We start from the raw sequence: 56,318 nt of genomic DNA, 5'->3' as shown, positions 1-56,318 counted from the left end.
GAGCACGAGCGCGGCGCCGACGACCTCGATCACGCTGCCGTACCAGCCGGGCCAGGAGCCGAGTTCGACGGAGCCGCCCGCGCCGTCGACGCCACCGAAGAAGCCGAATCCCTGCAAGCCGTGGCAGAGGAAGAGGAAGGAGACGACGATCCGGACGGCCGACTGGATCGCGCCCTGCGCCTTGACGGACCTGCCGGTGGCGGCGTTCGTGGTGGCGGACTCGGCGGGGGTGGTGGTCTGCGTCATCGTTCTGGTCCCTTCCAGGAGAGGCTGTGTGGCGGCTGCTTCTGACAACGCGTCGGACGAGCACGACGCGATTCGACATTCCTCCGGAAAGTTTTTTCGAGAGGCGGTCACATCACCCGATCGGCGCAAGGGCACACTGGACGCCGTGGCGGGTAAGACGAGTGCCGGGATCCTGCTTTTCCGCAGGTCGGGCGAGGTGACCGAAGTACTGCTCGGGCATATGGGCGGGCCGTTCTGGGCGAAGAAGGACGCGGCCGGCTGGTCGGTGCCCAAGGGCGAGTACGAGCCGGACGAGACGCCGGAGGCCGCGGCGCGGCGCGAGTTCCAGGAGGAACTGGGGCTGCCGGCGCCGGAGGGGGAGTACCTCCCGCTCGGCGAGGTGAAGCAGTCCGGCGGCAAGGTCGTCACGGTCTGGGCGGTGGAGGGGGACCTCGATCCCGCTCAGGTGGTCCCGGGCACCTTCGAGATGGAGTGGCCGCCGCGGTCCGGCCGGACGCAGGAGTTCCCCGAGGTCGACAGGGTCGCCTGGTTCGGGCTCGCCGAAGCCGAGGAGAAGCTGCTCAAGGGGCAGCGTCCGTTCCTGGCCCGCCTGGGCGAACTGCTCAACGACTGAGTAGCTCGCTCAGTGGCTTGTCGGCCAGTGAGCCCAGCACGAGATCCGCGTGGTCGAAGTTCAGTACCGCGGTGATCGGATTCGGTACCGCGACGCACCGCAGTCCGGCGGCCTTCGCCGCGGTGACGCCGTGGGGCGAGTCCTCGAACGCGATCGCTTCGGACGGCGGCAGGTCCAAGGCCGCGAGCGCGGCCAGGTAGAGGTCCGGACTCGGCTTCGCCTCGTGAAGGTCGCCGGTGAGGACGGCTTCGAACGCGTCCTCGAGCCCCAGCCGGTTCAGATGCGTGGTGACCCAGTCGCCGGTCGAACTGGACGCGATGGCCAGTCGCAGGCCCAGCTCCTTCGCCTCGTCGAGATACTCCTGGACGCCGGGGCGCGGCCCCTCGGATTCCAGCAGCGCGGTGACCCGGGCGCGGACGCCGGTGCGGACCGCGATCCGGTCGAGGTTCTCGTCGTTCTTCTCCAGCAGTTCGAACATCGCGACCGCGGTGTTCTGCGTGCCGATCACGGTGTGCCAGACGTCGAGGGGGAGCTCGCCGCCGCGTTCGCGGAAGGTCTCCTGCCAAGCGGTGAGGACAGCTGCCTCGGTGTCGACCAGCGTTCCGTCGAAGTCGAAGATCAAGGCACCGGTCATGGGACGAGTCTATGTCTTGACTCACTGAGTGGCACGGATTACCGTACGCATTCGTTAGGAAACTTACCAAACGAACAGGTAGGCACCGAACAACGCCGCGCACCCGTCCCTCTCAACCCGCCGCCACGGATTCCCGGGGAGATCGATGTGAAGGCCCGAACCCGACTACTGCCCTTAGGCGCGGCACTCATCCTGCTGCCCACCCTGCTCAGCGGGAACGCTCAAGCCGCTGACGTCCTTTTGTCCCAAGGAAAACCCGTCCTCGTCTCCTCGGTGGAGTCCTCCAGCTACGGCGGACCGCTCGCCGTCGACGGGAAGACCACCACCCGCTGGGCGAGTGCTGAAGGCGTGGACCCGCAGTTCATCCGCATCGACCTCGGTGGCCCTTCCGCCATCAACCGGGTCAAGCTGAACTGGGAGGCGGCGTACGCCACCGCGTACCGGCTGGAAGTCTCCAACGACGGCTCGGCGTGGACCTCGATCAAATCCGTCACCAACGGCAACGGCGGAACCGACGATCTCACCGGGCTGTCCGGCCGCGGCCGGTATCTGCGCCTCGTCGGAACCAAACGGGCCACGAGTTACGGCTACTCCCTTTGGGAGATGCAGGTCTACGGTACGTCGGACTCCTCCGGCGACACGCAGGCGCCCACCGCGCCGACGAACCTCAAGGCGGGTTCGATCACGGCGTCCACTGTGGACCTGACTTGGACCGGTTCGACCGACAACGTCGGCGTCTCCGGCTACGAGGTGCTGCGCAACGGCCAGGTCGTCGGCACGACCGAAACCGCGTCCTACACCGACAGCGGGCTGAGCGCGTCGACCGCGTACACCTACACCGTCCGCGCGAAGGACGCCGCGGGCAACACCTCGGCGGCCAGCAACCAGATCCAGGCGACCACGCAGGCCGGCGGTTCGTCGTTCGTCCTCGCCGCCTCCGGTGACATCGCCGAACAGTGCACCGCTTCGTCGTCTTCGTGCGTCCACCCGAAGACGGCGGCACTGGTCGGCCAGATGAACCCGGCCGCGGTGATCACCATGGGCGACAACCAGTACGACGACGCCCACATCGAGGACTTCACGAAGTACTTCGACAAGACCTGGGGCAAGTACAAGAACATCATGCATCCGGTCCCCGGCAACCACGAGACCTACGACCACACCCCGCTGGGCGCCTACAAGCAGTACTTCGGCAAGATCGCGACGCCGAACGGGAAGACCTACTACAGCTGGGAAATGGGCAACTGGCACTTCGTCGCCATCGACAGCACGGAGTTCTCACCCGGCCTCGCCGCGAACGCGATCAGCGACGAGCAGCTGAACTGGATCAAGCAGGACCTGAAGAGCAACACCAAGCCCTGCGTCGCCGCGTACTACCACCACCCGCGCTACACCTCGGGTGACCACGGCGACAACGGCAAGATGGCCACCCTCTGGGAGACCATGGTCGGAAACAAGGTCGATCTGGTGCTCAACGGGCACGACCACCACTACGAACGGTTCTATCCGCAGAACGCCAGCGGGGCCAAGGATCCGAACGGTCCGGTGCAGATCATCGGCGGCGGTGGCGGGGCGACCCTGTACCCGGTGAAGACGGAACACGCGGCCACGGCGAAGGCGATCTCGACCTACGGCGTGCTCAAGCTCAACATGTCGGACAACGCCTTCTCGACCCAGTTCGTCGGGCTCGACGGCAAGACCATCGACTCGTCTCCCACCTACACCTGCCACTGATCCCCGTGATCGGGTGCCGGGTCGCGGCTCGTGTGCGGCGCGGCCCGGCACCTCCTCGCGGCGTTGGAGGTCTCGCATGTACATAGCCACCAGTCGTGGCGCGGACGCCGCGGCGGAAGTCCCGAAGAGCGGCGTGAAGCGGGCTGTCACCGGGAACGTCGTCGCGCTCGGCCTGGTCAGCCTCGTCACCGACATCTCGTCGGAGATGGTGACCGCGGTACTCCCGCTCTACCTCGTTCTCGGTCTCGGCCTCAGCCCGCTGCAGTTCGGCGTGCTCGACGGCCTCTACTCCGGTGTCACCGCCGTCGTCCGGCTCGTCGGCGGACATCTCGCGGACCGGTGGCAGCGGCTCAAGGCCGTCGCCTGCTTCGGTTACGGGCTTTCGGCGCTGGGCAAGATCGGCCTGATGCTGGCGGGCTCGTCCACCGTCGCGATCGGCGCCGTCCTGGCGGCCGACCGTACCGGCAAAGGCGTCCGGACCGCGCCGCGGGACGCGCTGATCACGTTGAGCAGTAACCCCGAACATCTCGGCCGCGCGTTCGGTGTGCACCGAGCGATGGACACCTTCGGCGCGTTCCTCGGCCCGCTGGTCGCGATGGTCGTGCTGTGGCTCAGTCTCGGCAGCTACGACTCGGTGTTCTTCACGAGCTTCTGTATCGCGGCGATCGGCGTGATCATCCTGCTGGTGCTGGTCAAGGACCACCAGCCGAAGCCGGGAACCGAACGGCCCAAGGTCTCTTTGCGCGAGACCGTGGGATTGATCCGGCAGGCGTCGTTCCGCCGGATCTGCGTCTGGGCGGCGTTGCTGGGACTGGTCACCCTCAGCGACTCGTTCCTCTATCTCGTCCTGCAGCGCCGTTGGGATCTCGGCGCGGTGTTCTTTCCCTTGCTGCCGCTGGGAACCGCGGGTGTATACCTGCTGCTCGCGGTACCGCTGGGCAGGCTTTCGGACCGGATCGGCCGCTGGAAGGTGTTCCTCGGCGGGCATGTCGCGCTGGTCGTCGCGCTGCTGGCACTGCTGGGACCGGTGGACGGCGGCGTCCTCGCGGTGCTGGCGCTGGTACTGCACGGTGTCTTCTACGCCGCCACCGACGGGGTGCTGATGGCCGCCGCCGGACCGCTGCTGCCCGAGCATCAGCGGGCGAGCGGGCTGGCGCTCGTGCAGACCGGGCAGGCGACGACGCGGATGCTCGCGTCCGTCCTGTTCGGACTCGCTTGGACCGCGTGGGACCTGCACGCGGCGGTCTTGGTCGCCGTCGGAGCGCTGGCCGTCGTGATCGTCGCGGCCGCCGTCATCCGTCCTTTGCGGACCTACGCATGAGGGCGCGGATCGTAGGAGTCGTCGGGGCGGTCGTCCTCCTGATCACGGCCGCCGTCGGCTACGGCCTCTACTCGCGGGATCGCGGCCCGGCTGTCAACTCCGTCGCCGTCGTCACCGGGCAGCCGGTTTCGGTGCAGGCGAAGGGACAGTTGCTGTTCCGCAACACCGCCGAAGGCCCCGACTTCGGCCATCTCGCCACGGTCCCGGCCGACCAGCCGGGCGAACCCCGGAAGGTGGCCGGGCTCAGCTGCGACCGGTTCGCCGCTTCGGCGGGAACCGCGCTGTGCCTGGCCGCGCAGCCGGGGGTGCTGCCGCCGATGACCGACGTCATCGTGCTGGACAAGGACCTCACCGAGATCCGCCGGGTCGAACTGCCCGGCACCCCCAGCCGCGGCCGGGTCTCGCCGGATGGGAAACTCGTCTACTGGACGCTGTTCGTCAACGGGGATTCCTATGCGGAGAACGGGTTTTCCACCAGGGCCGGGATACTCGACCTGAGGACCGGGAACCTGATGAAGAGCATCGAGGAGATGGGGCTCCTGCTCGACGGCAAGCCGTACTACTCGTCCGACGTGAACTACTGGGGGATCACCTTCGCTCCCGACGGCAAGCGGTTCTACGCGACCGTGGGGACGAAGGGAAAGACCTACCTCGTCGAGGCGGATTACGAGAAGCTCGTCGCGAGGATGATCCGGGAGAACGTCGAATGCCCGTCCCTTTCGCCGGACGGCAAGCGGATCGCTTTCAAGAAACGGGTTTCCGCTGATCCCGCGGCGCCTTGGCGGCTGGCCGTCCTCGACCTGGCTTCCGGTCAGGAGACCTTGCCGGCCGAGACGCGCAGCATCGACGACCAGGCGGCCTGGCTCGACGACCGGACTGTCGCGTATGGGGTGGATTCGGGCATCTGGGCGGTTCCCGCCGACGGGAGCGGGGCGGCGAAGCTGTTGGTCGAGCGGGGTAGTTCCCCGGCGGGCGTGTAGTGGGCTCGTGAGTGGTAATGAGGGTTAGAACCGTCATTACCACTCACGAGTCTCAGCTGGGGAAGTACTCGATCAGGACCGGGGCCACCGCTTTCGGCTTGAGCATGTGCGTCTGGCCTTCGATCGTCCGGTGTTCGGCGCCGGGGACGGCCTTGGCGAGCGCGGCGACGCCGTTGCGGATCCACGCCGGGCTCTTGCCGCCGTCCATGACCAGCGTCGGCATGGAGACGTCCGCCCAGCGTCCCTCGGGCAGCGGGGTTCCGTCGTGCAGGCCGTCGAAGAGCGCGGCGTCGTAGCGCAAGGTCGCCGCGACCTTCTTCAACTTCGGCCAGGCGGGCATGAACCGCATCATGAACACGACCGGCGCCGGGACGCGGACGCCTTCGCGCATGAAGGTCTTGATCGCGGTGCCGGGCCGCCCGGTGGCGATGGCCTTCTCCAGCCGCTCCGCGTAGTCGGCCGGGACCGGCGGCCGGGTGTCGTCGACGACCAGCGGGAATTCGTACACCGCCAGTTTCGTGATCGGGAGCCCGGCGTTCGCGGCTTCGAGGGCGAGCGCGGCACCGGAGGAGATCCCGTAGACGTAGGCGGTACCGCCCGCTTCCTCGATCAGTGCCGCGATGTCCTCGACCTCGCGGGCGACGGAGAACGGCTCGGTGTCGCCGCTTTCGCCCCGGCCGCGGCGGTCGTAGGTGTAGACGGTGAAGTGGCCGGCCAGTTCGGCGGCCAGCGGGGTGGCCGGGCCGAACTCGCGGTGGCACATGGCGCCGTCGACGAGGATGACGGCGGGGCCGGAGCCGGTGCGCGTGTAGGCGATGGTGGTGCCGTCCGGCGAGGTCACGGTGCTCATGGCGAGGATTCTCCTGGTTCGGGTCAGCGGGTGGTACGGAGGATGACGGCGGTGACCCAGCCCCAGGCCAGCAGCACGGCGGCCCAGAAGGCGAGCATCACGACGGCGTTCGCGTTGCCGGAACTGATCCCGGCGAAGGTGGCGAAGAACGCGATGCCGGTGGCACGGGAGTAGACGGCCCAGCCGCGGTGTCCCGCGCGGGAGAAGCGGCTCGCGAACACGAAGGTCGCCACGATCAGCGCCAGGAAGCCGACCGAGCCGGCGGCCATGTGCAGGATCCCCGCGGTGCTGATCGTCGCCGGGCCGGTGCCGACGGGAAAGCCGTTGCCGGGGTCGGCCTTGAAGACCGCCGCGAAGAGCAGGCTGGCGCCGAAGACGCCTAGCAGGCGTGGTCCCCAGACGCTGCCTTTGCCCTCCAGTGTCCGGCGCAGCCCGACCGCTCCCGCGAGCATCAAGATCCCGGTGGTCAGGAAGTTCGTCACCTGGATCCACCCGGTGTCGCCGTTGCTCAGCATGCTCGCCGGGTGCTTGGTCAGGTCGAAGCCGTCGCGGACGGCGGCCTGGATGAGCGTTGTGGCGAAATACAGCGGGCCCGAGATGGCGCCGCAGGCGAGCAGGGCGCGGGTCGGGATCGCGACGGCGGTTCGGGTGGCGGCGATGGTCATCGTCTCGGCCTTTCGGGGCGGGGGTCGTGGGACACCACTCTCGCTCCGAAGTTTCAAGTTGTCAAGACAAAAAATATTGTCGGTGATGCCTGTCTCAGGACTGGAGGTGTCGCATTGAGAGGACTAAACGCGCCTTCGCAAGGTCAGGAGGGTGATCTCGCTGGGGGCGAAGACGCGCAGCGGCGGTCCCCAGAAGCCGGTGCCGCGGCTCGTGTAGAGCTGGGTGCGCTCGCCGTGGCGCGACAAGCCGGCCAAAACCGGCTGGTCGAACCGGACCAGGAAATGGAACGGCCAGATCTGGCCGCCGTGGGTGTGCCCGGAGATCTGGAGGTCGATGCCCACCTCGGCGGCCTGCTTGACCTGCTTCGGCTGGTGGGCGAGCAGGACGACCGGGGTGCTCGCGGTGACGCCGTCGAGCGCGGCAGGCAGGTCCGGGCCATGGCCAGGGAGGCCGGAAGCTGCGCCCGTCGGGTCGTCGATCCCGGCGAAGACGAGCGTGTCCCCACCCTGGCGTACCGGCACGTGCCGGTTGTGCAGCGGTTCCCAGCCGAGGTCGTGCATGTGGTCGAGCCACGCCTGCGCTTCACCGAAGTACTCGTGGTTGCCGGTGATGTAGAACTTGCCGAGTTTGGCGCGCACCTTCCCCAGCGGTGCGACCTGTCCCGCGCGTTTGGCGACCGAACCGTCCGCGAGGTCGCCCGCGTGGGCCACGACGTCGGCGTCGAGTTCGTTCACCACCTCGACGACCTTCTCCGACCACCTCGTCCGGTTCAGCGGGCCGAAATGCGTGTCGGTGATGATCGCGAATCGAAGGCCGTCGAGCCCGGCGCCGAGCCGGGGAAGGACGACGTCGAGCTCCTTGAGCCGCGGTACGCGCCTGGCCTCGATCATCCCGTACGCCGCCAGAGTCACGAAGGCCGCCACGACGACGCCGGACACGATCTCCGCCGCACTGTCCACTCCGGACACGGCGAGCACGAGCCGCAGCACGTTTCCGAGTACGGACAAGGAGAACAGGAGCCAGATCAGGCCGAGGGAGAGGTCGCCGATCTTCGCCGCGAGGTCGCGTTGCCACGGACCGTGGCCGAGGACCATGCACGCGGGCATGGCGAGCGCCGCGACGGCGAAGACGACCGTGCCGAGGTACTCGAGCGCGGCCGGAAGTTCGGGGGAGCCGACGACCGTCCACCACGGCACCCCGAACAGGAGGGCGAGAGCGGCGACCAGCGTGAGAACGCGGACAAGAATGCGGGGCATGATGTCGGCCAGACTAACAGACCATTGGTCTCTACCGCCGCGCTCGCTGAGGGGTGTCTCAGGTACGTAGAAGGGGCGTACGCCGCTTCATTCGTGAAGCGGTTCGTGCTCGGTCCGGGAGGTCATGAGGGGTCCCCATAGGACGAAATTCGTCCTATGGGGACCCCTCATGACACGCGCGAGTGAGGGACAAGCCCTACTTCCCCACGTAAGCGCGCAGGTGCTGCGCCGTGAGGGTGTCACCGGAAGCGACCAGAGCGGCCGGAGTGCCGGTGAACACGACCTCCCCGCCGTCCACGCCGGCCCCAGGGCCGAGGTCGATGATCCAGTCGGCGTGCGCCATCACGGCCTGGTGATGCTCGATGACCACCACCGTGTTCCCGTCGTCCACCAGCCGGTCCAGCAGCGCCAGCAGCTGGTCGACGTCGGCGAGGTGCAGTCCGGTGGTCGGCTCGTCGAGGACGTAGGTCGCCGACTTCTCCGCCATCCGGATGGCGAGTTTGATCCGCTGCCGCTCCCCGCCGGACAGTGTCGTGAGCGGTTGCCCGAGCCCGAGGTAGCCCAGTCCGACGTCGGAAAGCCGGTCCAGGATCGTCCGTGCCTGTCCTGAGGTGAAGAATTCGCGTGCCTGCGCCACCGGCATCGCGAGGACCTCGCTGATGTTCTTGCCCCGCAGCTTGTACGTCAGCACCTCCGCGGTGAAACGCTTGCCCTGGCATTCTTCGCAGACCGTCGCCACTCCGGCCATCATCGCCAGATCGGTGTAGATCAGCCCGATGCCCTTGCACTTCGGGCACGCGCCTTCGGAGTTCGCGCTGAACAGCGCCGCCTTGACGCCGTTGGCCTTGGCGAAAGCGGCGCGGATCGGGTCGAGCAGGCCGGTGTAGGTCGCCGGGTTGCTCCGCCGCGAACCGCGGATGGCCGACTGGTCGAGCACCACCACGTCGTCCCTTGTGGACAGTGAGCCGTGGATGAGCGAACTCTTGCCCGAACCGGCGACCCCGGTGACCACGGTCAGCACTTCGAGCGGGATGTCGACGCTGACGTCCTTGAGGTTGTGCCGGGTCGCGTTCCGGATCGGGAGCTGCCCGGTCGGCGTCCGGACGTCGGTGCGCAGGCGCGCGCGGTGGTCCAGGTGCCGTCCGGTCAGCGTGTCCGACGCCCGGAGTCCGGCGACGTCGCCGGTGAAGCAGATCTGCCCGCCGTTCGGCCCGGCGCCCGGGCCGAGATCGACGACGTGGTCGGCGATTTCGATCGTCTCCGGTTTGTGCTCGACGACGAGGACCGTGTTCCCCTTGTCCTTCAAGAGCAGCAGCAGCCCGTTCATCCGCTGGATGTCGTGCGGGTGCAGGCCGACGGTCGGCTCGTCGAAGACGTAGGTGACGTCGGTGAGGCTGGAACCCAGGTGCCGCACCATTTTCACGCGTTGCGCCTCGCCACCCGACAGGGTCCCGGATTCCCGGTCGAGGCTCAGGTAGCCGAGGCCGATCTCCACGAGCGAGTCGAGGGTGCCGCGCAGGTTCTGCATCAGCGGGCCGACCGACGGATCGTCGAGTTTGCGGACGAAATCGGCCAGATCGCTGATCTGCATCGCCGAACACTCCGCGATGTTCAGTCCGTCGATCTTCGACAACAGCGCCGCCTGGTTGAGCCGGGCGCCGTCACAGAGCGGACATCGCTTGAAGGTGACCGCCCGGTCGACGAACGTCCGGATGTGCGCCTGCGTCGCCTCCTTGTCCTTGGCCAGGAACAGCCGCTGGACCTTCACCAGCAGGCCTTCGTAGGTGGTGTTCATCCCGCCGAGCTTCATCTTGGTGGCGGGTTTGTACATGAAGTCTTCCCACTGCTGAGGCGTGTAGTCCTTCAGCTTGACCGAGGGGTCGACGAAGCCGGACTCCGCGAGTCCCTTCCAGTACCAGCTGCCCGGTGCGAAGTTCGGGACGGTGATCGCCCCTTCGTCGAGCGAAAGCTCTTTGTCGACCAGCTGGTCGACGTCGATGCTGGAAACCTTCCCGAGGCCCTCGCATTCCGGGCACATCCCCTCGGGCAGGTTGAAGCTGAACGCCCCGGAGGTCCCGATATGCGGCTGCCCCAGCCTGCTGAAGACGATCCGCAGCATCGTGTGCGCGTCGGTCGCGGTGCCGACCGTGGACCGGGAATTGGCCCCCATCCGCTCCTGGTCGACGACGATCGCGGCGCTCAGGTTCCGCAGCGCGTCCACGTCGGGCCGTCCGACGGGGGCCATGAAGGACTGGATGAAGGCGGTGTAGGTCTCGTTGATCAGCCGCTGCGATTCCGCGGCGATGGTGCCGAACACCAAGGACGACTTGCCGGAGCCGGAAACACCGGTGAAGACGGTGAGACGGCGTTTGGGGATGTCGACCGAGACGTCGGCGAGGTTGTTCTCTCTGGCTCCGCGCACCTGGATCATGTCGTGGCTGTCGGCGGCCGAAGGCATGGCTCTCCCCTGTTTGGAACTCTTTAGCCTGTAAAGTGAGGGTAGCAGAGGTTAGTTTATGCTGTAAGGAGTTTGCCAGTGGTCGTCTACGCGGCGCAGGGAGATCCCCGGAAGTCGATGGCCCTGCTGTGGCGGACGGAGCAGGCGGACGTCGAGCGACCGGGGCCGAAACCGGCGCTCTCGGTGGACCTGATCGTCGACGCCGCCATCGCGATCGCCGACGCCGAAGGCATGACGGGCCTTTCGATGCGCGCGGTCGGCGACAGGCTCGGCCGGACGGCCATGGCGCTCTACACCTACGTCCCGAGCAAGAGCGAACTGCTCGACCTCATGTACGACAAGGCGCTCGCCGAACTACCCGCCTCTCATGACGGAGCCGATTGGCGATCCGACGCCGCTCAGTGGGCGTACGACCTGTGGGACTTCTACCTCCGGCACCCCTGGGTCCTCCAGGTCTCACAGGCGCGGCCGGTGCTGGGGCCGCACGAGTACGTCGTGCTTGAGTCGCTGGTGAGAATCCTGCGCCGCACCGGATTGCCGCCGGTGGTGCTGCGGCGGCTGGTCAGCGCGCTGTACTCGTGTGTCCGCGAGCCCGCCAGGACGGCCGCCGAGTCCCGGTCCGCGGAGAAGGTGACCGGGCAGACCGACGACGAATGGTGGTACGCCCGCTCGGCACTCCTGCAAGAGGTGTCGCCGGACTTCGCCGAGCGGTTCCCGACGCTGACCTGGATGGAGAGCGAGCAGGCGTTCCGGATGGAGGACGAGACGGCTTCGTATCTGGAGCAGGAGGCGAGGGAGGCCTTCGAACTCTCGTTGGCCGTTCTCCTGGACGGGATCGAAGTCGCGATGAAAGCGGAGTAGCCTTCTCCGCATGCCCAGTGATTTCGCCTTGAAGACCATGAACGCCGTCCACCGCGTCATCCAGAAGGTCAGTGGCGGCCGCGCCGGCTGGGAGGTCGCCGGGATGACCGTCCTGGAACTGACCACCCTCGGCCGCAAATCCGGTCAGCCGCGCACGGTGCTGCTGACTTCGCCGCTGCGCGAGGGCGACGCGTACGTCGTCGTGGCCTCCCGTGGCGGCGACGACCAGCACCCCGCGTGGTTCCTCAACCTCCGCGACAACCCGGAGGTCCAGGTCACGCTGAAGGGTGAGACCGCGCGGCCGATGGTCGCGAGCATCGCCGACAGCGAGCAGCGCGCCCGCCTGTGGCCCAAGATCACCGCCGACTTCAAGAACTACGCGCAGTACCAGTCCAAGACCGAGCGGGAGATCCCCGTCGTACTGCTGAAGCCGAAGGCGTAACGCGCGGCATCCCCCGCGTGGGCCGGGTCCAACGGCCCTACCGGCGAGTCGGTAAGCCGGGGACCGTGGACCTCGAAGCCGAATTGCTCACGAGAACGCGGGGATGCCGATGTCAGACTCCTTGGGTCTCGAGACGCTCGATCGCGACCAGTGCGTCGCGCTGCTCGCGGGTACCGGGCTGGGCCGGGTGGTGTTCACCTCCCGGGCCCTGCCGGTGATCCAGCCGGCGCGGTTCGTCCTCCACCACGGTGCGATCGTGCTGCGGACGCCGTCACAGAGCGCGCTGTTCGCCGGAGTGCTCGACAGTGTGGTCGCGTTCGCCGCCGACGAGTTCGCCACCGACCTGAGATCCGGCTGGTTCGTCACCGTGCTCGGCCGTGCCTCCGAGGTGCGTGACCCGATCGTGATCGACGAGCTCGCGGCCCTGCCGCTGGACTGCTGGACTGGTCAGGCGGACGCCCGGTATCTCCGGATTCCGACCGAGTCGGTCACCGGACGGAGGATCCTCGGCGCTCGCGGTAACGAAGCGCGGTCCGTGATCGACGCACCAAGTGAGCTTTCCGGGCGCGTTTGTCATTCCTGACCCCACTACCCGGGGAGTTACTTCGGGACGGTGACGCCAGTGCGGCGGGTGAGTGCGGCGAGTGACGCCAAGGCGCCCAGGATCCTGGACGCGGTGGCCGGGATCGCCCACGATCTCAGCCTCTCCGACATCCTCCGGCGCATGGTCGAATCGGCCTGCGAGCTGACCGGTGCGCCGTTCGGCGCGCTGAGCGTGCTCGATTCGGACGAGTTCATCCGGTTCGGTGACGCGTGGGCGTCCCCGCCGCCGGAGGACGAGTCCCGCGTGATGCCCATCCGGGTGCGCGGCCGCATCTTCGGGATGCTGTACCTGGCCCCCAAGCCGGAGGGGGCGGAATTCACCGAATCCGAGGGGGATCTGCTCGTCGCGCTCACCGCGGCGGCCGGTGTGGTGATCGAGAACGCCGCGCTGTTCGACCAGGTGCAACGGCGCGAACGCTGGCTCGAAGCCTCTTATCACGTCACCGGTGCGCTGCTGACCGACCAGGATCTGACCGCGACCCTGCGGCTGATCGCCGAACGGGCACGCGTCGTCGCGGGCGGCACCGCGGGCGCGGTGGCCCGGCCGCGCGGTGACGGGATGCTGGTCTTCGAGATCGTCGAGCCGCCGGGCCCGGACGCCGACCGGCTGGCCGGGATCGCGGTCCCGGCCGAGGGCACCGCGACCGGGATGGCGTTCACCACCGGCAAACCCGTCGTGATCCGGGACTACGGCGAAAAAGTGGTCGAATACCAGGGCGAACGCGGTGCCGTGCTGCCCGCGGTCGTCAAGGACCTGGACTCCACGGTCGCCGTCCCGCTGATCGTCGGCGACGAGAAACTCGGCGTCCTCGTGGTGGCGAAATTCCGCGACAAGACCCCGTTCTCCGCCTACGACGTCCAGCTCGCCGAGACCTTCGCCGCGCACGCCGCGCTCGCGGTCGAATTCGCCCGCGCGCAACAGGACCGTCAGCGGCTCGCCGTCTTCGAGGACCGCGACCGGATCGCCCGTGACCTGCACGACCTGGTGATCCAGCGGCTGTTCGCGATCGGGCTCGGCCTGGAGGGACTCGGCAGGCTCGCGGGCGAACCCACCGTCGCCGACCGCGTGACCGGGTTCGCGCACGAGATCGACCGCACGATCCGCGAGATCCGCAACAGCATCTTCTCGTTGCAGGAACCCGCCGAGGCGCAGGGCAGCCTCCGGTCGGAGTTGCTGCGCGTCGCGCTCGACGCGGGCTGCGCGTCCGAACCGAGAGTAGGGTTCGAGGGGCCGCTGGATTCGACCGTGCCGGACACGGTTCGTTCCGATCTGCTCGCGACGCTGCGCGAAGCACTGTCCAATGTGGTCAGACATGCCGCGGCGACGGCGGTGTCGGTCGACGTCTCGGTCGACCGCGACGGACGGTGGCTGAAGCTTTCGGTGGCGGATGACGGCGTCGGCATGCCCGCCGAACCCGGCCATCGCAGCGGGGTCGCGAATCTCGCCGAACGCGCGGCCCGCTGGAATGGGTCTTTCCTCGTCGAGGCCAGGCCGGAAGGCGGAACGAGGCTCGACTGGTCGGTGGCACTGCCGGCCCGAGAGGGGAGTGTGGGATGACCATTTCGGTGTTCCTGCTGGACGATCATGAGCTCGTCCGCACCGGGTTGAAGACCGTCTTCGAGGCCGAAGACGATCTCACGGTGGTCGGTGAGGCGTCCACGGCCGCCGAGGCGTTCGTCCGGATCCCCGTGGTCAAACCGCAGGTCGCGGTGCTCGACGTCCGGCTGCCGGACGGGGACGGGGTCACCGTCTGCCGCGAGATCCGCTCGTCCATCGACCCGCCGCCCGCCTGCCTGATGCTGACGTCCTATTCGGACGACGACGCGTTGTTCGGCGCGATCATGGCGGGCGCCGCCGGGTACATGCTCAAGCAGGTCTCGGGTGGCGCGCTGGTCAAAGCCGTCCGCACGGTCGCGACGGGCGGATCGCTCCTGGACAGCACACTGACGGCGTCGGTGATGAACCGCCTGCGCGGCGACAGCGCGCTGCCGGATCCGCGCTACGAACAGTTGAGCCCGCAGGAGCGGCGGGTGCTCGACCACATCGCCGACGGGCTGACCAACCGGCAGATCGCGGAAAAGCTGTACCTGGCGGAGAAGACGGTCAAGAACTACGTGTCGTCCCTGCTGCACAAGCTCGGCTTCGAACGCCGAACCGCCGCCGCCGTCTACGCTTCCCAGCGCCGCAAGCCCACCGCTTAGTGAGCGGTAGGGCAGGCCTGATTCTGGATATCGGCCGTACTCGCGTGCTTGGAGCCGGATCTCGCGTGCTTGGAGGCGTAACACCCGAGTGCGGGGTCCAGGCACGCGAGTTCCGTCTCTGAGCACGCGCGTTACGCCTTCGCCCTGCAATAGAACCCGAATCGCCACTCACTACCTAGAAGAGCGCGAGCCCGTCGGCGAAACCCGGGTCCTGGCGAAGCACTCGGCGCAGTTCGTTGAGCGCCCGGTGCTGGGTGACGCGCACCGCGCCCGCGCTCGCCATGCCGAGTGCGACGGCGGTCTCCTCGGCGCTGAACCCGAGGATCACGCGGAACACCAGCACGTCCCGCTGCTTCGGGGTGAGCACCTTGAACAGCCGCGCGAGCCGATGGCTCCGGTCCGCCTTCTCGACCTCGTCGAAGGTCGGGTTCCATGGCCCGTGCTGTTCCGGTTCCGGATCGGGCACCGGTGCGGACGGGTCGCGGGCGAGGTTCCGCCGGACGTCGGCGACCTTGTGCGCGGCGATCCCGAACACGTACGGCAGGAAGCTCTCGTTCTGATAGTTGTAGCGCGGCAAGGCGACGAGGACGGCCATGAGGACTTCTTGCGCGCAGTCGTCGGCGCTGGAGATCCCCCGCGTCATCACCCCCAGTTTGCCCGCGCAGTAGCGGAACACGATCGGCCGGAGAAGACTCAGCAGACTCCCGATGGCCAGCCGGTCACCGCTGATGGCCGCGCGGATCAGTTCGCCGTCCGGTTCTCCCGGACGAGGCGAACAGGTCGGCCGCACGGCTTCGGACACGGTCATCGCGCCGGATGGGTCGTTCTCGGTGTGTACCTGTGCGTTCCCATCGTCCCCGCCTCCCTGAAACCCCAGTCCTGCTTGATCCTTCAGACGTTACGGAGGGACGTACGCGCGTCACACCGGTAAAGCAGCCCGGAGTAGTCGGGTCTTTCGGCCCTGGTGCGCCCCGGCTCTGGACTTTCGCCATATTGGTCTAGACAATTAACCGGACGCGGCCGTCGGCCGCCCCTGATCCGGAGGAATCGCGATGAGGCGTTCCAGATCCTTGGCCTTTCTGGCTGTTTTGGTATTCACCTTCGCCGGGCTGATAGCGGGAGGCGGCACCGCGAGCGCGGCCAACCTGCTCCTCAACCCCGGCTTCGAGGCCGGTTCGACGTCCGGCTGGTCCTGTGCGGCGGGCACGGCCGTCACCACACCGGTCCGTTCGGGCGGTTACGCCGTCTCGGTGACACCCGGCTCGACGACCGGGAAGTGCGCACAGACGGTGTCCGTCCAGCCGAACACCACCTACGCGGTGTCCGCCTGGGTGAACGGGAACCCGGTGTACCTCGGGGTCACCGGCGGACCGTCGACCTGGACCGCCGCGACCGCCTACACGCGGCTTTCGCTGTCGTTCACGACGTCGTCGACGCAGACGACGGCCGAGGTGTACGTCCACGGCTGGTACGGGTCGGGCACCTTCTACGCCGACGACCTCAGCCTCGACGGCCCGGGTGGCGGCACCCCGGGTGCGCCACCCGCCCCGGGAAATCCGGTGGTGGGCACCGTGACGAATTCGTCGATCGCGCTCTCGTGGGGAGCGTCGGCGGGCACGGTGACCGGATATCGCGTGTACGAAGGCGGCACGGTGCGCGCGACGGTGACCGGGACTTCGGCCACCCTTTCGGGGCTGACGGCCTGTTCGTCGCACAGTTACTCGGTCGCGGCGTACAACAGCGCGGGTGAATCGCCGAAGACCACGGAGGTCGGCGCCACGACCGGCGGCTGCGTCGACACCGGCCTGCCGAAGCACGCGCTGATCGGTTACCTGCACGCGAGTTTCGCCAACGGCTCCGGCTACACGCGGATGGCCGACGTTCCGCCGGCGTGGGACATCGTGAATCTCGCCTTCGGTGAGCCGACTTCGGTGACCTCCGGCGACATCCGGTTCACGAGGTGCCCGGTGGCGGAATGCCCGACGGTGGAAAGCGACGCGGACTTCATCGCGGCGATCCGCGCGAAACAGGCGCAGGGAAAGAAGGTCCTGATCTCCATCGGCGGCCAGAACGGCCAGGTCCAGCTGACCACGACCGCGGCGCGGGACGCCTTCGTCAGCTCGGTGTCCGCGATCATCGACCGGTACGGGCTGAACGGGCTCGACATCGACTTCGAGGGCCACTCGCTGTACCTCAATTCCGGTGACAACGACTTCCGCAATCCGACCACGCCGGTGATCGTCAATCTCATTTCGGCGCTGAAGACGCTGAAAGCCAAATACGGCGCGGGATTCGTGCTCACGATGGCACCGGAGACGTTCTTCGTGCAGACCGGCTACCAGTACTACGGGGGTCTGGGCGGTGCCGACAACCGCACCGGTTCGTACCTGCCGGTCATCCACGCGATGCGCGACGCGCTGACCGTGCTGCACGTCCAGGACTACAACTCCGGACCGGTGATGGGCCTGGACAACCAGTACCACTTCATGGGCGGCGCCGATTTCCACATCGCGATGACGGACATGGTCAAGGCCGGGTTCACCGTGGCCTCGACCGGGTTCAGGTTCCCGGGGCTGCGGGAGGACCAGATCGCGTTCGGCCTGCCCGCGGCGGTGAGCGCCGGCAATGGGCATACCGCGCCGGCGGCGGTGCACTCGGCGCTGAACTGCCTGGTCAAGAACTCCGGATGTGGGTCGTACACGTTGCGCGGCGGCGCGTCGCCCGCGCTGCGCGGGCTGATGACGTGGTCGATCAACTGGGACCGGTACTACGGCTGGGAATTCCAGAACGCCCACGAACCCTTCCTGAACGCCCTGCCCTGACCTGCGTTTCGTCCTCTGAATGCGGTACTTGCGTGTGCATCTACCGCGTTTAGAGGACGAAATGCGGGGGTGGGGGAAGGGGAGGAGAGACATGGAGCGGGCCCGCACCGTGCAGCTTCGGTGCGGGCCCGCAGTTCGGGGATACTTCGGGGAGAGGGACGTCAGAAGCCCGCGGTGATCCGCGTGAAGTCCCAGTCGTTCTGCGCGATGCCACTGCAGTTCTCCGCGACGCCACCACCTGCGCAGCCCCGGTCACGGTTGGTCGACCAGAACGCGAGCCTGGCGATCTTGTTGGTCTTGGCCCAGTCGGTGATGCGGGTCCAGGTGTCGAGACTCGTCAGTTCCCGCTGGTCCGAAAGACCATTCATGCCGCTGATGCCCAGGTGGCTGTACGCCGTGGCGTCGTTCCACCCGAAGGTCGACTTCAGCTTGTCCCGCAGGCCGTTCGCCGCCTTGATGGTGTTGCCGTACATGTCCGCGCCACCACCGAAGTCGAACGGCATGATCGTGTAGACGTCGATCCCGGCGTTCAGTGCCTTCGACTGGTCGATCAGCCGCTGGCCCCACGAGTTCGGGCCGCTGGTCGTCGTGCCGAAGGTGAGAATGGTCTGGATACCGGGGTTGTTCGCCTTCACGATCTTCAACGCGTTCAGGACCCGGTCCTGCACGACCGCGTTCTCGAACTCGTCGGTGTTCTCGATGTCGATGTCGATCGCCTTGAGACCGTAGGCGTCGATCACCTTCTGATAGGCCCCGGCGAGCGCTTCCGGCGTCGAGCAGTTCGGGCCGAGCTTGTTGCCGCTCCACCCGCCGAAGGACGGCACGATCTGCCCGCCCGCGGCCTTGATCTGTGCGATCGCGTTCGCGTCGACGCCGCCCTGCAGCGGCCTGCTGCCGTCCCAAGCGGGATTGCATCCACCGGACGAGAGGATGAACGCCATCGTGAACCATTTGATCCCGGTCGCGTTCATCACCGTCTGCGGGTTCGGCGGGCTGCCCCAGCCCAGGTACAGATACGGCGCGCCACGGCCGCCGGGCGGTGGCGGGGTGCTCGTGGTCGTCGTCGGAGAGGTCGTGGTCGTGCTCGTGGGTGTGGTCGGCGTCGTGGTCGGACCGCCGCCGCCCGGATCGCAGGACCCACCGTTGATCTTGCAGTTCGCCGGGGCGACGTAGCCCCCGGAATACTTGACGTTGAAGCCGAAACTGGTGCTGCCGCCGTGGGAAAGGTTGCCGTTCCAGGCGTTCTTCACCGTCACGTGCTGGCCGGAGACGGAATAGCTGCCGTCCCACAGCGAAGCGATCGAATGTCCGGAGGGGAGATCGAATTCGACCGTCCACGTGGGAAGGCTCGAGCCCGAGTTGTTGCTGATCGTGTACTTGCCTTCCCAGCCGGAGCCCCAATCGGAGCCCTTGCTGAAGGCGGCGCCGATGCCGCCGGCCGCGGAGGCCGGCGCGATCACGAGGACCGCGCCGGCCGTTGCGGCAGCGGCGGCCAGGCCCACGGCCTGGATCCAAGTCCGCTTGCCCACTGTCGAACCTCTCAGTTCAGGCCGTTGCGCATGGCCGTGACGAGCTCACCGTTGGAGGTGTCACCACTGAGCTCCCAGAAGAACGCGCCGCCGAGACCCTGGTTCTTGGTCCAGCCCATCTTTCCGTTGATGGTCGCGGGAGTGTCGTAGCTCCACCAGTTGTTGCCGCACTTCGCGTACGCGGTGCCCGCGATCGTGCCGGTCGACGGGCAGCTGTTCTTCAGGATCTTGTAATCCTCGATGCCCGCTTCATAGGTGCCCGGTGCCGCGCCGGTCGCGGTGCCGCCCGGGGTGTCCTGCGTGACGCCGGTCCAGCCGCGGCCGTAGAAACCGATGCCCAGCAACAGTTTGCTCGCCGGCACACCCTTGGCCTTGAGCTTCTGGATGGCTTCGTCGGAGTTGAAGCCCTGCTGTGGGATACCGGGGTACGAGGTCAGCGGCGAGTGCGGGGCCGTCGGTCCCTGCGCCGCCCACGCGCCGAAGAAGTCGTACGTCATCACGTTGTACCAGTCGAAGTACGCCGACGCGGGGCCGTAGTCGGCGACGTCGAGCTTGCCGCCACTGCTGGCGTCCGCGGTGATCGCGGCGGTGACCAGGAACGAGGAGCCGAACTTGGTGCGCAGCGCCTGAGCCACGTTCTTGATCGCGGCGGGACCGCTGGTGTCACAGGTGAGCCCGCAGGCGTTCGGGTACTCCCAGTCGATGTCGATGCCGTCGAAGACGTCGGCCCAGCGCGGGTCCTTGATCAGCTTGTAGCAGGATTCCGCGAAGGCGGCCGGGTTCTTCGACGCCTGGCCGAAGCCGCCGGACCAGGTCCAGCCACCGAACGACCACAGCACCTTCAGGCCCGGGTACATCTTCTTCAGCTTGCGCAGCTGGTTGAAGTTACCGCGCAGCGCACCCGCGTCCCAGCTGTCCGCGACACCGTCCACACTGGACCCGGCGTCGTAGAACTTGTCGTAGTCGGCGTAGGTGTCGTCATTCGCGGTGCAGGAACCGTTGGTGACGTTGCCGAACGCGTAGTTGATATGCGTCAGCTTGGCCGCGGAACCAGAGGTGTGAATGTTCTTCACGTGGTAGTTGCGTCCGTAGACGCCCCACTGCACGAAGTAGCCGAGGTTCTTCTTCGCGCCCGGGTTCGGGTTCGAAGTCGTCGTGGTCGGCGGGTTGCTCGTGCTGGTCGACGTCGGGGGATTCGACGTCGTGGTGGTCGGGGTGGTCGGCGTCGTGGTCGGGGTGCCGCCACCCGGGTCGCAGGAGCCGCCGTTGATCTTGCAGTTGGCGGGCGGGGTGTAGGTGCCGGAGTACTTGACGTTGAAGCCGAAACTGGTGGAACCGCCGTTGGAAAGGTTGCCGTTCCAGGTGTTCTTCACGGTCACGTGCTGGCCGGAGACGGTGTAGCTACCGTCCCACAGCGAAGCGATCGAGTGTCCGCTCGCGAGGTCGAACTCCAGGGTCCAGGAGGTGAGGGCGGCCCCGGAGTTGTTGGTGATCGTGTACTTGCCCTCCCAGCCGGACCCCCAGTCCGACCCCTTGGTCAGCGAGGCGCCGACCCCGCCCGCCGCGTTCGCCGGGACGGTCACCAGACCGACAGCCAGCGCGGCGACGGCCGTGAACAGGCCGACCAGATGCCATCTTTTTCTCGACATTTCACTCCTTACAACCCGGTGCAGGGAAATGATCTTGGAGAGGATTTCGTCAATGCGAAATCAGCGACATCGCGTTGCCTCGGCCGAAGCCGGGCAGGCGGGGATGCGTCTTCATCGACCACCTCCATGGCGGAACGCTTTGTTGCGGGAGACGGTACGTGGTCTGGACCAATATGGGAAGTGCCACTACGGAGAGTGGTGATTTTCCTGCGAACGGCCTAATACGTTCGACAGCGTTAGTCGTTCACTGGTCCGGTGCCGTTATCGGCGAGGTTCGTCCATTTCCCCGAGCCGGGCGATATTCGCGGATTCATCGGGATCCGGTGCGATACCGGAAAGGAACACGTCGGTGATTTCGACGGCCACATCGGGGGCGAGCCGTTTGAGGCTCAGCGCCAGCACATTGGCGTCGTTCCATTTCCGCGCGCCCGCGGCGATCCAGGTGTCCCAGGCCAGCGCCGCGCGGACACCGGGGACCTTGTTGGCCGCGATGGCCGTGCCCGTCCCCGTCCAGCACATGACGATGCCGTAGTCGGCCTCACCGTCGGCGACCGCCTTGCCCACCGCCGCGCCGAGCTCCGGCCAGGCTTCCGATGTCACCGGGAGGAGCACCTCGTGACCGGCTTCGGCGAGGAAGGCCCGGACGGCGTCCGTGGTCGAGTTCCGGTCGTCGGCCGCGAAGGCGATCTTCATGCCCGGATCGTACGCCGCGTCGACGGGTGACGAACCGGAACTCGTGGGAGGATCGCGACGTGGACTCGTCTGCCGAGGAGCGCCAGGTCCAGCGCGATCAGGAGATCGCGAGGAGGCGGATTCTCGACACCGCCGCCCGCCTCATCGGCGATGGCGGATTCGCCCGGCTCAAAATCGGCATGATCTGCGCCAGGACCGGCTATCCCAGCGGCGTCGTCTACCAGCTGTTCGGCTCGAAGGAGACGCTGGTGCAGCGGCTCGTCGAGTTCGCGGCGGAGAAGTTCGCCGACGCCTTCGGTGCCGCCGTCGCCACCAGGACCGGCGGTCTGACGCCCAGCCCGATGGACATGCTGCGTGCGCTGCTGGACATCTTCTTCGAGCTGCTCACCGACATGCCGCCGTTGAACCGGGCGTTCGTGGTGCTGTGGACGGACGCGACCGTCGGCGATCCGGCGGTGCGGTCGGCGATGACCGAGGCCGATCGCCGGTACCGGTTCGCCATCGCGCAGACCGTGGCCACCGGGATCGCGGACGGGTCCATCTCCGGCGTCCGTGACCCCGACGCCTACGCGACGGCGCTGGTCGGGCAGTTGCGGGGGATCGCCGTGGCCTCGATCATCGATCCGGGAGGCATCGACCTGCGCGCCGTCCGCGCGGAAATGGAATACGCCGTGGACCGGCTCGCGACCTAGACGTTCTTCGTCAGCGACGCCGCTCCAAAGGAGACGCTGAACCGTTCGCACCAGATGGTCACGCTCGAATAGCGCGCCAGATCGGTGCCCGCCGGCAGGGTGTAGTTCTGACTTCCCTTGTTCCCCTTGAGTTTCCCGGCGCTCACGTGCGCGCCGTTGTCGAACACGGACCAGCCGTCCTTGCCCGGCAGGACCGGCGCGTCGGTGAGCCAGACCCGCAGATCCGGGCCGTTGCTCGTGTCGAGGTTCTCCAAGCGCAGCACCAGTGATCCGTCGGCCGCGCGCAGGATCCGGACGCTGCCGCTGGTCGTGTGTTCGTGGCTGATCAGTTCGCCGGTCGCCACGACGGCGGGCTCTTTCGGGGCGGGAGCCGCGCTTGGGGGAGCTGCGCTTGCGGAAGCGGTGCTTTCGGAAGGCGCGGCCTGGACGGCGGGCAGCGCCTCCTGGACCGTCTCGTTCACCCAGAGCTTCCAAGGCTGGAACCAGTACAGCCCCGCCACCACCAGCACTACCAGTCCGGCCGCCAGGACGGTGAGCACCCGCTTGCGATTCATGGCGTCATTCAACCGCGAGCGGCGTCCGGAATGCCGGGTTGGCGCGATTACCGATCTCTTACGGCGGGTCAGCACCGTGCCCGGTCGTTGTGGTGAACGTTAGAGCTTATAAGCACAGTGAGCACTGCTCTTGTTAACGTCGGGCGGGGTCACGGCTGGGTTTCAGTGCCTTGACCGGGTTGGCGCCGCTTGACACGATTGCCGCTCTTAAAAGGGCATATCGGACGGAGGCCCCTCGATGGGTTCGGCGATGTTTTCCATCCTCCTGCCGGTAGCGCTGGCGCTGGTCATGTTCGGGCTGGGGCTGACCCTGACCGTCGGCGACTTCACCCGGGTGCTGAAATACCCGAAGGCGGCCGTCATCGCGCTGGTGTGTCAAATGATCTTGCTGCCCGCCATCTGTGTCGGCCTCATCCTGCTGTTCGGCCTCGACGGGGTGCTCGCGGTCGGGATGATGCTGCTCGTCGCCTCGCCCGGTGGGACCTCGGCGAACCTGTTCAGCCACCTGGCCGGCGGCGACGTCGCCCTCAACGTCACGCTCACGGCGATCAACTCCGTGCTGGCCGTGTTCACGCTGCCGCTGGTGGTCGGCCTGTCGATGGCCCAGTTCCTCGACGGCGACACTTCGGTCGGCCTTCAGCCGGCGAAGTTCGTGCAGGTGTTCGCGATCGTGCTGATCCCGGTCGTGCTCGGGATGGTGGTGCGGGCGCGGTTCACCGACTGGGCGGAGCGGATGCGCAAACCGGTCAAGATCGCCTCCGCCGTGGTGCTCGTGCTGGTGATCGCCGCCGCGATCGCGCAGGAATTCCAGACCCTGCTGGACAACATCGGGACGCTCGGACCGGTGGCGCTGGCACTGTCCGTGCTCAGCCTCGCGATCGGGTACTTCGTGCCACGTCTGTTCCGAGTGGACCGCGAGCAGTCGATCGCGTCCGCCATGGAGATCGGCATCCACAACGCCACCCTCGCGATCGCCGTGGCGATCTCGGTGCTCGGCGACGAGACGATGGCCGTACCCGCCGGGATCTACGGCGTGCTCATGTTCTTCCCCGCCGGGATCGCCGCCTTCCTGTTGTCCCGCAGCCCGGAACGCGCGCCGGTTTGAGTGCTGCCGCACGGAGGATTCTTTTCTGCTTGTCAAATGTGCCGTTCGAGGGCGGTGTGCCGGTAGACCGGTCCAGCTGTCGGGCCGTGTCCCTCACTGTGTGGATTTATAGAGGGTTAAGGCAAACGTGGTGGGTTCGGGCGGGGAAGGTGGCTTGGGTGACGTGGCGCCGTACTCGCGTGCTTAGAGCCGGATCTCGCGTGCTTGGAGGCGTAACACCCGAGTGCGGGGTCCAGGCACGCGAGATCCGTCTCTGAGCACGCGTGTCACGCCTTCGCCCTGCCCGCCACCCCGGCGAACAGGCCCGCCCGCAACCACGACACGTCGATCGACGCACACTCGCTCGCCAGGAAGTGTCCCTTGTGGACACTCAAAGCCCGAACTGAACGCAAGCGTCCCCGATGGCCTCATCCAGCACCGCGATCCCCTCCGCCAGTTCCTGTTCCGTCGCCGTCAACGGCGGAGCGATCCGGAACACCCCGCCCATCCCCGGCAGCTGCACGATGTTCATGTGCAGCCCCAATTCCAGGCATCGTCGCGTCACCAGCGCGCCCAGTTCGTCCGAACTCCGCTTCGTCTCGCGGTCCAGGACGAGTTCGACGCCGACCAGCAAGCCTCGCCCGCGGATGTCGCCGACGACGGGGTGCCGGGCGGCGAGGGTGTCGAGGCCCCGGCGAAGGAAGGCGCCCAGTTCGGTGGCGCGTTCGTCGAGGCGGTCGCGGGTGAGGACGTCGAGCACGGTGTTCCCGACGGCCGCCACCAGCGGGTCCGCGACGTGCGTGGTGAAGAACAGGTAGCCGCGGTCGTGTGCCTCCTGTTCGATCTCCGCGCTCGTGATCACCGCCGCCAGCGGGAGCCCAGCGCCCAGTGTCTTGGACAGGGTCAGGATGTCGGGGACGACGCCGTCGCGTTCGAAGGCGTACCAGTTTCCCGTGCGGCACAAGCCGGTCTGGGCTTCGTCGAGGATCAGCAGCATCCCGCGTTCCCGGCATTTTTCCCGCAGAGCGGCGAAATATCCCACAGGCGGCTCGACGATCCCGCCCGAGCTGAGGATCGGTTCGACGACGCACGCCGCGAGACTGCCGACGGATTGGGCGTCGATCATCTCGAACCCGAAGTCCAGTTGGCGCCGCCAGTCGAGTTCACCTTCACCGGTGAGGAAGTCCGGGCGGTAGGAATTCGGCGCGGGGATGGCGAAGTTGCCCGGCGCGGACGGGCCGTACCCTTTGCGGCCCGCGCTGTAGGTCGCGCTCGCCGCCGCGTGCGTCATCCCGTGCCACGACCGGGCGAACGACACGATCTCGTGGTTCCCCGTCACGAGTTTGGCCATCCGGATCGCGGCCTCGTTCGATTCCGCCCCGGTGGTCAGCAGCAGCGCTTTTTCCAGCGGTGACGGCAAAGTCTCGGCGAGCCGTCGGGCGAGGTCGACGACGGGGCGGCTCAGCATCCCGCTGAAGAGGTGGTCGAGTGAGCCGATCTGGCGTCGTACGGTGGCGACGATGTCGGGATGCGAATGGCCGAGGATCGCGCTCATCTGCCCGGACGTGAAGTCGAGGATCCGCCGTCCGGATTCGGTGAACAGATAGCTTCCGGCGGCATGGTCGATGATCTCGCGGGTGAAGTCGCCGGCCCCGGCGTAGCGCACGAGGTGCCGGTCGGCGTCGGCCCAGAAACGGTCCGCGGTGGTCAGGTCGGTCGTCGGAGCAGCCATGTCCCGAAGGTAAGGCGCGGCCGAGCGACACGTCCAGCTCACAATTCCGGCTGTGCTGTTCGGCTGATCCGTACAACAATGGTGCGATGCTCAACCCCTGGAGGCTCAGCCTGCTGAGCCGGCTGGACACCCTCGGCACCGTCCGCGCGGTCGCGAAGGCGGCCAACCTGAGCGCGTCCAGCGTGTCCCAGCAGCTGGCGGTCCTCGAGGCCGAAACGCGTACGCAGCTGCTGGAGCGCACCGGCCGTCGCGTCCGGCTGACCCCGGCCGGGCTGATGCTGGCCCGCCGGGCGAGAGCGATCCTCGATCACATGGAGACCGTCGAGGCCGAGTTGCGCAGCCTCGGCGAAGCACCGGCGGGGCTGGTCCGCCTCGGCGCCTTCCAGAGCGCGATCCACACCATCGCCGTCCCTGCGGTGACCCGGCTGGCCCGCTCGCATCCGCAACTGGACGTCGAACTGCTCGAACTCGAACCGCACGCCAGCCTGCCCGCGCTCCGGGTCGGCGACGCCGACGTCATCATCACCACCACGGATTTCGTCGAGCAGCCGCTGGGGCCGGACGTCGACCTCGTGCCGATCGCGACCGATCCGATCGTCCTGGTGGCCCCGCCCGGTCATCCGGCCGCCGGCCGGGGCCCCGCCGACCTTTCCGCCTACGCCAACGAACCCTGGGCGTTCGACATCCCTCAGTCGTACATGGCGAACCTCGCCACCCGGCTCTGCCGTGAAGCCGGGTTCGAGCCGCGGGTGGTGTGCCGGTTCAGCAATTACATGATGACGTTGCAGCACGTCGAGGCCGGGCTCGCCATCGCGTTGCTGCCCGGCCTCGCCGTCGACAAGCGCTACCGCGTCGCCACTCGCGAACTCGCGACGCCGGTCACCCGTTCCATCACCGCGGCGATCAGACGCGGGTCCGCGCCTCGCGCCGCTGTCGACGTGGTTCTCGAGGCGATCCGGAGTCATCCGGAACTGCCGCTGTGAACCCGTTCCGCCGGGCCAGCAGGACCACGGCCAGCGTCGGTACCAGCAACACCAGCACGCTCCAGGGGAACGACCCGGCGCCGAAGCCGTCGAGGAGGACGCCGCCGGCGATCCCGCCGCCCGCCATCGCGGCGTTCCACAGCGTGACGAGCATGGCCTGCGCGATGTCCGCCGCGCCGCCGTTGTCGCCCGCGCGCGCGGCGGCGGTCTGCAGCAGCGTCGGGACGCCGCCCCAGCCGACTCCCCACAACGTCACCGCGACAAAGACCAGTACCGGACTTTCGCCCAGTACAGCCAAAATTGTCGCGCCGAGGGCGAAGAGGACGGTGCTCGCGACGGTCAGGAAACGCAGCCGCCGGTCGATGAAGAGACCGACGATCCAGATACTGAGCATCGAAGCCAGACCGAATACCAGCAGGATCGCATCGACCGCGCCACCCATCGACACGGATTCGAGGAAAGTGGCGATGTAGGTGTAGAGGACGTTGTGCGCCAGCACGAAAGTCAGCGTCACGAAGAGAACCGCCGCCACGCCGGGCACGGCCAGGGTCGCCCGCACGGGGAGCCTGCCGCCCTTGTCCTGTCCCGGGAAGTCGGGGACGGCCAGCGCGATCCAGCCGAGCAGGCCGAGCGCGATCACCGACATGATCGAGAACGTCACCTGCCAGCCGAAGGCACCACCGAGGAACGTGCCCGCCGGGATGCCGAGCGAGAGTGCGAGCGGGATGCCGGTCATCACGACGGCGATCGCCTTGCCCTGCACCGGCTCCGGCGCCAGCCGCCGCGCGTAACCGGCCAGCAGCGCCCAGACGACACCCGCGGCGACACCGGCGACGAAGCGCGCGCCGAGGGTGAGCGGGTAGTTCGTGGACAGCGCCGTGACCGTGTTGGCGACCGCGAAACCGGCGACGCCGGTCAGCAGCAAGCGTTTGCGCCGCCAGCCGGACGTGGCCGCGGAAAGGGGGATCGCGGTGAGCGCGGTGCCGATCGCGTACACCGTCACGAGCTGTCCGGTCGCGGCTTCGCCCACGCCGAGACCGGCGCTCATCGCGGGAAGCACGCCCGCGGGCAGAGCTTCGGTGAGGACGGTGACGAACGCCGCGGTGGTGAGCGCGAGGAGCGCGCCGAGCGGGAGTTTCGGAGTCATGATCCGTATGCTCGAACCATCACATAGATGTGAAGGTCAAATCGGCCGGGGTGAGGTGGCGCACATGCGGATCGGAGAGCTGTCGGAGCGGACGGGGACATCGCGTCGTCTGCTGCGGTACTACGAAGAGCAGAGTCTCATCGTCTCGCGACGGCAGGCCAACGGCTACCGGGACTACGACGAGGCGTCGGTCGACAGAGTCATCCAGGTTCGCGGCCTGCTCGACGCCGGGCTGCCGACGCGGATCATCAAGCAGATCCTGCCGTGCCTGGACAAACCCCGGCAGATCTACTTTCCCGACGCGACCCCGGAAATGCTCGAAACCCTGGAGAGCGAACGCGACCGGATGACCCGGCGCGCCGAATGCCTGCTCCGTAACCGGGACGCCATCACCGAGTATCTCGACGCCGTCCGCGCCTACGACCCCGCCGTTTCTTGACGGACCACGGTTGATCGTTATTCTCAGCGAAAACGGTCAAACGAACAGGCGGGGCGATGCGAGAGCTGGGTGGCGACCGGCGCCGGAGGATTCTGGCGGCCGTCGAAGCGCGCGGAGAGGCGCGGGTGGCCGATCTCGCCGCCGAACTGGAGGTCTCCGTGGTCACGGTGCGCCGTGACGTCGAAGAACTCGCACGCGAGGGCAGGCTCCGGCGTGGGCACGGTGTGGCGAAGGCGTTGGTGCCGCATGCCGTGGCTGAACCGGCGCGCGAGGACGGCGGCGGCACGGTCGCGCTGGTGGTCCCGGAACGGCACGCGTACCTGAACGAGGCCGTGCACGGCGCGAGGTCCGCGCTCGAAGAGGCCGGGATGCGGGTGGTCCTGCACATCGCGCCCCGGATCGAAGGCGGCGCCGAACATTCGATCGTCGAGCGGGTGCTGGCGGACGACGTGCGTGGCCTGCTGATCGCGCCCCGCTGGCGCACCGTCGAAGCGGAAGAGGCGGACTACGGCTGGATCGCGGAAATGCCGGTGCCCACCGTCGTGATGGAGCGGCGGCCGCGCCCCGGCAGCGTCCTGCACGCGACGGATTCGGTCTGCACCGACCATTGGTACGGCGTCCATCTCGCGGTCGATCACCTCGTTTCCCTGGGGCACAAGCGGATCGTCCTCGCCGCCCGCGACGACAGCCCGACCGCGCGCGCCTTGCGGACGGCGTTCGCCGAAATCGCGGGCAGGCCGGAGATCGAAGAGACCGCCGTGATCCTCAGCGCCCCGGACGCCGGTCCCGAACATCCGGCGTCGCCGCGTGACGAGCGGGAACTCGCGGAATTCGTCGGCGAGCGCGGGTTCACCGGTGCCGTCCTGCACGGCGACGTCGACGCGTTGATGCTCGTCGAGAAGCTGGCCGAAGCCGGGCTCCACGTGCCGCAGGACTATTCGGTGGTGGCCTACGACGACGTCGTCGCGGCGCTCGGCAGCACTCCGCTCACCGCCGTCGCGCCGCCGAAGGCCGAGGTCGGACGGGTGGCCGCCGAGCAGCTGCTCCGTAGGCTGGCCGGCGGCGGGCGTCCTCAGCGCGTCCAGCTGATGCCGGAACTGAAGATCAGGGGCTCCACCAGGATGATCTGATCGTTTGACCGTGTTAACCGAAACTATTGACCGTAAAACGCTCAGGCGATCAGAATGCGCTATCCGAATCGCAGGAGGCATCGATGCCTGGTCGACCGAGCCGACGGTCCGTTCTCGCCGCGAGTTTCGCGCTCCCGCTCGGAGCGGCGCTAGGGGCCTGTACGTCGACGGCGGCGCCCACACCGGCCTCGGGACGGGCGACCAGGATCGTCTTCTGGTCCGCGCTGCGCGGTAGCCAGCAGGTCGTCGACGCGTTCAACAAGGCGCAGAACCGCATCCAGGTCGTCTTCCAGCAGATCCCGTCGGCCGACTTCGGCGGCTACGCGAAACTGAGCAACGCCGCCCGCGCGGGCAACGCGCCCGACATCGCCACGATCGAATACCCGCAGGTGCCCGGGTACGCGATCGACGGCGTGGCAAGGGATATCACCGATCTCGTCAGCGCTTCCCTTCGCGCGAAACTGCTGCCGCAGGCGCTGAACCTGACCACGTTCGCGGGCAGGGTGTTCACCATTCCGCTCGACATCGAGCCGATGGTCCTGCACTACCGCAAGGATTTGTTCGACGAGTTCGGCTTCGCGGTGCCGCGCACGTGGGACGACTACGCGGACTTGAGCCGCAAGGTACGCGAGAAGCTGCCCGCCGCGCGGGTGGGCGTGTTTCCCACGGACGGCGCGACGCAGTTCGCCGCGTTCTCCTGGCAGGCGGGCGCTCAGTGGTTCGACACTCGCGAAGGCGCGTGGAACGTCTCGATCGCCGACGCGCCGACCCGCAAGGTCGCGGACTATTGGCAACGCCTGATCGACGGCGGCGACGTGTTCGTCAACGCCGCCTCCGGCAGGCAGTACGACGCCCAGCTCGCCCAGAACCTGGTGCTCACCAAGCTCAGCGGCGCCTGGGACGCGGGTGCTCAGATGAAATCCCGGCCAGGCCAAAAAGGACGGTGGCGGATCGCGCCGATGCCCCAATGGGATCCGGCGAATCCGGCCGTCGGCACGCACGGTGGTTCTACGTTCGCCATCACCAAGGACAGCCAACACCCCGAAGCCGCCATGGAATTCATCGAATGGCAGGTCTCGCATCCCGACGCTCTGCGCGCCAGGCTCTCCAGCGGCGCCAGCAGCCAGTACCCGGTGGCACCCGCGCTCGTCGACGTCGGAAGGCAGGCTTTCGACCGCGCCTACTACGGCGGCCAGGACATCTACGGTCTTTTCTCCGAGGAAGCCGGCAAGGTCCGGGACGGCTGGACCTGGGGGCCGCGGATGACCGCGACCAACCGCGTCATGCAGGACGGTTTCGCGAAGGTGGCAGGCGGTGACAGGACGATCCTCGACGCCGTCCGCGACGCGCACGACGGCACGATGCCGGACCTGACGGCACTCGGCCTGGCCACCACCGAACACAGTTCCTGAACCGCCGAGAAGAGAAAGGTGGTGCCCCTGGCGATGACCGCGACCCTGTCCCCACCCGTCGCGCGGCCGCCCGCGAAGCCCGGGCCACGCGCGAAATCGCGACGCCGCGAGCATTTCGCCGCCGGTGTGCTGATGACCCCGTTCTTCGTCCTGCTCGTGACGATCTTCCTGATCCCGGTCGGCACCGCCGTCTGGCTGAGTTTCTTCGGCGACGACCAGCCCGGACTCGGTTTCGGCCCGGAAGCCACCGTGTTCGCCGGGTTCCGCAGCTACGCCGCCGTCCTGTCCGATCCCTCGTTCCTCAGTGGACTCGGCGTCGTCGTCCTGTACTGCTTGATCTATCTCCCGTTACTGGTCGTCGGCTCGCTCGTGCTGGCGCTGCTCCTGGATTCCGGCGCGGCGCGGCTGCGCGCATCGGCGCAGCTCGCGTTGTTCATGCCGCACGCCATTCCCGGCATCATCGCCGCGCTGATCTGGCTTTACCTCTACACACCGGGACTCAGCCCGGTGGTGGACCTGCTGGGCAAGGCCGACATCGAGGTGAACTTCCTCGGGGTGCACGGGGTCGTCCCGTCGATCGTGAACATCGCGCTGTGGAGCAACCTCGGCTACAACATGGTGGTCTTCTACGCCGCGCTGCAGGCGATCCCGCGTGAGGTGATCGAGGCCGCGGTGGTGGACGGCGCCGGTCCGGTCCGGACGGCGGTGCGGATCAAGGCACCGCTCATCCGGTCTTCGGTGGTCATGGTCGTGCTGTTCTCGCTGATCTGGGCACTGCAGCTGTTCACCGAACCGATGCTGCTCAGCCAGGCGACGCCGATGGTCGGCGCCCGCTTCTCGCCGAGCATGTACATCTACGACGCCGCGTTCACCCGCAACAACTACGGGCTCGCCGCGGCGGCGTCGGTGATCCTTCTGGCTTGCACGATCGCGTTGTCCTACGGCGTGACGCGCTGGTCCCACCGAGACCGGGGAGAGAACAGCTGATGACCGCTCCCGCCTTGAGGCCCCGTCTGCTGGGCCGGTCGGCCGTCAACGTCGTCGTCGGCGTCTCCGTGTTGTACACCGTGCTGCCGCTGCTGTGGCTGGTCCTCGCCGCGTCGAAGGATCGTGATGGGCTCTTCGGCAGTGATCTCTTCTCCGCCAAGGGTTTCTCGTTCATGCAGAACGTGGGCGATCTGTTCGCGATGGACGGCGGGATTTACGGCCGCTGGTACGCCAACAGCCTGCTCTACGCCGTCGTCGGCGCCGCGGTCAGCTCGCTGGTGAGTGTCGCCTGCGGGTACGCCTTCGACAAATACCAGTTCCGGCACAAGGAAAAACTCTTCGGTCTGGTATTGGCCGCGGTGATGGTGCCGCAGACGGTGCTCGCGCTGCCCCTGTACCTGATGGCCTCGGAAGCCGGCCTGGTCAACACCTTCTGGGCGGTGTTCATCCCGGTGCTGTTCAACCCGTTCGGGGTGTACCTCGGCCGGATCTTCAGTCAGGGCTACGTTCCCGCCGAGGTGCTGGAGGCCGCGCGGATCGACGGCGCGAGCGAGCTCAAGATGTACTGGAAGGTCGCCTTGCGCATGCTGGCGCCGGGGGTGGTCACCGTCTTCCTTTTCCAGCTCACCGCGATCTGGAACAACTTCTTCCTGCCGATGATCATGCTCTCGGACCAGAAGCTGTACCCGGTCAGCCTCGGTCTCTATTCGTGGAACAGTTCGGCGTCGGTCTCGCCCGAGTACTATCCGGTGGTGATCATGGGATCCCTGCTCGCCGTCGTGCCGTTGGTCCTCGCTTTCGCGTTGCTGCAACGGTTCTGGCGATCCGGGCTGACCGCGGGGGCGGTCAAGTGACCGTTCGCGCCGCGCTGGCGATGAGCAAGGAGGCCGCGGCCGCCGTGCTCACCCCCGCACCACTGGCCGAACTGGGCCGGGTCTGCGACCTCGTCGCGGATCCGGTGCTCGACGACTTCGCCACCCCCGAAGCGCTCGACGTGCTGCGGGACGTCGAGGTACTGGTCACCGGTTGGGGTTGCCCGCCGCTCAACGCCGCCGCGCTGGCGGCCGCACCACGTCTGCGCGCGGTCGTCCACACCGCCGGATCCGTGCACGGGCACGTCACCGGCGAATGCTGGGACCGGGGGATCGAAGTGTCGTCCGCGGCGTCGGCCAACGCGCTCCCGGTGGCCGAGTACACGGTGTCGATGATCCTCCTGACCGGCAAGCGCGTGTTCGAAAGCGCCCGTGACTACCGGAGGAACCGAGAGCGGAACGACTGGCTTTCCACGCCGCCGGACGTCGGTAATTTCGGCCGTATCGTGGGGATTCTGTCGGCGTCCCTGATCGGCCGCCGGGTGATCGACCTGCTGCGGCCGTTCGACCTCCGGATCCTGCTGCACGATCCCTACGTGACCGACGCGGACGCGGCGGCACTCGGCGTGGAGCGGGTCGGGCTCGGCGAGCTGTTCGCGCGCGGCGACGTCGTCAGCGTGCACACCCCGCTCCTGCCCGAGACCCGTGGCCTGGTCAGCCGGGCGCTGCTCACCGCGATGCGTCCCGACGCCGTCCTGATCAACACCGCGCGCGGGGCGGTCGTCGACCAGGACGCGCTCGCCGACGTCACCGCCGACGGCCGGATCAGGGCCGTCCTCGACGTCACCGATCCCGAGGTGCTGCCGCGAAACCATCCTTTGTGGACCATCGAGAACGTCTTGATCACCCCGCATCTGGCCGGCTCGCAGGGCAACGAATGGCGACGGCTGGCCGATCTCGCCGTCGCCGAGGTCGCACGCTGGGCTTCGGGTGAAGGCTTCGCCCATCCGGTCAAGCGCGAAAGGCTCGGAAGGATCGCATGAAGCTCCCCGCTGAAGACAGGGAACTGAGCCCGCACACCGGGTACACGCGGCGGCATTGGGAGGCGGCCGCGGACGGTCTGCTCGCGGCGGCGTGGCGCTGGGCGAGCCCGGGCGGCGCGTTCCTCGACCTGCCGGGGAGGCCGTCGCGCAGCGGCGTCCGCTCGGACGGACTAGAGGGCTACGCGCGCACCTTCCTCGCCGCGGCGTTCCGGGTGGCCGGTGCCAAGGGTGACGATCCGCACGGCTGGCTCGACCGCTACGCCGAGGGGATCACCGCGGGCACCCGCGATCCCGGCCGCGAGGACGCCGAATCGTGGCCGCTCATCCTGGACCACGACGTCCAGGGGCAGCCGATGGTGGAATCCGCGTCGGTCGCCCTGGGACTGCGACTGACCAAGGAATGGTTGTGGGACCGGCTCGACGTGGGCGTCCAGGACCGCGTCGAACACTGGCTGCGGGGCGCGCTGCGGCATGTGCCCGCGCCGAACAACTGGTACCTCTTCCCCTACGCGGTGGCGGGGTTCCTGGAGGCGGTCGGCCGGGGTGACACCGAAACCGCCCGTGCCCGCGAGCGGGCCCTGGCCTTGCTGGAGACCTGGTATCGCGGCGACGGCTGGTACGCGGACGGCGACGGACGCGCCTTCGATCAGTACAACGGCTGGGCCTTGCATCTGTATCCGGTGCTCGACGGCTATCTGGCGGGGGAGACGTCGGTCCACGGGCAACGGCTGCGCGAACATCTGGAGGGTTTCCGGCTGTTCTTCGGCGGCGACGGCGCACCTGTCTACTTCGGACGGTCGATGCTCTACCGGTTCGCCGCGACCTCGGCGATCGGCCTCGGAGCGCTCACCGGGCACACGCCGCTCGATCCCGGTGTCTCGCGGCGCCTGATGAGCGGCACGCTGAAGTATTTCCTCGATCGTGGTTCAGTGGGTGAAGACGGGCTGCTGAATCTCGGCTGGCACGGTCCGCACGACGCGTCGTTGCAGCACTACTCGGGGCCGGGCTCCCCGTATTGGGCGTCGAAGGCGTTCGTCTGCCTGCTGACCCCGCCGCGTGATCCTTTGTGGACAGCTGTCGAAGGCCGGGCGCCGAGCGAGGGACCGGATACGGTGCTGGCCGTGCCGTCCGCCGGGTTTCTGGTGCAGGCGACGCGGTCCGACGGGGTCGTCCGGCTGCACAACCACGGCAGCGACCACGTCCGCCCGTACGAGCCGGACTCCGCCGAGGACGAAGACCCGCTGTACGCGCGGCACGCCTACTCGACCAGGACGGGGCCGACGGCGACGGGCAACGTCCGGGACAACCATTTCGCCGTCGTCCTCGACGGCGTGCGGAGTGCCCGGCGCCGGATTCAGCCGCTCGGAGCCGGCAACGGGGACGGCTGGGGATGGGCGGCGTCATGGCACACGCCGGTCTTCGTGGCCGGGCCGCCGATGGTCCCCGGCCTGCGGGTCGAGAGCGTGACGGTCGCGCGAGGCCGGTACGAACTGCGGGCGCACCGCGTGCTCGGCGCGCCGCCCGGGGCCCAGGTCGAACTCACCGGCTGGGCGACCGATCCGGGCGAGTCGGTGCTGCGACCGCTGCTCGGCTGGACCGGGCAGGACGAACTCCGCGCGCCCCAGGGCACGGCTTTCACCCGGTGGGCCGTGGTCCCGCGGCTGACCGCGGACGCCGAAGGCAGCGGGATTTACGTCGCCCTCGCGTCTCTTTCCGCCGAACCGCCGGAGGACGTCGAGGTCGCCTCCGGGCCGGCCGGTTTCGAGGTCCGCTGGCCCGACGCCTTCGTCACCCGCGTCACCTTCGACCCGATCCAGGTGACCAACGCCTGACTCCCCGCGTTCAGTCCTCTGGATGCGGTACATGCACGTGCAACTACCGCATCTAGAGGACTAAACGCGGAAGTGTTGTGCCTTGTGGGGAAAGTCCCCTTCGTCTCCCGGCTACTTGACACCGTGAGAAAGCGCTTTCAAGATTGAGCGGCACCGGTCGAGGTCGCGCGCGGCCGCCACCAGGTTCTTGAGTCTCGACTGAGTCTCCACGCATGGAGAAAGCGCTTTCAAAGGAGAACGGATGACCACGCGGACACTCGGCGTCGTGATGAACGGCGTCACCGGGCGGATGGGCTACCGGCAGCACCTGGTGCGCTCGGTCCTGGCGATCAACGAGGCGGGCGGGGTGGAACTGTCCGACGGGTCACGGGTTCTGCTGGAGCCGGTCCTGGTGGGCCGCAACGCGGACAAGCTCGAAGAAATCGCCACGCGGCACGGGCTGACCCGCTGGACCACCGACCTCGACGCGGCGCTCGGCGACGACGACCTCCCGCTCTACTTCGACGCGCAGCTGACCGCCGTCCGGGAGAAGTCGATCGTCCGCGCCATCGACGCGGGCAGGCACATCTACACCGAGAAGCCGGTCGCCGAGTCGGTCGAAGGCGCGCTCGCCCTGGCGCGGCACGCGGAGGCGGCCGGGGTCAAGAACGGCGTCGTCCACGACAAGCTGTACCTGCCCGGCCTGCTCAAGCTGAAGCGGCTGCTCGACAGCGGCTTCTTCGGCCAGGTGCTCTCCGTGCGCGGCGAGTTCGGCTACTGGGTCTTCGAGGGCGACTGGCAGAGCGCTCAGCGCCCGAGCTGGAACTACCGTGCCGAAGACGGCGGCGGCATCGTCGTCGACATGTTCTGCCACTGGAACTACGTGCTGGAGAACCTCTTCGGCGCCGTCAACGCCGTGACCGCGAAGGCCGTCACCCACATCCCGGAGCGCGTCGACGAGAAGGGGGAGCGCTACACGGCCACCGCTGACGACGCCGCGTACGCGATCTTCGAGCTCGAAGGCGGCGTCATCGCCCAGCTCAACTCGTCCTGGTGCGTGCGGGTCCACCGCGACGAACTGGTGGAGTTCCAGGTCGACGGCACGCGCGGGAGCGCGGTCGCGGGTCTGCACCGGTGCGTCATCCAGCCGAGGGAGGCCACCCCGAAGCCGGTGTGGAACCCCGATCTGGCCGAGACCCGGTCGTACCGCGCCCAGTGGCAGGAGGTGCCGGACAACGAGGAGTTCGGCAACGGGTTCCGTGCCCAGTGGGAGCAGTTCATCCGGCACGTCGTCGAGGACGCGCCGCATCCCTACGACTTCATGGCGGGCGTCCGCGGCATCCGGCTCGCGGAGGCAGGCCTCGAGTCGTCACGGGAGAACCGCCGGATCTCGCTGGGCTAGCGGCCGAGGACGGCTTTCGGGTCTTCGGCGATCAGCACCGAGATCTCCCGGATCTTCCGGTTCGTGTGCTGTGACACCTCCGTGAGCCAGCTGAAAGCCTCGTCGGCGTTCAGCTCCAGACGTGCCATCACGATGCCCTTCGCGGTGGCGATGGCGTCCCTGGTCTCCAGCGCGGCGGCCAGGGTCTCCGCGTGCTTTTCGGCGGCGGCCCAGCGAGACGCGGTCAGGACGATCGCCGAGATCGCCGAGGTGAACATCGCGACCAGCGCCGATTCGACCGGGTCGAAGGCGTTGTCGGTGTAGCTCCAGATGTTGAGTGCGCCCGCCAGCGGCTCCGTTTCGCGCCGCCGGTAGCCGTGCCCGTCGTCGGGGAGGAACAACGGGCAGGCCAGCGCGGTCCGGACACCGAGTTGCTCGGCGGCGGCCGCGAAATCAGGCCAGCGAACGGACGCGGTCTCCAGCCGCGTCCGGACGATCGTCCCGGTTTGGGCCGCCGTCAAGCAGGGGCCTTCGTCCGCGCTGTACTGGGTCTTGTCCAGGGGGAGCAGGGACTCCTCGGTGGCGGCGACGGTGCTCGGTTCATCGTTCTCGTAGAGCGTGACGGTGGCCGCGTCCGCTTCGGGCAGCAGGTCGACCACCTTCTTCGCCACCCGCACCAGCAGCTCGTCGCGCGACTCGTCGAGCCGGATCGACTCGGTGAGCTCTCGCAACGCCGAGGTGGTGTCGCGAAACTGATCCATCATGTCCCTTTCCCACGGCCGGCCTGGTTGCGCCGACCTTCCGAACTTACTCGGTCCGGGCTCGGAGGCATTGGACGATTCGGACTAACCATCGGCCGGTGGCCGCCCGGCTCACTCGTCAACAGGCCCTCACCGCGGGAGAGGCCGGGAAGTCGCCGTTCGAACCGGGTGACCTGCGCGGTCGGGAGGGTGCCGGTCACTTCGGCCCGGTCGCCGCGGAGCACCGAGCCGGTGACGATCCCGCCTAGTTCGATCAGCCGGGACAGTGTCACATTCACCACATCGGTGGGTAGCTCCAGTTCGACACGGCTGATCGGTTCCAGCACCTCCGTCCCCGCCGCTTCCAGTGCCTCCCGCAACACGAGCGGAGCGACCTTGCGGAAGTCGCCCGCCGCGCTGACCGGGCTGAAGTAGCCGGTGTGGGTCACGGTCACCGCGCAGTCGACGACCTCCCGGCCGGACGGCCCCTGCCGCAGTGCCGCCTCGACCGCTTCCTCGACGGCCTTGTGGAAGGCGAGGGGGAGGGAGCCGAGTTCGACGTCGAGGCCGAAGGTCAGTCCCGAACCGGGAGCGCCGGGTCCCACACGGAGGCCGAGCGTCGCGAAGTACGGGTTCCGCGGCTCGGTGATCTCCCACAGTGAAGATCCGGTGCCGGTCGGCCGCTCGACACAGATCGTCCGCGTGGCGGCGAACCCGACGTCGAGGCCGTGCTCCCCGGCGAGCGTCTCCGCGATGATCTCCTTCTGCACCTCGCCGTAGAGCCGTACGGAGATCTGGCGGGTCTCGTCGTCCTGCCGGACGGAGATCAGCGGATCTTGTTCCGCCAGTTCCCGCAGCGCGGCGAAGACCACGGGCGTCTGCTCGGGCCGGGCGGGAACGACCACGGTTTCCAACGCGGGCGGCGGAAACCGGGCCGTTGTCCCTTCGGCGTCGAAGACACCGACCTGGTCGCCGATCCGGATTCCCTCGAGACCGGTGACCTTGGCGATCCGCCCGGCCCGGGCGCGGGCCTCCACGGTGCCGTCGCCGGCCTCGAAGACGCGCACCGCGCTCACCTTCGCCTCCGTCGTGACCGCACCGCCCGGTCCCCGGCGATGGAACCGGACGACGTCCCGCGCGCCGATCTCGCCGGAGAACACGCGGAGGTAGGTGATCTTCTCGTGCGCTCGGCCGCGTTCGATCTTGAACACGGTGGCCCGCAGCCGGTCGTCGATCGCGGGTCTCGCCGTTCCCGCGAGGAATTCGTGGATGCCGTCGGTCAGCTCGGCGATCCCCTCGCCGCTGTGCGCGGATCCGAAGAAGACCGGGGAGACGGCACCGAGCCGGGTCTGACGGACGACTTCGGCCCGGTAATCCTCGGCGGTCGGCGTGCCGTCGAGGTACGCGGTCAGGAAGTCGTCGCTGTGCCCGGCCAGCGTTTCGGCGAGCGCGGCCGACGGGGAGACCGGTCGCGGCCGGACCCTCGCGGCCGTCGTGCCGAGGTCGTCGACGTCGGACATCGGCACACACGCGACGCCGAGGCGTGCGGTGAGGTCGGCGAGGAGCCCGTCGTAGCGGGCGCCGGCGCGGTCGATCTTGTTGGCGAAGATCGCCACCGGGAGCCGCAGCCGGGTGAGGGCGCGCATGAGTACGCGGGTCTGGGCCTGCACCCCCTCGACGGCGGAAACGACGAGGACGACGGCGTCGAGCACCCGCAGCGCGCGCTCGACCTCGGCGATGAAGTCCGGGTGGCCGGGGGTGTCGATCAGGTTGACCCGCAGGTCACCGACGCGGAAGGCGACGACGGCCGAGCGGATGGTGATGCCGCGGCGGCGTTCCAGTTCCATCGTGTCGGTGCGCGTGTCCCCGGCGTCGACGCGGCCGAGGGTGCCGATGGCACCGGTGTGATGGAGCAGGCGCTCCGTCAGGCTCGTCTTACCGGCGTCGACATGGGCGAGAATTCCGATGTTCAGGTGCTCCATGGATGAACGGCTCCAGGGCTGTCGAAAGGTCCGTACGACTCGGGGACTCGACAGCGCACCGCACGCCGTTCTCCTTCTCTCGAAAACACCTGGTCGGGCCGGACGCTAGCAGCGTGCTTCCGGCCGGTCACGCGATTTACGACCGGCGCCGGTTCGGTGCCCCGGGCCGGATGCCGGTGTGAACGGGAGTCCACCGGGTATGTGGGAGCCACCCGAATCCCCCAACAGAGAGGTCCCTGTCGTGCGTGACGCCGGATATGACGCGGTGATCGTCGGAGCCGGGCCCGCCGGATTGAACGCCGCGCTGGTGCTCGGCCGGGCCCGGCGCAAGGCGCTGGTGATCGACGGCGGGGCGGGCCGTAATTCCTCGGCCATGGGGGTGCACGGCCTCCTGGCCTGCGACGGGATGACGCCGGACGCGTTGAGGACGGCCGGCCGTGAGCAACTGCGGGAATACCCGACGGTCCGCCTGTGCGAGGGCCGGGTCGGGTCCGTCCATGGCGACCACGGCGATTTCACCGTCGGGTTCGAGGACGGGCGTTCGGTGCACGCGCGCCGGATCGTGCTGGCCACCGGGGTGATCGAAGACCTGCCCGGAATCGCGGGGCTGGCCGAGCGCTGGGGAAAGAGCGTCCTCGGCTGCCCGTACTGCCACGCCTGGGAAGTCCGGGATCAACCTTTGGCCGTCCTGGCGACCGAGGGGCGGCAGGACGTGTTGTTCGCCGCTCAGCTGACCGGATGGAGTTCGGAAGTCACGTTGTGCACCAACGGAATCCCGTTGTCCGCCGAGGATGAGGCCATCCTGGGCAAACGTGCCGTCCGGGTACGCACGGAACCGGTGCGCGGTGTGGAAGGACCCGGCGACGCGGTCGAACGGGTCACGTTCCGCGACAACGAGCCGGTGGAGTGCGTGGCGGTGTTCCTGCACGCCACCACGCGACAGGCCGACCCGCTCGCCGAGAAACTGGGCTGTGTGCTGCTGGACGACGGCAGTGTCCGAGTCGATGACGTCGGATCCACCGGCGTACCGGGGGTGTTCGCCATCGGTGACCTGGCGCGCCGGGAATCGAGCCCGCCGGGCATGACGTTCGTGGTGACCGCGGCCGCCAGGGGGTTCGTGACGGCCACCGCGGTCGATCACGAACTGTTCATGGAGGATCTGGAGTGACGTGATTGCTGAAGTGCGGAATCCGTGCTTCACTCCTTGCGTGCCGTACCGACGTACCCCGAAGACGCAGGCCAGGCTGGACTCCCAGCGCGGGGAAATCCTGGCCGCCGCCATCGCGTTGCTGGCCGAAACCGGCTACGCGGGATGCTCCATGGCCGCGGTCGCCGCGCGGGCCGGCGTCGGCACCGGCAGCGTGTACCGGCAGTTCCCCTCCAAAGCCGAACTGGTCGTCGAGGTCTTCCGCGAAGTGGTCTCCCGGGAGGTCACCGCCGTCGAGGCCGCCGCGTCCCGGGGCGACGTCCGGGAACGGGTGGTCGCGGTGATCGAGACGTTCGCCGGACGGGCGTTGAAGGCGCCGCGGCTGGCGTACGCGTTGCTTGCCGAGCCCGTCGACGCCGTGGTGGAGGCCGAACGGCTGGTGTTCCGCCGCGCGTTCCGCGAGGTCATCGCCAGGAACATCGCCGACGGCGTCGCCAAGGGACTGCTGCCTTCGCAGGACGCGGAGGCGACCGCCGCGGCGCTGGTCGGCGCTGGTGCCGAAATGCTGGTCGGCCCGCTGGCCGGGGACGGCGGCCCGGACACGATCCCGCACCTGGTCACGTTCACCCTCCGTGCGCTCGGAGGCTCCGATGGCCTTTGAGACGCTCACTTATCGCGTCGAAGACCGGAAGGCCTACCTGACGTTGAACCGCCCCGAGCGGCTCAACGCGATCAACGACGTCATGCCCGGCGAGATCCGCCAAGCCGTGGAGCGGGCGAACGAGGACGACGCGGTCCGGGTCGTCGTGGTGCGCGGCGAGGGCCGGTCGTTCTGCGCCGGATACGACCTCAAGCAGTTCGCCGAGGGAGACCGCGAAGGCCGCTGGAATCAAGGCCCGGTCTGGGATCCGATCAAGGACTACCGGGTGATGAAGCGCAACACCGACGACTTCTTCAGCCTGTGGCGGTCGCTGAAACCCACGATCTGCCAGGTTCAGGGACACGCGATCGCCGGCGGCAGCGACATCGCGCTCTCGTGCGACATGCTGATCATGGCGTCCGACGCGCGCATCGGTTATCCGCCCGCGCGGGTGTGGGGCTGCCCGACGACCGCGATGTGGGTCTACCGTGTCGGTGCCCAGCGCGCGAAGCGGATGCTGCTCACCGGCGACACCATCGACGGCACCACCGCGGCGGACTGGGGACTCGCGCTCGACGCGGTGGAACCCGATCGGCTCGAAGCCGCCGTCGAAGAACTCGCCGACCGGATGGCGGGCGTGCCGACGAACCAGCTGGTGATGCAGAAGCTGATGATCAACCAGGCCTACGACAACATGGGCCTCTCCGGCACCCAGACCCTCGCGACCCTCTTCGACGGCATCACCCGGCACACCCCGGAAGGCCGCTGGTTCCGCGAGTTCGCCGAACGCGACGGTTTCCACGAGGCGGTGGCCTACCGCGATTCCGGACAGGTCATCCCGGACGGCGGCGGACCGCTGCCGGACAGCATCGATTCGAGGAGGTCGTCATGACCGCGAACACCGAAAGCGAACGGGTCGCCGAACGCCTGCAGCGTTCCTCCGCGCGGCTTTCCTACGACCCGGACGTCGACGTCGACTGGCTGGCGCCTCTGGTCGAGGGCGCGTACGGCAAGGCACCGGAACGCTGTTCCTTGTACGGCACCGAATTGTGGGAACGCCTCGACGAAGACCAACGCGGCGAACTGAGCCGCCAGGAGGCCGCGGCCGCGGCGGCGTCGGGTATCTGGTTCGAGCTGATCCTGATGCAAGGCCTGGTACGCCACGTGTACAACAGCGACCCGACGACGCACAACGCCCAATACGCGCTCACCGAGATCGCCGACGAATGCCGTCACAGCACCATGTTCGCCCGCTCGATCGCGAAGACCGGCGGCGTCGTCCGGCGCCCGAGCCGCTCGGCGCACCGGGCGGGCAAGGTCTTCGGCGCGATCTGCGGCCCGGCGCTGCTGTTCGCCGGAGCCATCTACGTCGAAGAACTCGCCGACGGCATGCAGCGCGAGATGATGCGCGATCCCAGCCTCCAGCCGATGATCCGGATGATCTCCCGCATCCACGTCATCGAAGAGGCGCGCCACATCAGCTTCGCCAAGGACGAACTGGCCCGGGCCTGGGCCCGCCACGGCCGCGTCGGCCGCGAACTGATCCGATGGACGATCGCCGCGATGGCCTACGTCGCGACATCGGAGTTGTTGCACCCCAAGGCATACACCTCGGTCGGACTGGACCCTCGCGAAGCCAGGAAGGTCGCCGCGGCGAACCCGCACTGGCGCCGGACCAAAGCGACGTGGGCGGCCAAGGCCGTCGACCACTTCACCGAAATCGGCCTCATCGGCGGCCCCAGCCGTCGGCTGTGGCGCCGCGCCGGCGTCCTCGACTGAACGAAAACCCAGGAAGGTAACCCCATGTCCGCACGTACCGGCCAGGTCCTCGGCCTCACCATCGCCGCGACCGGTCTCGCCCACTTCGCCGCCCCGGCGGCCTTCGAACCCGTGACACGGATGGCCTTCGCCGACGACGTCCGCAACTGGACCTATCGCAACGGCGCCACGGAACTCGCCATCGGACTGGCGATCGCGGCGCGGCCCACGCGCAAGGCCGGGGCGGCCGGGCTGGCCGTTTACGCCGGGTGGCTGGCGAAGCGAGTGCTCTCCCGGCGTTGAGCCGTCGGTCCAGGTGGTCGTGAGTGGCGATTCGGGTTCTAACCCGAATCGCCACTCACGACGTCAGCCGGTGACGTCGAGGTGGGCCTTGGCCGGGGTGGGAGTGGGGGCCTTGCCGTCGGCGGTGGGCTTGTCGCCTGCGGGCTTCGTGGTGGCCGAGGTCGCCGGGGCGCTCGGCTTGGAGGTCGTCGGCTTACCGGTCGACGGTTTACCCGTGGTCGGCTCGGTGGTGGAGCCGCCACCGTCGCCCGCGGCGCAGGTCACCGAGGCGAGGTCGAGCGTCTGAACGCCGTCGACACTGATCGACAGCGCGGTGACGGTGAACGAGCCGTCCTTGTGCTTGACCTGCTTGTTCAGCGTGACAGAGGCCAGCCCCTGGACGCCGACGGCGGTGTTCGGTGCGGCGGCGACGTCGAGCTTGGTGGCGCCGATGCTCGCCTTGGCGAGCGACGAAGTGCCCTTGCCGTTCTTGCACTCCGCTTCGATGGCCGACGCGCTGACCAGCGGTTTGCCCTGCTTGCCGATGAGCCCGCCGAGGTTCACGCTGACTTCCTTGATGCTGGCCTTGGCCCGGTCCTCACTCGCCCGCGCGTTGAGCAGGTTGAGCTTGACCAGCTGCAGCGGCAGGGAGAACTCCGCGAGCGACTTCTGCTGGAAGCCGTCCGAGCCGTCGACCGCGGGGACCGGGTCGATCTTCAGCAGACCGGAGGCGGACAACGCGAACGCCGAGCTGCCGTGGCCGGTGGCGCCTGCCGCGGGCGCGATGGCGGTGAGCGCCACCACGCTGAGGGCGACTCCGCCGACGAGAGCTTTTCTGGTGAACAAATCATTACCCTTTCAAGAATTGTTCAGACGATGTTGACAATCGCGCCCAAGGGGACCTTCACGAGCTCGTCGAGTGCCGCCTTCGGCACGCGGATACAGCCGTCGCTATTCGCCTGCCCGAGGAAACTGTCGTCCGGCCAGGTGTGGATGCCGACCGTGCCGGGGCCCCCGCCGAACGTCTCGTGTGATTCCGAATGCGCACTCAGCGGCAGGACTATCGGGCTGTACTTGTTCACGGTTTCTTCGATGGACGCCAAGAGGAACGCCCGGCCTCGCGGGGTCGGGTATTCCGGTTTGCCGGTGCCGATCGTCCACTTGCCCAGTGCTTTGCCGGAGCGCGTGAGCTCGAGTGAGAAGGCCGCCCGGTCGATGTCGATGGTGTAGTCGTTCTGGGCGATTTCGACTTGGGCCGGGTCGAGGTGTATCCAGCCCGCGGAAGCGTTGGGCCTGGCCGGGAGCAGGATCTCCGCCCACGGGCCCTGTTCTGCGATCACCGGAACCCAGGTGGGGGAGCCGACCTGGATCGACGGGAGCTTGGCGATGGCCTTGCCGCCGGGACTCTGGTAGACGACGAGGTCGTCCTTGGGGTGCACGACCTTGCCGGTTGCCGCGCCGCCGGAGTCCTTGGCCGCGTCGGCGAGCGTGCCGAAAGTGGTGGCCTCTGGCAGCTGGGTCAGATCCTCTTGACCGACCGCTGCCGGGGCCGGGGTCACCGGGTCACTGCCGCAGCCCGCGGCCAGTAGAACGATGACCGTGACGAAACCGCAAATTCGCGCCCGGCGACGCTTTCGCGGCCGAGGGTAGGCGACATCACTGCTTTCCATACATCCCAATCCTGAACGGTGAGAATTGACGAGCAGGTAAAGAAAGTGTGGCCTGATCAGGCGACGCGACGAGAGCGTAGCGCCATCGAAAACCCCGTCCAACCCGGGGCGCGTAAAGATCGAAAAAAAGGTGTTTTTGTTATGCGTATACGAAAGCGCGGAGTGGAAATACGCACATCCGGCTGCTCAGCGATCTTCGCGGGAAGCGCCGGCTGCGACGGCGTCGAAGATGATGGGGAGAGCTGCTCCACTGCACCTGCGCGCCGTTGTGCGTCCCGGAGTTGAGAACGGAGGCGACACCGTCGCGGGCCTGGCGACATCACCACGTTCTTCAGCAGCAACAATGACCCTCCACCGAACCTGGCGACCATTGTCCTACCGGCACCTACACCAGCGTGTTCCCGTCCCGCGGCCAGGCCGGCGCCGAAGTGACCGCGAGTATGGTCCGCCGCTGGCTACGACCGCGCTCTCGGGCTCACCGCCGGTGTCCGTCGCGGCTGGTCGACTTGTCTGGAAGCCCACGCCCTGCTCGTTGCGGGAGGCGACGAGCTGGAAGAACAGGTTTGCCGCGTCCTGGCCGAACGGGATACAGCCGGCTTCGTCGGTGATGATCAGCTTGTGGCGTCGGATCTTTTTTGCTCAGCTTCGAGCCGGTTGGCCTGGGTCGCTTTGACTCCCCGCGGGTTCAGAGTCGGACATCGTGCCGGGAGGGCGCGTCGAGTTTGCGGAGTACGTTGGCGACGTGGTCCTCGACGGTGCGCCGTGAGATGAACAGGGCTTGAGCGATCTCCCGGTTGGTATGGCCGTTCGCCAAGAGGCGTGCGACATCGTGTTCGCGCGGCGACAGCTGCGTGCCGTAGCTGCGGCGGCCACGGACGGAAGGTATGACGGTGCCGGTGCTGCGGATGTGGTGACGGCAGCGGGCGGCGTCGACGGTGGCGCCCAGGGCGTCGAAGGCGACGGCCAGCTCACGGAACACCGCGAGATCGGCGCCGGCGATGCGAGCGGCGTAGTCGGCGCATTGTGCGGCGCGGTAGCGCTGACCGAGTTCGTCGTAACGCAGCTGCGCGTCTCGGTAGTGCCGCTCCGCGGTGTCGTGTTCCCCCGCCGCGGCGGCCAGATGAGCCTTGCACACCGTGAGCGCCGTCCACGCCGAAGGCGCGTCGATGCCGTCCAGCCCTTCGTCGGCCTCCGCGACGAGTTGCCGTGCGGCTTCGGCTTCGTCGTTGGCGAGATAGGACGCCACGGCTTGGGGGACTATCTCGGCGGTCCATGCCCAGGAGCCCTTCGCGCGGAGGAGGGAAAGGCCGCGTTCCGCGTGGCCCCGAGCCGCGGGGTCGTCGCGGCTCAGAAGCATGGCGGCCATTCCTCCCGCCGCGGCCACCGCTACCGGGATGACCGCTGTCGGGTGTGTGTCCAGGGCGGCGTGGAATCCGTGTTCGGCGGTCAGCCAGTCGCCGCGTGCGGCGGCCAGCCAGCCGACGACCAAATTCAGTTCGTTCGTGATGTGCGGCAGAGGGGCGTAAGTCTGGAGCAGCGCCTGTGCGCGCTCGGCCAGCCCGGACCACTCGCCTGCCAGCCAGTCCAGCCGCGCCGCGGTGGCTTCAGCTGTCGCCACCACATAGGAGGCGCCGGCACGGGAGGCCAGTGTCAATCCGGTGTGCAAGAAGGTCCGTCCCTGCCGGTCCCGGCCGGTCCATGAGCACGCGTCGGCCAGGTTGGTGTGGGCCCGGGCGAGATGCCTGAGCTCCGCGGGATCCTCGATGTCGTCGGGCGCGGGCAGTAGGGTGATCCGGTCCCAGCTGACCGGGTCACCGACGATGAGCTGCCCACCGAGCACAGTGGCCAGTACCGCCGTGCGCGCGGGGCGCCGCGGCAGCTGAGTGAGCAGGTCCTCCACCCGCAGAAGCCACTCGCGGTGGTCGGCCGCGGTGACGATGTCGAGGTAGGGCACGGAGAGCAGTGCCATCCCGGACGCGACGCGCTCGGGATGGTCGCCGAGAAGCTCTATCGCGTGGGCGATCTCGGCACATCCGCGGTCCAGCCGGGACTCGCGCACCAGTAGGGTTCCCAAGCACAGGCGCACGTCGCCGCGCACGTCGGCGTCCAATCTGGGGTCTGACTGCAATGTCTCGATACGCGTGATCACGTCGGCGTCAGGCAGCCCTGTCAGCGCGTACCCGCAGAGTTTCGTGGCCAGCCGGTTCAGGTCCTCGGCGGGCACGTCGCGGGCGGAGACCACTCGGGAGAGCACATCCGCCGCAACGGACATGTCGTTCGCTTCGGCTGCCGCGTCCGCTGCGCTTTCGCTGTATCGCAACCACTCTTGCGGCATGCCCGCCTCGGCGCAATGCCAGGCGAGCCGCGCGACCGGCCACCCGGCCACGTCCGCCAGCACGCCTGCCGCGGCGCCGTGCAGCTCCCGCCGACGAGGTCCCGGCAAGGCCGCGTGCACCGCCCGCCGCGCCATGTCGTGCCGGAGGCCGTACCGGTTCGGCGGGCCTTCCGTCAGCACACCTGAGCGCACCAAACTCACCACCGGCTGCACTCCGGGAGACCCCGCGACCGCGGCGAGGATCGCCGCCGGCGCCGCGTCGCCCAGCACGGCCGCCGCCTCGGCGACCGCGCGCTCCGGTTCGGCCAGCCGGTGCAGTCCTTCGAGTACCGACTCCTTCACCAGGACAGGCACATCGACGGTGGCCAGGACCCGGCGCGCCATCACCCCCTCGATCCGGGTGTCCACGAGCCGGTCACGCAGCGCACGGGCCGTTTCCGCGACCACGAAAGGAATTCCGCCGGTCTCGTGCAGGACCGCGGCCGCGAACGACTCCGAAACGACGCCGCCGGTCACGGCTTCGACCATCGCCCGTACCTCCGGCTCCTCGAACGGTCGCAGACCGAGATGCACGGTGGCGACTTCGAGCGGCGGGTGCACGACCGGCCCCAGCGGGGCGTCACCACGGAGTTCCTCACGCCGGTAGGTCATGATCAGCGACAGCCCGGCCGGTGGATCCGCGAGCAGGAATCTCAGCACCTGACGGGTGTCCTCGTCCGCCCAGTGCACGTCTTCGATCACGAGCACGGCCGGCCCAAGCGCGCGCACCAGCGCGCAGACCGCACGGAACATCCGATGGCGCCCGGCCTCCGGGCTCTCCAGCGGTGGCGGTGCCGGCGGCAGGAGATCGGCGAGCTCCGGCAGGTGTCCGCGAAGTGCGCCGGTCACCGGATCGGGATGGCGCACCCTGTCCCCGGCTCGCCCGAGACAGTCGAGCAACGGGCCATAGGGGAAGGGTTCGTCCAGTGGCTGACAGGTACCGACGGCGATCCACAGGTTCCTGCCGCGCGCCGCCGTCGCGAGCGCGCCGATCAAGGTGGTCTTTCCGGCCCCCGCCTCACCTTCCAGGAACGCCACCGCCGGCGGGCAGGCGACGACGTCGGACAAGGTGGCCAGTTCCGCGGTCCGGCCGACCATCGGGATGGATCGTCCGCGCGGACACGGAGACACACCCATCGCCACCTCCGCACTGGTCACGCCGGTTCCAGGAGGCCGCAACGATACGTCGGACCGTCTCCACCGCGTAACCCTGATCACGGTAATGCCGTACCCCTCCGGGGTCTCACCACGATTGTTTCCCCTCCGCCCGCGCCGAATGGTGAAGCGGTGCGCCAGCGCACACGGGAGATGGAGGAGAGATGCACAAGACCCGAATGACGTTAGGTCTGTTCGGCATCGTGGCCACACTGGTGGCGGTGAGCCCAGCCGCGTCAGCCGCGACACCCGAAAACGACGTCGTACAAGCCCGGCAACCCCTTGCCGGTCGCTACATAGTCGTCCTGCGGGACGGCGCGCAGGCGGCCTCGCAGGGTGGGGCCGCCTCGTTGACCCAGCGTTACGGCGGCGCGGTGGTGGACACTTACGCGCTGACCCTGAACGGTTTCTCGGTCCGTGACCTGAGCGAGCGGCAGGCCCGGCGCCTGGCCGCCGACCCGGCGGTCAAGGCGGTGCACCAGGACGGCGTCGCACGTGCCGCCGGAGAACAGCCGAACCCGCCCTCGTGGGGACTGGATCAGATCGACCAGCGCACGAAGACCTTGGACAAGAAGTACGTCTACCCCAACGCCGGCGAGGGTGTCACCGCCTATGTCGTCGACTCCGGCGTGGGCATTCAGCACACCGAATTCGAGGGCCGGGCCGCCCACGGCCGCGATTTCATCGACAACGACAACGACGCGAGCGACTGCTTCTGGCACGGCTCCCACGTGGCGGGCACCATCGCGGGCAAAACCGTCGGCGTCGCCAAGAAGGCCAAAGTGGTCGCTGTCCGCTCGCTGGGCTGTGGCGGTTCCGGACCGGACTCGGCGACTGTCAGCGGACTGGAATGGGTGGCGACCAACGGGAGCAAACCGGCCGTGGTCAACCTGAGCCTGGTCATGGACACCGTCGGCGTCGGTGACGCTCAAGTGAAAGCGTTGGCGGACAAGGGTTTCGTGGTCGCGGTAGCGGCGGGCAACAATGGCCAGGACGCCTGCACGGCCAGCCCCGGCCGTACCCCCGAAGCGTTGACCGTCGGCTGGATCAATCAGGGCGGCGGGCGTAGCGGGAACTACGGGAAGTGTGTCGACCTGTTCGCCCCGGGCGGCAACATCTATTCCACCGACCACACCGGCGGCTTCCGTACCGGCAGCGGTACCTCGATGGCCTCGCCACACGGTGCGGGTGCGGCTGCGCTGTACCTCGCCGCGAATCCCGGCGCGACACCGCAGCAAGTACGCGACGCGCTCGTCCGCAACGCCTCACCGGGGCTGGTGACCGATCCCGGCGCGGGCTCGCCGGACGCGGTGCTCTACACCGGATTCATCGGCGGTGGCACGCCGCCCAAGTGCGGTGTCGAAACCAATGACGAGGATGTGTCCATCCCCGACGCCGGAGCCACCGTGGGCAGCGCCGTGACCCAGCGCGGCTGTGACGGCAAGGCCTCGGCGAAACTGGCCGTCCGGGTGGACATCGACCACACCTACTCCGCGGATCTGGCGATCGACCTGATCGGACCAAGCGGGGCCACGCTGCTCGTCAAACCCGCGGGTGGGATCGGCGAGGCAGGCGGTGTGCACCAGACCTTCACCGTGGACGCCTCCGGCGAGAACGCCAACGGCACTTGGAAGCTTCAGGTGCGCGACGTCCACCGCTTCGACACAGGCACCTTGACCGGCTGGTCGATCACGTTCTGATCCGGAACCTCCCCTAAACCCTGCGAACCGAGGAGCACGATGAGAACAGCGCGTCTGGTCACCGCCGTCGCCATGGCACTGGCCGTGATCACTTTGCCCACGGTCGAGACGGCGAACGCCGAACCTCCCGCCACCGCCGCGACACCCACCGACCAGCTGAGGCCTCCGGACATGGGCACCCGGGTGGTGAACGGACAACGCACGACCGTGCGGGAAAACCCGTACGTCATCGCGGGCCTGCGCGCGGGTGGCGGTGGCCCCCAGGGGCAGTCCTGCACCGCTTCCGTCGTCGGCAAACGCAAGATCATCACCGCGGCGCATTGCATGATCGACGTCGGCGGCGCGAAGAGCTACCTCTACGGCGACGACGACCTGAACACCCCAGGTGACGAAACGTTCCGCACCCCGGTCGCCTCCTACAAAGCGCACCCCCGCTACACCGGCCCGAACTCCTGGCAGACCGGCTACGACGTCGCGGTGATCACTACCGAGACCGACCTGCCCGTCCCGGAGAGTCAGTGGGCCAAGGTGGCCGGATCGGGTGATGCCGAGCTGACCACACCGGGCAAGGCGGGCACCGCGGTCGGCTACGGACGCACCTCGGCCAGTGGTGGATCCGGCGTGCTGTACAAGACCACGATGCCGGTCAACGACGCGAACACCTGCCAGGTGTTCAACGTGCGGGTGAACCCCGACCTCATGGTGTGCGTCGGATACAACGACGGACGCACCGCGACCTGCTCCGGCGACAGCGGCGGCCCCTTCACCGTGGACGGTGTGATCGTCGGCGTCGTCTCATGGGGCTCGGGCGGATGCGACCGCTACAGCATCATGGCCCGGCTCACCAACGAGATGGGCGACTGGGCCCGCGACGAGATCGGCGGCACTCAGCCCGGCGACGGGAAATTCAGCGTCTCCCTCAGCCCTGCGGCTGGCAAAACCGAGCCCGGCAAGTACATCTCGACCTCCGTCATGACCAAGGCCGGCGACACGGGACCCGAAAAGCTCGGCCTGGCCGCCACCGGCCTGCCCGCCGGCGCGACGGCAACCTTCCAGCCCGGCTCGTCGCTCAACTCCGGCGACGTCGCCAAACTCACCGTGGAGACCGCGGCGAGCACTCCGAAAGGCACGCACCGGATCACCGTCACCGCGAAAAACGCGTCCGGTATCAAGTCCGCCGACTACACCCTGACCGTCGGAGACGGCGGCACCACGGAAGGACCCAAGCCGACCGTCTCTCCGGGTGCGGGAACGGTGACATCCGGCTCGTTCGTCAACGCGACCGTCACTGTCGCCGGAGGAACGGGAAACAGCACACTCACCGCGACAGGCCTGACGATGAACCCGATGTTCCAGCCATCCACCGTCGCCCCGGGCGGTACCTCACGCATGTCCATAGCCGCCCCGTTCCAGCCCGGCACCTACCAGATCACCATTACCGCCACCGACAACACCGGCAAAACCGGAACCACCGAATACAGTCTCACCGTCCAATGAGCTGACCTGATCCGTGGAGCCCATGACCACTCTACGGTCACGGGCTCCACGGCTCCGGCGATCCGCTGAGACGACTCGACAAATCCATGCAGTTGGCAGTGGACCTTCTGATGTTCGCGGTCCCGGCACTGTTGTCGGTCGTGCTCTACTGGACGGCCGACGGCGTGCGCGCAGGCCTGCTCGTCGTATCGATCGCTGAGGCTCTGGTCACCTTGGGGTTTGCAGCACGTGTCGTCGTCGCTGCTGATCTGTCGGCCAGGGCGTAGGGGGCTTCATACCTATGGTCTGCGTGTCCGCTCACCTCGAGACCGTGCCGACCTGGTCGCATCCGGTTTCGACCTGGACCTTCAGCCGTAACTCTCGTGGGCAGTCCGGACTTCGACGGTGACGGCAGGTCTGCATGGTGAGGTCACCTGGTACGGCCTCATTCGGCCCCAGTCACGATCAAAGCCCACCGACGGCACCGGAAAACCGGGATATAACCGTTGGTGGGCTTTGATTTCAGAACTGTGCGCCATCAGGGACTCGAACCCAGAACCCGCTGGTTAAGAGAGTGCCGGACAAGACCTTTCGTCTGGTCGCGAGGCGTCCGCGGGTGTCGCGGTGTGTCGCCTGGTGTCGGACTGTTGCAGACCTCTCGGGCTGCCGGCGCGCAAGACCGAGGTGCTCGCAAGCCGGGTTACGGGAGCACCCCGATGTCAAGGTGGTCTGCCGGGATGGCTTGGCCGCCTACGCCGAGGCGATCCGCCGTGCCCAGCCCGACGCGGTGCAGGTCGCCGACCGTTGGCACCTCTGGCATAACCTCGCCGAGTCCGTCAGCAAAGAGGTCGCCGCGCACAGCACCTGCTGGACTCGGCATGCCCTCGTTATCTCGCGGACGATCGCCGCGAGGCGCGGCGCTGACGGGTGAGCTACCGCTTTCGCAGGACGTCGCGCACGATCGCCCCGACCTCGTCGGTGAGCCGCGCGCCGCCGCTGGACTGGCCCGGCAGTAGGTCGGACACGACACCTTCGCTCGCCCGCCATCTCTTGTCCAGCGCGCACACCTGGCGTCGGGAGATGCTCAGCTCGGCGGCCACGGTGTCGGCAGCGTCCAGACCCACGGTCGCTTGACCGGCCAGCTGCCACCTGCCGGTGGTGTCCTTGTCCGCGAATCGCGTGCTGGAGGTCCTTCTGACCGGTGCGTGGACGTCCCTGCCGGGCCGTCCAGAAGTGAACGGCCCGCGGTCAGGAACCGCGCTTCACGGCTCGTGGCCAAGCCTGTTGGGTGGCTCCGCACGACCGCGAGAGGGCCTGATATGCCTGTCGCGGTCGTGCGTGACCACCCTGCTACCCCAGAAGAGTAATTATTTCCTGGTGCGTTTGCCGGGTGGGGTGGTGCGGCTGGCCCGAGTCATGCGGTCACGAAGTCTGCGACGTTCGACCAGGCTGAGTGCGATGAGCGCCAGTTGGCCCCCGATCCCCAGCGTGGCGGCTATCGCCGCAGTACCGGTCAGCACGACGGCGATCAGTAGCGCCAGCCGAAGGGTGGGAGGCCAGGACTGCAGGAGCCGTTCGAGGCGACCGAACCATGTCGGGTCGACGAGTTCGTGGCGTCCGCCTCGTTCTTTTCGGCGTTTCGGTGTCGTTTCCGGGGCCATCGCTGTTGACGGGTCCGGCCTTACTTCCGGTGACGGGTCACCTGATGGCTCGTCTACGGGACGCAGTCCGGTCGGTGACCCATGGATGACGAGGGTGATGCGAGGCACCTTGTGGGAGAACTTGCGCGGCGCTTCGTCTGGATTAGTCGGCGACGCGCCATCTATAGTGGGCACGCTGTAACTCCTTCTCTCTAGGGGCGAGTTCAGCAGAGTCGGCTCCCTGTTGTGAGCAGGGAGCCGCACCTATTTGAGCTCTGTTTCTCACAGGAGCTTTCCCAGGCGCGGTTAGTGCAGGACCCCGACTCGCTAGCCAGTCTGCCGGGGACTGGCTACTCCGATCGACCGATAGGACCACATGCGCTGAACGGCGACCGTTCAACGCCGAACGGTCGGTGCCGATAGGCGCGGCAATACGCCGATGCAAATTCGCGATTATCCCCGTGGGTGAATTACCTGAATGCCGACCGATTCACTCTTTATGCCGAGTCGTCACGCTCGTTTGCGACGCGTGGTGATTCCGCGGGCGCGATGCTGCTCTGTTCAGATGGTGGCGTCTGCAACTTTCGGCCGAGTCGCCGATTAATCGTTTGCTACCGATCGCAGCCGATGGCAGCGCCCTGGCATGCGGCGCTGGAACTCCCGGGCTCCCTACCTGCGGGTATGCCTCTGGTCGTGATCTACTGGGTGAGCGCGCAGGAATAGTCGGCAGTTACGACTAATCGCAACGCTCAGGCTCGGGGGAGGCTGATTCGGACATGGCTGATGTCAATCAGGAGTACGTCGGCGACAGCGACGGACAGGTGCGGTGGGTACGATCCAGCCACTCGACGCCCAACAATAACTGCGTGGAGGTGCAAAATCTCCACGCAAGCGTCTGTGTGCGGGATTCGAAGGACGCGCGCGGTGGAACTCTCGAGTTCGATCACGAGGCCTGGGCGGCCTTCCTGTCTCGCAACATGCGCTAAGCTGTCGTCACGGACAGTCGCACCCGCCCCGGTCACGCATTCGATAAGACCCGATCGATGGACGGGGGCGACAAGAATGTAACTTTCTGAGTGGCTCTCGGAGGACGAGCGTTCCTTCGTGAAGTGAGGTGGGGAGAAGGAGTGTCGGATGAGGCCATCAAAGCCCGTATAGAGGCTGGCGCGAGACTGAAAAAAGCGCGTGAGGCGATTGGGTGGTCTCAGATTCGCGCCGCATCAGCTCTGGATTGCACGCAGCCGAAGATCAACAAGATTGAGAACGAGCTGGTGGCGATCCGCCCTCAAGACTTAACCAGGTTGCTGCGCTTCTATGAGGTACCTGACGCTGAAGCCGACCACATCCGGATGCTGGCCGCGCAAGCGAAAGGCGGACCGGTGGCCGGGATCGCTGCGAACCGTGATTACCTGATGCTGCTGGAGGCAGAGCGCGAGGCCGTGGAGATTCTCGGCTGCTACAGCGAGCGTCTTCCTAACCTGTTCCAGTGCGAGCCGTACATCGTGAAGCAGTACGAGCTTACTGGAGCCCTATATGACATCACGTCGGTCCTCGAGGCGCGGCGGGAACGGGAAGAGCTGTTCCAGAGCGACAGGCCGCCGCGATACCGGGCGCTGTTCAGCCCGTCGTCGTTTGATCGGCTTCCCGGTGGCCGGAATGCTGGCCTCTACCGCGAGCAGATCCAGCATCTGCTGCGGATGATAGACACCTACCACGGGCACCTCTTCGTGCACTTGGTGCCCTTTGAAGCGAACCTGCCTTACTGGCCCCATGACCTGACCATCCTCAAGCGCGGCGGACAGGGCAAGGACATGGTCTACCACGAGTACTCGGGGGGCACTGCCCGGATCTATACCGGACGTCAGCAGGTGGAGAACCACATCGGGGAGTGGGACAAGGTGTTCCGGCAGGCACTCAGTGTAGAAGCCAGCAGGACCGCTCTGCTCGAGTTGCACGATGCCGCTTCGCGCTGGTGAGGACCATGACCGTAACGAATGCCCAACAGCGAGCTGCCCTCGACGAGCGCGATCCCACCTATTCGCTAGCATCGGAGAATATTCCGGAAGGCGACAACGGGGAGGCTCGGCGGTGTCCGAGAGAAAGTCTGATCCGGTTCCACCAGAGGGTGTCGACTTGAATCGTCCGAGCGTCGCTCGGGTCTACGACTATTACCTGGGAGGTACCGCCAACTGGGCGGTAGACCGCGACTTCGGGGATCGTGTGCTATCGAAATTCCCACTGGTGAGGGCTATCGCCCTGGCCAACCGTCAATTTCTCAACCGCGTGGTCCGGCATTTGACCAAACGAGGCGTACGGCAGTTCCTCGACATCGGCGCTGGCGTCCCGACCGCGGGCAACACACATCAGGTGGCCGACGAGGCGCGGCGCGAAGCTGGTGCGACACCTGATGTGCGTGTCGTCTACGTCGACAACGACCCTGTGGCCGTCGCGCACGCCAACATGCTCCTGAATCGGGAAGGTGACGCGTCCCGGCAGGCCGTTATCGAGGGCGACCTTCGCGATCCGGACGAGTTGTGGCGCCAAGCGATCGACACGCAACTGCTCGACCCGAATGAACCGGTCGCTTTGTTGCTCATCGCGGTGCTTCACGTTCATCAGCCAGACAGGGACGGCAATGATATCGGCCCCGAATCCCTCGCAAGGTTCCGAGAACTGCTGTCGCGAGGCTCTTATCTCGCGATATCGCATGTCACCGACGAAGGTGTTCCAAGGACGTCGTCCGAAAACCTGGCCGAACTCAAACGAATGTATGACGAGTCCAGCAGCAGTAATGTCATCTTCCGGACGCGTGAACAGATCTCTGCGCTCCTCGGTGATTTCGAGATCATCGACCCCGGCTGGGTCTGGACGCCGGAATGGCATCCGGAGGAGACCGGCCCGACCGCCCACCCCGTGTCGTTTCACGCATCGAATGAAGCGGTGGTCTGGGCGGGCGTCGGGCAGAAGCCGTAAACCTGGCCGCGAACG

At 67.7% G+C, this 56,318-nt stretch carries 51 protein-coding genes and 2 pseudogenes (2 of these 53 running past the window's edge); 34 read left to right on the top strand and 19 right to left on the bottom strand.

What is annotated here, in order from left to right; genetic code table 11:
- Window positions 1-246, bottom strand: the 5' portion of a protein-coding gene (locus tag ACZ54P_RS11000) for a DoxX family protein (protein WP_465461328.1). Its footprint begins 201 nt before the window's first position; 246 of the gene's 447 nt are visible here — the first part of the coding sequence; it begins with the start codon at window positions 244-246; the stop codon falls past the left edge of the window.
- Window positions 247-391: 145 nt separating this feature from the next.
- Here ACZ54P_RS11000 and ACZ54P_RS10995 point away from each other — a divergent pair, with 145 nt between their 5' ends.
- Window positions 392-859, top strand: a complete 468-nt coding sequence (locus tag ACZ54P_RS10995; RefSeq protein ID WP_465461327.1) for an NUDIX hydrolase — start codon at window positions 392-394, stop codon at window positions 857-859.
- Here the strand turns inward: ACZ54P_RS10995 and ACZ54P_RS10990 are convergent.
- Window positions 849-1,493: an HAD-IA family hydrolase gene (locus tag ACZ54P_RS10990; RefSeq protein ID WP_465461326.1), complete on the bottom strand. Its 645-nt coding sequence runs from the start codon at window positions 1,491-1,493 to the stop codon at window positions 849-851. The genes ACZ54P_RS10995 and ACZ54P_RS10990 overlap by 11 nt on opposite strands.
- A gap of 147 nt (window positions 1,494-1,640) precedes the next feature.
- Here ACZ54P_RS10990 and ACZ54P_RS10985 point away from each other — a divergent pair, with 147 nt between their 5' ends.
- The 3 genes from ACZ54P_RS10985 (at window position 1,641) to ACZ54P_RS10975 (ending at window position 5,528) form a co-directional block, all read left to right on the top strand.
- Window positions 1,641-3,227, top strand: a complete 1,587-nt coding sequence (locus ACZ54P_RS10985) for a discoidin domain-containing protein (RefSeq protein WP_465461325.1) — start codon at window positions 1,641-1,643, stop codon at window positions 3,225-3,227.
- 76 nt (window positions 3,228-3,303) lie between these two features.
- A complete protein-coding gene (locus ACZ54P_RS10980) occupies window positions 3,304-4,548 on the top strand; it encodes an MFS transporter (protein WP_465461324.1) in 1,245 nt (414 codons plus the stop codon).
- A complete protein-coding gene (locus tag ACZ54P_RS10975) occupies window positions 4,545-5,528 on the top strand; it encodes a hypothetical protein (RefSeq protein WP_465461323.1) in 984 nt (327 codons plus the stop codon). The genes ACZ54P_RS10980 and ACZ54P_RS10975 overlap by 4 nt, the downstream gene beginning before the upstream one ends.
- Before the next feature lie 52 nt (window positions 5,529-5,580).
- On the opposite strand, the gene ACZ54P_RS10970 is transcribed toward ACZ54P_RS10975, so the two are convergent.
- The 4 genes from ACZ54P_RS10970 to ACZ54P_RS10955 form a co-directional block, all read right to left on the bottom strand.
- Window positions 5,581-6,378, bottom strand: a complete 798-nt coding sequence (locus ACZ54P_RS10970; RefSeq protein WP_465461322.1) for an alpha/beta fold hydrolase — start codon at window positions 6,376-6,378, stop codon at window positions 5,581-5,583.
- A gap of 23 nt (window positions 6,379-6,401) precedes the next feature.
- Window positions 6,402-7,043, bottom strand: coding sequence for a DUF998 domain-containing protein (locus tag ACZ54P_RS10965; RefSeq protein WP_465461321.1), 642 nt, complete (start codon window positions 7,041-7,043; stop codon window positions 6,402-6,404).
- 123 nt (window positions 7,044-7,166) lie between these two features.
- The gene (locus ACZ54P_RS10960) at window positions 7,167-8,300 is read right to left on the bottom strand and encodes a metallophosphoesterase (protein WP_465461320.1); all 1,134 of its coding nucleotides are present in this window, start codon (window positions 8,298-8,300) and stop codon (window positions 7,167-7,169) included.
- A 196-nt stretch (window positions 8,301-8,496) separates the two neighbouring features.
- The gene (locus ACZ54P_RS10955) at window positions 8,497-10,758 is read right to left on the bottom strand and encodes an ATP-binding cassette domain-containing protein (RefSeq protein ID WP_465461319.1); all 2,262 of its coding nucleotides are present in this window, start codon (window positions 10,756-10,758) and stop codon (window positions 8,497-8,499) included.
- A 78-nt stretch (window positions 10,759-10,836) separates the two neighbouring features.
- Here ACZ54P_RS10955 and ACZ54P_RS10950 point away from each other — a divergent pair, with 78 nt between their 5' ends.
- The 5 genes from ACZ54P_RS10950 (at window position 10,837) to ACZ54P_RS10930 (ending at window position 14,866) form a co-directional block, all read left to right on the top strand.
- Complete coding sequence (locus ACZ54P_RS10950) at window positions 10,837-11,619, top strand: TetR/AcrR family transcriptional regulator C-terminal domain-containing protein (RefSeq protein WP_465461318.1); 783 nt, start codon at window positions 10,837-10,839, stop codon at window positions 11,617-11,619.
- Window positions 11,620-11,629: 10 nt separating this feature from the next.
- Complete coding sequence (locus ACZ54P_RS10945; RefSeq protein ID WP_465461317.1) at window positions 11,630-12,061, top strand: nitroreductase/quinone reductase family protein; 432 nt, start codon at window positions 11,630-11,632, stop codon at window positions 12,059-12,061.
- A gap of 109 nt (window positions 12,062-12,170) precedes the next feature.
- The gene (locus tag ACZ54P_RS10940; protein ID WP_465461316.1) at window positions 12,171-12,644 is read left to right on the top strand and encodes a pyridoxamine 5'-phosphate oxidase family protein; all 474 of its coding nucleotides are present in this window, start codon (window positions 12,171-12,173) and stop codon (window positions 12,642-12,644) included.
- 30 nt (window positions 12,645-12,674) lie between these two features.
- On the top strand, window positions 12,675-14,222 hold the full coding sequence (locus ACZ54P_RS10935; protein WP_465461315.1) for a sensor histidine kinase: 1,548 nt from the start codon (window positions 12,675-12,677) through the stop codon (window positions 14,220-14,222).
- On the top strand, window positions 14,219-14,866 hold the full coding sequence (locus ACZ54P_RS10930; RefSeq protein WP_465461314.1) for a response regulator: 648 nt from the start codon (window positions 14,219-14,221) through the stop codon (window positions 14,864-14,866). Before ACZ54P_RS10935 ends, ACZ54P_RS10930 begins: the two co-directional genes overlap by 4 nt.
- A 175-nt stretch (window positions 14,867-15,041) precedes the next feature.
- Here ACZ54P_RS10930 and ACZ54P_RS10925 read toward each other — a convergent pair whose 3' ends face one another.
- The gene (locus ACZ54P_RS10925) at window positions 15,042-15,674 is read right to left on the bottom strand and encodes a sigma-70 family RNA polymerase sigma factor (RefSeq protein ID WP_465461313.1); all 633 of its coding nucleotides are present in this window, start codon (window positions 15,672-15,674) and stop codon (window positions 15,042-15,044) included.
- A 244-nt stretch (window positions 15,675-15,918) separates the two neighbouring features.
- On the opposite strand from ACZ54P_RS10925, the gene ACZ54P_RS10920 reads away from it, so the two are divergent.
- Window positions 15,919-17,688, top strand: coding sequence for a chitinase (locus tag ACZ54P_RS10920; protein WP_465461312.1), 1,770 nt, complete (start codon window positions 15,919-15,921; stop codon window positions 17,686-17,688).
- Between the two features lie 161 nt (window positions 17,689-17,849).
- Here the strand turns inward: ACZ54P_RS10920 and ACZ54P_RS10915 are convergent, their stop codons facing one another.
- The 3 genes from ACZ54P_RS10915 to ACZ54P_RS10905 all read right to left on the bottom strand — a co-directional run bounded on the left by ACZ54P_RS10915 (window position 17,850) and on the right by ACZ54P_RS10905 (window position 21,559).
- On the bottom strand, window positions 17,850-19,190 hold the full coding sequence (locus ACZ54P_RS10915) for a cellulose binding domain-containing protein (RefSeq protein WP_465461457.1): 1,341 nt from the start codon (window positions 19,188-19,190) through the stop codon (window positions 17,850-17,852).
- A gap of 38 nt (window positions 19,191-19,228) precedes the next feature.
- Window positions 19,229-20,866, bottom strand: a complete 1,638-nt coding sequence (locus ACZ54P_RS10910; RefSeq protein WP_465461311.1) for a glycosyl hydrolase family 18 protein — start codon at window positions 20,864-20,866, stop codon at window positions 19,229-19,231.
- 261 nt (window positions 20,867-21,127) lie between these two features.
- Window positions 21,128-21,559, bottom strand: a complete 432-nt coding sequence (locus tag ACZ54P_RS10905) for an RpiB/LacA/LacB family sugar-phosphate isomerase (protein ID WP_037304530.1) — start codon at window positions 21,557-21,559, stop codon at window positions 21,128-21,130.
- A gap of 59 nt (window positions 21,560-21,618) precedes the next feature.
- On the opposite strand from ACZ54P_RS10905, the gene ACZ54P_RS10900 reads away from it, so the two are divergent.
- The gene (locus tag ACZ54P_RS10900; protein ID WP_465461310.1) at window positions 21,619-22,251 is read left to right on the top strand and encodes a TetR/AcrR family transcriptional regulator; all 633 of its coding nucleotides are present in this window, start codon (window positions 21,619-21,621) and stop codon (window positions 22,249-22,251) included.
- On the opposite strand, the gene ACZ54P_RS10895 is transcribed toward ACZ54P_RS10900, so the two are convergent.
- Entirely contained in the window at window positions 22,248-22,805 is a 558-nt protein-coding gene (locus tag ACZ54P_RS10895) for a DM13 domain-containing protein (RefSeq protein WP_465461309.1), read from the bottom strand. The genes ACZ54P_RS10900 and ACZ54P_RS10895 overlap by 4 nt on opposite strands.
- Window positions 22,806-23,055: 250 nt before the next feature.
- On the opposite strand from ACZ54P_RS10895, the gene ACZ54P_RS10890 reads away from it, so the two are divergent.
- Window positions 23,056-23,910, top strand: coding sequence for a bile acid:sodium symporter family protein (locus ACZ54P_RS10890; RefSeq protein WP_465461308.1), 855 nt, complete (start codon window positions 23,056-23,058; stop codon window positions 23,908-23,910).
- 370 nt (window positions 23,911-24,280) lie between these two features.
- Here ACZ54P_RS10890 and ACZ54P_RS10885 read toward each other — a convergent pair whose 3' ends face one another.
- Window positions 24,281-25,621, bottom strand: coding sequence for an aspartate aminotransferase family protein (locus ACZ54P_RS10885; protein ID WP_465461307.1), 1,341 nt, complete (start codon window positions 25,619-25,621; stop codon window positions 24,281-24,283).
- Between the two features lie 86 nt (window positions 25,622-25,707).
- Between ACZ54P_RS10885 and ACZ54P_RS10880 the strand changes: the two genes are divergently transcribed.
- Entirely contained in the window at window positions 25,708-26,604 is an 897-nt protein-coding gene (locus tag ACZ54P_RS10880) for a LysR family transcriptional regulator (protein WP_465461306.1), read from the top strand.
- On the opposite strand, the gene ACZ54P_RS10875 is transcribed toward ACZ54P_RS10880, so the two are convergent.
- Complete coding sequence (locus tag ACZ54P_RS10875; RefSeq protein ID WP_465461305.1) at window positions 26,525-27,751, bottom strand: MFS transporter; 1,227 nt, start codon at window positions 27,749-27,751, stop codon at window positions 26,525-26,527. The two genes, ACZ54P_RS10880 and ACZ54P_RS10875, sit on opposite strands and share 80 nt — an antisense overlap.
- A 64-nt stretch (window positions 27,752-27,815) precedes the next feature.
- Between ACZ54P_RS10875 and ACZ54P_RS10870 the strand changes: the two genes are divergently transcribed.
- From ACZ54P_RS10870 to ACZ54P_RS10835, 8 genes are all read left to right on the top strand, one after another.
- Window positions 27,816-28,190, top strand: coding sequence for a MerR family transcriptional regulator (locus ACZ54P_RS10870; protein ID WP_465461304.1), 375 nt, complete (start codon window positions 27,816-27,818; stop codon window positions 28,188-28,190).
- A 56-nt stretch (window positions 28,191-28,246) separates the two neighbouring features.
- Window positions 28,247-29,320, top strand: a complete 1,074-nt coding sequence (locus ACZ54P_RS10865) for a substrate-binding domain-containing protein (RefSeq protein WP_465461303.1) — start codon at window positions 28,247-28,249, stop codon at window positions 29,318-29,320.
- An 83-nt stretch (window positions 29,321-29,403) separates the two neighbouring features.
- Window positions 29,404-30,732 carry an ABC transporter substrate-binding protein gene (locus ACZ54P_RS10860; protein WP_465461302.1) on the top strand — a complete coding sequence of 443 codons (1,329 nt, stop codon included), beginning with the start codon at window positions 29,404-29,406 and terminating at the stop codon, window positions 30,730-30,732.
- A gap of 33 nt (window positions 30,733-30,765) precedes the next feature.
- Window positions 30,766-31,719, top strand: coding sequence for a carbohydrate ABC transporter permease (locus tag ACZ54P_RS10855; RefSeq protein WP_465461301.1), 954 nt, complete (start codon window positions 30,766-30,768; stop codon window positions 31,717-31,719).
- Entirely contained in the window at window positions 31,719-32,573 is an 855-nt protein-coding gene (locus tag ACZ54P_RS10850) for a carbohydrate ABC transporter permease (RefSeq protein ID WP_465461300.1), read from the top strand. The genes ACZ54P_RS10855 and ACZ54P_RS10850 overlap by 1 nt, the downstream gene beginning before the upstream one ends.
- A complete protein-coding gene (locus tag ACZ54P_RS10845; protein ID WP_465461299.1) occupies window positions 32,570-33,574 on the top strand; it encodes a hydroxyacid dehydrogenase in 1,005 nt (334 codons plus the stop codon). The genes ACZ54P_RS10850 and ACZ54P_RS10845 overlap by 4 nt, the downstream gene beginning before the upstream one ends.
- Window positions 33,571-35,406 (top strand): DUF2264 domain-containing protein, encoded by a 1,836-nt coding sequence (locus ACZ54P_RS10840; protein ID WP_465461298.1) that lies wholly within the window; start codon window positions 33,571-33,573, stop codon window positions 35,404-35,406. The genes ACZ54P_RS10845 and ACZ54P_RS10840 overlap by 4 nt, the downstream gene beginning before the upstream one ends.
- Before the next feature lie 241 nt (window positions 35,407-35,647).
- Window positions 35,648-36,787 carry a Gfo/Idh/MocA family protein gene (locus ACZ54P_RS10835; protein WP_465461297.1) on the top strand — a complete coding sequence of 380 codons (1,140 nt, stop codon included), beginning with the start codon at window positions 35,648-35,650 and terminating at the stop codon, window positions 36,785-36,787.
- Here ACZ54P_RS10835 and ACZ54P_RS10830 read toward each other — a convergent pair.
- A complete protein-coding gene (locus tag ACZ54P_RS10830; RefSeq protein ID WP_465461456.1) occupies window positions 36,784-37,527 on the bottom strand; it encodes a GAF and ANTAR domain-containing protein in 744 nt (247 codons plus the stop codon). The genes ACZ54P_RS10835 and ACZ54P_RS10830 overlap by 4 nt on opposite strands.
- Entirely contained in the window at window positions 37,527-39,488 is a 1,962-nt protein-coding gene (locus ACZ54P_RS10825) for a GTP-binding protein (RefSeq protein ID WP_465461296.1), read from the bottom strand. Before ACZ54P_RS10825 ends, ACZ54P_RS10830 begins: the two co-directional genes overlap by 1 nt.
- Window positions 39,489-39,729: 241 nt before the next feature.
- Between ACZ54P_RS10825 and ACZ54P_RS10820 the strand changes: the two genes are divergently transcribed.
- The 5 genes from ACZ54P_RS10820 to ACZ54P_RS10800 are packed head-to-tail and all read left to right on the top strand — an operon-like array spanning window position 39,730 to window position 43,336.
- Window positions 39,730-40,656: an NAD(P)/FAD-dependent oxidoreductase gene (locus ACZ54P_RS10820; protein ID WP_465461295.1), complete on the top strand. Its 927-nt coding sequence runs from the start codon at window positions 39,730-39,732 to the stop codon at window positions 40,654-40,656.
- A 40-nt stretch (window positions 40,657-40,696) separates the two neighbouring features.
- Window positions 40,697-41,296: a TetR/AcrR family transcriptional regulator gene (locus tag ACZ54P_RS10815; protein ID WP_465461294.1), complete on the top strand. Its 600-nt coding sequence runs from the start codon at window positions 40,697-40,699 to the stop codon at window positions 41,294-41,296.
- Complete coding sequence (locus tag ACZ54P_RS10810) at window positions 41,286-42,167, top strand: crotonase/enoyl-CoA hydratase family protein (RefSeq protein WP_465461293.1); 882 nt, start codon at window positions 41,286-41,288, stop codon at window positions 42,165-42,167. The genes ACZ54P_RS10815 and ACZ54P_RS10810 overlap by 11 nt, the downstream gene beginning before the upstream one ends.
- Window positions 42,164-43,054, top strand: a complete 891-nt coding sequence (locus tag ACZ54P_RS10805; protein WP_465461292.1) for an AurF N-oxygenase family protein — start codon at window positions 42,164-42,166, stop codon at window positions 43,052-43,054. Before ACZ54P_RS10810 ends, ACZ54P_RS10805 begins: the two co-directional genes overlap by 4 nt.
- 24 nt (window positions 43,055-43,078) lie before the next feature.
- Entirely contained in the window at window positions 43,079-43,336 is a 258-nt protein-coding gene (locus ACZ54P_RS10800) for a hypothetical protein (protein ID WP_061982166.1), read from the top strand.
- A gap of 63 nt (window positions 43,337-43,399) precedes the next feature.
- Here ACZ54P_RS10800 and ACZ54P_RS10795 read toward each other — a convergent pair whose 3' ends face one another.
- The 3 genes from ACZ54P_RS10795 to ACZ54P_RS10785 form a co-directional block, all read right to left on the bottom strand.
- Complete coding sequence (locus ACZ54P_RS10795) at window positions 43,400-44,161, bottom strand: choice-of-anchor P family protein (RefSeq protein ID WP_465461291.1); 762 nt, start codon at window positions 44,159-44,161, stop codon at window positions 43,400-43,402.
- Window positions 44,162-44,184: 23 nt separating this feature from the next.
- Window positions 44,185-44,985, bottom strand: a complete 801-nt coding sequence (locus ACZ54P_RS10790) for a L,D-transpeptidase (RefSeq protein WP_465461290.1) — start codon at window positions 44,983-44,985, stop codon at window positions 44,185-44,187.
- A 685-nt stretch (window positions 44,986-45,670) separates the two neighbouring features.
- Window positions 45,671-48,457 carry an ATP-binding protein gene (locus tag ACZ54P_RS10785; protein ID WP_465461289.1) on the bottom strand — a complete coding sequence of 929 codons (2,787 nt, stop codon included), beginning with the start codon at window positions 48,455-48,457 and terminating at the stop codon, window positions 45,671-45,673.
- Between the two features lie 221 nt (window positions 48,458-48,678).
- Here ACZ54P_RS10785 and ACZ54P_RS10780 point away from each other — a divergent pair, with 221 nt between their 5' ends.
- The 4 genes and pseudogenes from ACZ54P_RS10780 to ACZ54P_RS10765 all read left to right on the top strand — a co-directional run.
- The gene (locus ACZ54P_RS10780; RefSeq protein ID WP_465461288.1) at window positions 48,679-50,214 is read left to right on the top strand and encodes a S8 family serine peptidase; all 1,536 of its coding nucleotides are present in this window, start codon (window positions 48,679-48,681) and stop codon (window positions 50,212-50,214) included.
- A 39-nt stretch (window positions 50,215-50,253) separates the two neighbouring features.
- Window positions 50,254-51,711 (top strand): trypsin-like serine protease, encoded by a 1,458-nt coding sequence (locus ACZ54P_RS10775; RefSeq protein ID WP_465461287.1) that lies wholly within the window; start codon window positions 50,254-50,256, stop codon window positions 51,709-51,711.
- Window positions 51,712-51,797: 86 nt separating this feature from the next.
- Window positions 51,798-51,977, top strand: coding sequence for a hypothetical protein (locus ACZ54P_RS10770; RefSeq protein WP_465461286.1), 180 nt, complete (start codon window positions 51,798-51,800; stop codon window positions 51,975-51,977).
- A gap of 404 nt (window positions 51,978-52,381) precedes the next feature.
- Window positions 52,382-52,561: pseudogene (locus ACZ54P_RS10765) on the top strand (transposase); the annotation flags it as partial.
- Between the two features lie 61 nt (window positions 52,562-52,622).
- On the opposite strand, the gene ACZ54P_RS10760 reads toward ACZ54P_RS10765, so the two are convergent.
- Window positions 52,623-52,814 (bottom strand): hypothetical protein, encoded by a 192-nt coding sequence (locus ACZ54P_RS10760; RefSeq protein WP_465461285.1) that lies wholly within the window; start codon window positions 52,812-52,814, stop codon window positions 52,623-52,625.
- Between the two features lie 1,292 nt (window positions 52,815-54,106).
- Between ACZ54P_RS10760 and ACZ54P_RS10755 the strand changes: the two genes are divergently transcribed.
- From ACZ54P_RS10755 to ACZ54P_RS10740, 4 genes and pseudogenes are all read left to right on the top strand, one after another.
- On the top strand, window positions 54,107-54,316 hold the full coding sequence (locus ACZ54P_RS10755) for a DUF397 domain-containing protein (RefSeq protein WP_465461284.1): 210 nt from the start codon (window positions 54,107-54,109) through the stop codon (window positions 54,314-54,316).
- 141 nt (window positions 54,317-54,457) lie between these two features.
- Window positions 54,458-55,306 carry a Scr1 family TA system antitoxin-like transcriptional regulator gene (locus tag ACZ54P_RS10750; RefSeq protein ID WP_465461283.1) on the top strand — a complete coding sequence of 283 codons (849 nt, stop codon included), beginning with the start codon at window positions 54,458-54,460 and terminating at the stop codon, window positions 55,304-55,306.
- 112 nt (window positions 55,307-55,418) lie between these two features.
- Window positions 55,419-56,303 (top strand): SAM-dependent methyltransferase, encoded by an 885-nt coding sequence (locus ACZ54P_RS10745; RefSeq protein ID WP_465461282.1) that lies wholly within the window; start codon window positions 55,419-55,421, stop codon window positions 56,301-56,303.
- Window positions 56,263-56,318 (top strand): annotated as a pseudogene (locus ACZ54P_RS10740) (SAM-dependent methyltransferase); it runs 345 nt beyond the window's last position. Before ACZ54P_RS10745 ends, ACZ54P_RS10740 begins: the two are co-directional and overlap by 41 nt.

It is taken from the genome of Amycolatopsis sp. NPDC034160 (assembly GCF_055575355.1).
Note: the sequence above shows the minus strand (reverse complement) of the source record. Positions and strands in the feature narration are given on the sequence as shown.

Excerpts from the sequence above, each read along its gene's own strand:
- ACZ54P_RS10990 (WP_465461326.1), bottom strand. The coding sequence starts at position 1,493 with ATGACCGGTGCCTTGATCTTCGACTTCGACGGAACGCTGGTCGACACC.
- ACZ54P_RS10980 (WP_465461324.1), top strand. The coding sequence starts at position 3,304 with ATGTACATAGCCACCAGTCGTGGCGCGGACGCCGCGGCGGAAGTCCCG.
- ACZ54P_RS10975 (WP_465461323.1), top strand. The coding sequence starts at position 4,545 with ATGAGGGCGCGGATCGTAGGAGTCGTCGGGGCGGTCGTCCTCCTGATC.
- ACZ54P_RS10970 (WP_465461322.1), bottom strand. The coding sequence starts at position 6,378 with ATGAGCACCGTGACCTCGCCGGACGGCACCACCATCGCCTACACGCGC.
- ACZ54P_RS10965 (WP_465461321.1), bottom strand. The coding sequence starts at position 7,043 with ATGACCATCGCCGCCACCCGAACCGCCGTCGCGATCCCGACCCGCGCC.
- ACZ54P_RS10960 (WP_465461320.1), bottom strand. The coding sequence starts at position 8,300 with ATGCCCCGCATTCTTGTCCGCGTTCTCACGCTGGTCGCCGCTCTCGCC.
- ACZ54P_RS10955 (WP_465461319.1), bottom strand. The coding sequence starts at position 10,758 with ATGCCTTCGGCCGCCGACAGCCACGACATGATCCAGGTGCGCGGAGCC.
- ACZ54P_RS10945 (WP_465461317.1), top strand. The coding sequence starts at position 11,630 with ATGCCCAGTGATTTCGCCTTGAAGACCATGAACGCCGTCCACCGCGTC.
- ACZ54P_RS10940 (WP_465461316.1), top strand. The coding sequence starts at position 12,171 with ATGTCAGACTCCTTGGGTCTCGAGACGCTCGATCGCGACCAGTGCGTC.
- ACZ54P_RS10930 (WP_465461314.1), top strand. The coding sequence starts at position 14,219 with ATGACCATTTCGGTGTTCCTGCTGGACGATCATGAGCTCGTCCGCACC.
- ACZ54P_RS10925 (WP_465461313.1), bottom strand. The coding sequence starts at position 15,674 with ATGACCGTGTCCGAAGCCGTGCGGCCGACCTGTTCGCCTCGTCCGGGA.
- ACZ54P_RS10920 (WP_465461312.1), top strand. The coding sequence starts at position 15,919 with ATGAGGCGTTCCAGATCCTTGGCCTTTCTGGCTGTTTTGGTATTCACC.
- ACZ54P_RS10910 (WP_465461311.1), bottom strand. The coding sequence starts at position 20,866 with ATGTCGAGAAAAAGATGGCATCTGGTCGGCCTGTTCACGGCCGTCGCC.
- ACZ54P_RS10905 (WP_037304530.1), bottom strand. The coding sequence starts at position 21,559 with ATGAAGATCGCCTTCGCGGCCGACGACCGGAACTCGACCACGGACGCC.
- ACZ54P_RS10895 (WP_465461309.1), bottom strand. The coding sequence starts at position 22,805 with ATGAATCGCAAGCGGGTGCTCACCGTCCTGGCGGCCGGACTGGTAGTG.
- ACZ54P_RS10890 (WP_465461308.1), top strand. The coding sequence starts at position 23,056 with ATGTTTTCCATCCTCCTGCCGGTAGCGCTGGCGCTGGTCATGTTCGGG.
- ACZ54P_RS10885 (WP_465461307.1), bottom strand. The coding sequence starts at position 25,621 with ATGGCTGCTCCGACGACCGACCTGACCACCGCGGACCGTTTCTGGGCC.
- ACZ54P_RS10880 (WP_465461306.1), top strand. The coding sequence starts at position 25,708 with ATGCTCAACCCCTGGAGGCTCAGCCTGCTGAGCCGGCTGGACACCCTC.
- ACZ54P_RS10875 (WP_465461305.1), bottom strand. The coding sequence starts at position 27,751 with ATGACTCCGAAACTCCCGCTCGGCGCGCTCCTCGCGCTCACCACCGCG.
- ACZ54P_RS10870 (WP_465461304.1), top strand. The coding sequence starts at position 27,816 with ATGCGGATCGGAGAGCTGTCGGAGCGGACGGGGACATCGCGTCGTCTG.
- ACZ54P_RS10865 (WP_465461303.1), top strand. The coding sequence starts at position 28,247 with ATGCGAGAGCTGGGTGGCGACCGGCGCCGGAGGATTCTGGCGGCCGTC.
- ACZ54P_RS10860 (WP_465461302.1), top strand. The coding sequence starts at position 29,404 with ATGCCTGGTCGACCGAGCCGACGGTCCGTTCTCGCCGCGAGTTTCGCG.
- ACZ54P_RS10855 (WP_465461301.1), top strand. The coding sequence starts at position 30,766 with ATGACCGCGACCCTGTCCCCACCCGTCGCGCGGCCGCCCGCGAAGCCC.
- ACZ54P_RS10850 (WP_465461300.1), top strand. The coding sequence starts at position 31,719 with ATGACCGCTCCCGCCTTGAGGCCCCGTCTGCTGGGCCGGTCGGCCGTC.
- ACZ54P_RS10840 (WP_465461298.1), top strand. The coding sequence starts at position 33,571 with ATGAAGCTCCCCGCTGAAGACAGGGAACTGAGCCCGCACACCGGGTAC.
- ACZ54P_RS10835 (WP_465461297.1), top strand. The coding sequence starts at position 35,648 with ATGACCACGCGGACACTCGGCGTCGTGATGAACGGCGTCACCGGGCGG.
- ACZ54P_RS10830 (WP_465461456.1), bottom strand. The coding sequence starts at position 37,527 with ATGGATCAGTTTCGCGACACCACCTCGGCGTTGCGAGAGCTCACCGAG.
- ACZ54P_RS10825 (WP_465461296.1), bottom strand. The coding sequence starts at position 39,488 with ATGGAGCACCTGAACATCGGAATTCTCGCCCATGTCGACGCCGGTAAG.
- ACZ54P_RS10810 (WP_465461293.1), top strand. The coding sequence starts at position 41,286 with ATGGCCTTTGAGACGCTCACTTATCGCGTCGAAGACCGGAAGGCCTAC.
- ACZ54P_RS10805 (WP_465461292.1), top strand. The coding sequence starts at position 42,164 with ATGACCGCGAACACCGAAAGCGAACGGGTCGCCGAACGCCTGCAGCGT.
- ACZ54P_RS10800 (WP_061982166.1), top strand. The coding sequence starts at position 43,079 with ATGTCCGCACGTACCGGCCAGGTCCTCGGCCTCACCATCGCCGCGACC.
- ACZ54P_RS10790 (WP_465461290.1), bottom strand. The coding sequence starts at position 44,985 with ATGGAAAGCAGTGATGTCGCCTACCCTCGGCCGCGAAAGCGTCGCCGG.
- ACZ54P_RS10785 (WP_465461289.1), bottom strand. The coding sequence starts at position 48,457 with ATGGTCGGCCGGACCGCGGAACTGGCCACCTTGTCCGACGTCGTCGCC.
- ACZ54P_RS10780 (WP_465461288.1), top strand. The coding sequence starts at position 48,679 with ATGCACAAGACCCGAATGACGTTAGGTCTGTTCGGCATCGTGGCCACA.
- ACZ54P_RS10775 (WP_465461287.1), top strand. The coding sequence starts at position 50,254 with ATGAGAACAGCGCGTCTGGTCACCGCCGTCGCCATGGCACTGGCCGTG.
- ACZ54P_RS10770 (WP_465461286.1), top strand. The coding sequence starts at position 51,798 with ATGCAGTTGGCAGTGGACCTTCTGATGTTCGCGGTCCCGGCACTGTTG.
- ACZ54P_RS10755 (WP_465461284.1), top strand. The coding sequence starts at position 54,107 with ATGGCTGATGTCAATCAGGAGTACGTCGGCGACAGCGACGGACAGGTG.